Below are 57,671 nucleotides of genomic sequence, written 5' to 3'. Positions count from 1 at the left end.
ATGAGCCATAGCGATTGAACATTCTTACAGCTACAAGATTTTCCTCTGGAATGACGAGCAGAGCAACATTGGTATAGCCTAGTAATTGATAGGAACCTTTAGGTACCTTATCACCTATTTGGTTAAAGGAATAGTTCGTGTCTTTAACAAACCATAGAAACCCATTCTTTTGCATAGGAAGTTTCCGGTTAGGAGTTTGAATGGAAGTTGCCATGCGAATGATTTCTTTAGGGACAAGTTGCTTTCCTCCCCAATCTCCCTCTTTAAGATGAAGGTAGCCCCATAAAGCAAGTTCCTGTGCAGATACATACATATTCATCCCTGAACCATCTACAATATCTGTTTCGGTCCAGAAGCGGTTATCAGCATCGCGAATTATGCTAGTAATTTTTGAATGAGGCTTACTCATCTTAATCCACTCTGTTGAATGAAAGTCTAAGGGCTCGATTACCTGCTCGTGTATAATTTCTGCCACCGTTTTTCCTGTAGTTTTTTTAATAATACTTGTCAGTAAGTCAATACTTGGACCTCGATATGCCCATGATTCACCGGGTATATATTCACTTATCAACATACCGTCAACTATATTTAATCCATGTGTGTGAGTTAGTAAATGACGTATTGTAACACCCTCATATGCGGGTAAATGAGGACCTTGTACAAATTTACGGATTGGGTCGTCAATGGAAAAGTAACCATTGTAAATAGCGTAGGCAGCAGCAAACCCGATATAAGCCTTTCTTACAGATGCAACATGAAATTGTGAGTTCATTTGAATAGTACGAGCATTTGTACTGTTTGAATGTTTACCAATATATGATTCTGTTGCGATTTTATCATTATGTATTATAAAAAGCGCAGCACCACTAGCACCTAACTTTTTGGCGCTTTCTTTTACATGAGTTTCTACATCATCGAATAAGTTTGTGTATTCTTTTTGCAGTAGCAAGTATTATTACTCCCTTTATAAATTATTCTAGTTTGTTCCCTCAGATAAGAAATAGCTAGTCTATTTCCTTTGTACTAATCCAAATCCAACACCTGTAGGATCAATTAAATAAGCAAGATAAAATGAGTCAAATTCCATCTTATCCCTAACAACTGCAGCCCCGTTGTCTACTGCTTTTTTTATTGAATCATCTATAGAGTCTACCTCAATTTGAATACGAGTACCATGAGGATAATCGGTTGGACCTTTACTTATTCCACCACCTATACCGACATCCTCCCCTTTTGTATTCACTGCCCAATAATCCCATTGAGGATCGGCAACCTTCCAATCAAATACATTCGAATAAAATTCAACTGCTTTTTCTGGATTTTGGCTACTTATTTCAAACCCAACAACTTTTCCCATGATGGATTCCTTCTTTCATTAAATTTTATAAACCTCATTTGTTATTTAAATGTTAACATAATATTCTGATATGTATAACACCAAATTTATTAGCTTAGTGCGATGCGAGGAATGGAAGAACTTTGACACTGTTTGTTTAAAAGTTCAATAATAGGTATGATATTTAATATAACAATCATTAATAGATATAGTTATCCCGTACTTGAAGACTAGTGTCCAGAATGCTGAATTACATGTTTGAAGTTATTACTATTTTGTGTAAAGCGGGGAATGGAATTGAAAAAGTTTAAGAAAGTTTATCTAGAGATTACGAGTGTATGTAATCTTGCTTGTACGTTTTGTCCACCAACACTCAGACCGAAGCAATTCATTTCATTGGAGGATTATTCGAAGCGGTTGGATGAAATTAAACCACATACAAATTATGTTTATTTACATGTAAAAGGAGAGCCGCTGCTTCATCCGAAGATAGGAGATTTATTAGACATTAGTCATGAAAAAGGATTTAAAGTTCATGTTACTACGAATGGAACATTAATCAAGAAGAAAAAAGAACAATTAATAAATAAGCCTGCATTAAGACAATTAAATTTCTCACTCCATAGCTTTGATGGCAATCCTGCTCTTCGAAATAGAGATAAGGAAGCCTATGTGAGAACAATTCTTTCTTTTATAAAAGAAGCAAGAAGCAAATCGGAAGTCATCGTATCTTTACGATTGTGGAACTTAACCGAAGATAATAAGACAAATCTAGAGAAGCAACGAAACAGAGAATTACTAGCAATTATTGAGGATGAATTTAATTTAGATTATAAAATTGAAGAGAAAGTTCAGCCAGGTGGCGGTATTAAAATTGCAGACCGTGTCTATATCAATCAAGATTATGAGTTTACATGGCCATCTTTAGATGAAGAGGAAGATGACGGCAGAGGATTTTGCTATGGGTTGCGAAACCAAGCAGGTATTCTCGCAGATGGAACCGTTATTCCTTGTTGTCTGGACGGTGAAGGGGTTATTGATTTAGGGAATATTAATGAGAACTCATTTTCCAACATTATTGAAATGGATCGCGCAAGAAACCTAGTAGATGGCTTCTCCAGACGAGTGGCTGTAGAAGAATTATGTAGAAAATGTGGTTTCCGTAAACGATTCGGCTAAGAGGGTGTCAGGCACCTCCCGAAAATTGTTGTAAATTGTCGATTGGTTGAATAGCCTATTCTAATGATTATTAGGTATATTTGGGGTCATTATATTCGACAAAAATTTACAAAAACCGGGTGGTGTCAGGCACCGCTAAAGAAACCGCTAAAATACACCACTTAATTAAAAGCGCCCCAATTTTCTTGTTTTGCAAGTGATGGATAAGTGGATATAAAATTGACGATGATTTGTTTATTGGTTTATCCCCGGATACCTATTGAAAAGTAGTCTGTCACCTTAACGTATAGCTGTTAATGCGAGTGGGAGTTCACGTCTAAATATTTCAGACCGTTTTTCTGATAGATGGAATTCATGTTCACCGCCATCCACATGAACAGATACAAAAAAATAAAGGGAATTACCATTTCGTCTCCACTCTGTTAAGACCTTATCTCTCATCGAACTTACTTTATCCCATGCATAGTGTTTGCCAATCGTTAAGAATAAATCTCCAGTCATATCAGAGTGAGTAAGAGTGTATAACCTTGGCATTATAGGATCACAAGCAATAACGCCATCTCTGAATTTTACCGTTATTTTCTCTGGATTGATTTTGCTCAACTAATCAGCTCCAATCTCTTTATAAAATATTATGTTAGCTTCTATAATTAGTGCTTATTGAATAGAAATGGCTACTATTCAATAAATGGATACAGCCGTGTTCTATATAATAATCGAATAGGTTGTTTTTAAACGATAAATTTGATTCACTCTTAATTAAGGACAGTTTTCTAAATAAGTTAGGGGGAATAAGTGATGATAACTGATACTGATTTAAAGCACTTGAAACGCTGTGTAGAATTAGCAAGAACAGCATTGGAAAAAGGCGATGAGCCATTTGGTTCAGTACTTGTATCAGATGATGGCGAAGTGCTGTTTGAAGATCATAATCATGTTGCTGGTGGTGATCATACCCAACATCCAGAATTTGCAATTGCAAGGTGGGCAGCTGAAAATATGACACCAGAACAAAGAAGTAAGGCAATCGTTTATACATCTGGAGAACATTGCCCTATGTGTGCTGCAGCTCATGGTTGGGTAGGGTTAGGACGGATTGTCTATGCAAGTTCGTCTGAACAATTAGCACATTGGTTGTCTGAACTGGGAGTTTCACCATCTCGAGTGCGGAATTTACCGATTCAAGCTGTCATACGCGACACGATAGTAAAAGGTCCTGTCCCAGAACTAGCAGAGAAAGTAAAGGAATTACATATGGAACTTCATAGAAAGAATAAATGAATAATAAAATAAAATGCACTGGAATCATAAAAAGCTGATAGTACTGTCTTGCTATCAGTTTTTTCAATATGCCCTTCGACAAAATTCGGGAGGTGTCAGACACCCATTTAAAGACACCAATTTAATTGTTTTTATTAATTGACTTTGTGGTTAATTGGTTTTATTATTAAATTATAATAGTTATAAAATGGGTAAAAGGCTATATTGAAATGGCCTTATTTTGTATCCTTACAATCTGGGAGGTTAGCAACCTAACAGATTCGAAGAGAGGGTGTTCTGCTATGTTACATGAATTAATCAAGACTCGTCCGGGTAAGTTTTTACTCATTGGTATCCTCTTTACCATATTAGGTTTTACGTTTAGTCCAACTATCGAAAGTGTAAGTCGATTTTTCTTTTATATTGCCATATTCTTTTTAGGATTTTATGCAGCAAAAAATGCAGTCGTCGAAACGATTCAGTCTAAGTCTCCTAATGTTGATTTACTTATGATATTAGCTGCAATCGGAGCTGTAATGATTAACTATGAATCAGAAGGAGCTGTTTTGTTACTAATATTTGCAGGTGCTGAAGTATTAGAAGATTATGCAACGAATAAGTCAACGCGGGCAATTGAAGAATTAATGTCACAAGTTCCGTCCATTGCACATGTATTAAAAGATAACGGTGAAGTCATCGAGGTACTTACAGAAAATTTAGTAGTAGGAGATATTGTTGTCGTTTCCAAAGGAAATCAAATACCAATTGATGGATATACTGATCGGAAAACATTGGTTAATGAATCTGCCTTAACTGGAGAATCTATACCTGTTGAAAAGAATGAAGGGGATGAAGTCTTTGCTGGAACCATTAATACCGGAAATGCATTTCATCTTCGAGTAAGTAAGTTAAGCAATGAGACGGTTTTTTCCAGTATTATTCGAATGGTTGAAGAAGCACAAAATAAACCATCTAAGATATCTCGGGTTATTGATCGACTGGAATCCAAGTATGTCATTGGTGTACTTTTAGTTGTCCCGATCTTTATTGGTATTCTATATTTTACTAACGATTTTACATTCCAAGAATCATTTTATCGCGGAATGGTTTTACTTACAGTTGCCAGTCCTTGTGCATTAGTAGCATCAGCAACACCTGCAACATTAAGTGCGATTAGTAATGGAGCAAAGAATGGAGTGTTATTTAAAGGCGGAACTGCTATGGAAGCGTTAAGTAAAATGAATATGTTGTTTAGTGATAAAACTGGGACATTAACCTATGGAAAATTCCATGTGGTGGACTATCATGTGGCTGAAGAAATATTAAGAGAAGTTGTTTACATGGAGCAGCAGTCAAGTCATCCTATTGCAGAAGCAATTGTTACTAGATTTAATAATCTTAACTTAGAAAGTGTTGATCAAACTGAATCTGTTGAAGAGATAGTTGGATTCGGGATTAGAAAAGGCAACATCAAAGTAGGAAAGCCTTCTGCATTTGATGGTTTTAATGATGTGCATAATTATCGTAGTAAACAAGCAGAAGGAAACACAACTGTTTTGATAGGAAATGGAAAAGAGATTGTAGGATATATATCACTTGCTGACCGAGTACGTGAAGAGTCAGCTCATGCGGTTGCTAGTTTCCAAGAAGAAGGTGTACAGGTTACTTTGTTAACTGGTGATAATGAAAAGGTAGCCAGAAACGTTGCTAAAGAAGTAGGCATTGATAATTATGTTGCCTCTTGTTTACCAGAAGATAAAATTAACTATGTTAATAGAAGCCAAGAAAAAAATAAAGTAGTCGGTATGATTGGCGATGGAATAAATGATGCACCTGCGTTGGCAAATGCGGATATAGGTATTGCAATGGGAAGTGGCTCATCTGTAGCAATGGAATCAAGTGATGTTGTCATCGTAGAAAATAACTTAGCAAAACTGTTTTATAGTTTTAAACTTAGTCATCGCTTAAATCGCATTATCGTTCAAAACGTTACTTTTTCTATCGGTGTTATTATCCTGTTAGTTATTTTAAACTTATTTGGTTTACTCAGTCTACCTTCAGCAGTTGTCTTTCACGAAGGGTCAACTATTTTAGTAATATTAAATGGTTTACGATTGTTACTGCAAGAGAAATAACTATATTTCTTTTGTTAAAAAACCCCATTTGGTTAGATGGGGTTTTTTTGTTCTGTATAGGGAGAAAATACAAGTAGCAACTAACTAAGTATACGACCTATCCAAAACCCTAAACCAGCCATACCAATCCCTAAAATATATGTTATGGATATATATAACAAAGCTTGTTTACGCTTCGCAGTATTTAATAATGACAGGTTCTCAATTTTAAACGTAGAAAAGGTAGTAAATGAACCTAAAAAGCCTATCCCGAAAAATAGATTAACGCTAGTTTGGACTTGTAAATTAATGATAATGCCAAGTAAAAAGGAGCCAATTATATTTACGAGAAATGTACCGAAATGCTTCAGTGCAAACCGATTATTATATCTTTTAGAAATTATTGCCCGTGCAATAGACCCAAGAAATCCCCCGGTTGTTACTAGGATAAAATTAATCATCTTGTTACTTCCCTTTGCGAAAGATATTCACCTATTTTTATGCCAAGATAGGCAAGGAATAGCCCAAGTATTGAACTGAGTAATATGTAAATAATTGTAAGATAGTATTGGTGATGCTGTATCATAGTTAAGACCTCCACACTGAAAGTAGAAAAGGTAGTAAATGATCCGATTACACCTGTTTTAAACGCAAATAAGTACCTTGGATTGATTCTCCTTTTTAGTTCAAAACCAGAAGAAAAAATGCCTAATATGAGGCAACCTATTAAGTTTACAGTTAATGTGGCGTAAGGAAAAGAAGCTACTAGATCAGTATGAAATATAATGGAGACGAAGTAACGCAAACTTGCTCCGATTGCACCCCCTAAACCAATTAGTATATAAGTCAATGTATGGAAACCTCCTTACAATGAAATATTTGTTAAGTCAACAAGTAGGTATAAGTAGTATTTTAACCATTTTAACTAACTCTACAATTATACATGAATCTAATGCAATAAAGTGGGACAGATAAAAGCCTGTACTAGTTTTTCATGAAAGTACTATGGTAAAGTGAAGATAGCAGAACTTTCCAGAAACCAGGGGGAGAACATCAAGTGAAAAGAAATCTTGGTAAAATAAGCATATTAACTATCTCACTACTAACTTTTATTATCCTTGTTAATGTAATGCAAAGTGATGAAACGATTCCTCGTCATATAAAGGAAGAACCAGTAAGTGAACAGGAACAGTCAGACAAGTTGTTTGATTTAGACATAGATGAAGAAGGATATCGAAAATATTTCAATAATTTATTAATCGATGGTTTAACTTATTCAGAGTCTAGAATTGTAGAGTTGTTAGAAAGGGCAGCTATATCTGTTAATCCAAAGGGAGATGTGGAGATTCCAAGTTTAGAAAAAATAGACGACTATTTTAAAGGAAGTATGAATGAGTTCAGTTTATTGAAGCAAGAGAGCGAGAATGGTTCGCCCAGCATTATAATAACCCAAACTCCCAAAAGTGGATTTGCATTAAAAGAGGCTATTGGTTTTATTGATAATGAACAGATTAGTAAGGATTTAGAAACAATGGCCGATGCATTGTTAGAGATTAACTATATAGATTTAAGTAGTATTCAAGAATTTATAAATGCCTATGATCGGTATGCTAGCATTCAAAAGAAAATTATAGAAATACATCATCTATATATAGAGGTAGAAAAGGAAATTACTTTGAAACCTTCAGAGACAAACCAAACCACTTTTGGTGCAGAATTGTCTAAAGTATTGGATGGGGAGAAAATTAAAGACATTCGTATTACAGTATTTAATGATCGAACAATCAAGTATGTAAAAATAACAGATGAGGAAACAGTGAACCAGGTGTTATACATACCATCTGACATGGAATTAGAAAAAACGGAAGACTATCAAGCAGGAGATGCTAAAAACATATCGATTAGTACAATGAAATGGAGAGATATTCTAGTGGAAGTGTTTGAGCATCAAATTTATATAGGGGATACGCTATATAAAATAAATGGGGAAAATAGTCTTTGGAAAACAATTGAACAATTGGATGTAGAGTGGGAGTCATTTGATTAATTTAGAAGTACTGTTAAATTAGAGGAGTAAAGCGATCGTCATTGGTCGCTTTTTTTATTGGTGAATGATGTTTTTTGAATGAAAAGTGGAAGAGGATGCATATTCTTCAATCATGACCAGTCGCCCAATTACTTTTTAGGCAATCGCATATGCTGTAGGGACGATATTCATGAAATGAGGGAAGAATGATGATAAATAATAATTGGTATCAGCAAAATTCAATTCCTTATAATGGGCACAATCATGTAATGAGAGCGCCTAAACATGGCCATAGCGGTGGACATCATGGTGGTGGTCATGGTTACGGAGGGTTTGAAGGTGGATTACCATTTTTAGGCGCACTAGCAGGTGGCTTGCTTGTCGGCTCTTTATTTAATACACCAAACTACTATCCATATAACCCATATTCGAATTATAGCCCCTATCCACCCTACCCACCAACAGGATACCCACCCTACCAAGAATACCCCTACCCACCATATTACTACTACTAATAGAGGTGTCTGACACCTCCCGGATTTTGGCATATTTTGTCGAATGTTACAGGGCTTAATCTACTAGAGATTAAGCCTTTTCATTATGGTAGAATTAATGATAGATAAGTAGGATTTACGATAATACTAGAGTCACTTTATTCGAGTTAACATAATCTTTAGCTAAGATAGGCAAAACTTTAGCCAGTTTACGCTAATCTTTAGCCACTTTCAGGTTAGCTTTAGCCAAATTCAAACAAACTTTAGCTTTTGAATCCATGTCAAGAAGGAATATTCATATCTTTATAGAATGTATACAAGAGTAAGATTGATAAAAATAATATTGAAGTGAGGATTTTGATGTACAAAGATAAAGAAATAGCGATTCGTCCAATAGAAGAAAAAGATTTATCAAGGTTATGGGAGTTAATTTATAAAGAAGATGCTCCAGAGTGGAAGAAATGGGATGCGCCTTACTTCCCTCATCAATCGATGTCATTCGAAAAGTTCATGGAAATCGCACCAAAATGGATTGGCGCCGAGAGTATGTGGGTAATTACGGTCCATGATGATGTATTTGGGATCGTCTCCTACTATTATGAAGATGATCAAAAGAGATGGCTGGAAATGGGAATAGTCATTCATGAGGGGCAGAACTGGAATAAAGGTGTAGGTACTCGGGCGTTTAAACTTTGGAGAGATCATATCTTTAATACCATTCCGCTGACAAGAGTTGGGATTACGACTTGGTCTGGAAATAAGCGTATGATTCGTGTTGCATTAAAATTAGGAATGCAGTTGGAAGGACGCATTCGAAAAGTGCGCTACTACGAAGGGAAATACTATGATTCCATTCGGATGGGGATGTTAAGAGAAGAGTGGGAAACGTTAAAGAATGAGAAAGTAAACCAAGAATAATGATGCGGTATAATCAACAGCTCTTTTTGCAGTTCAGTTAATGAAGACATATAGGTTTTCAGAAGATAAAAAACAATGCCAGCTCCTATTAGGAACTGGCATGTAATTTACCCTGGGTAAATTACAGCTTAGATTCATCCCTTAACAGCTTCTTCCTTCACTAATGCTAGAAAATCATTTACTACTTTATTATTATTCCTTGTATTCCCTAATTTCAGTAAAGCTCGTCCTAAGAAATTGATCCCTTCGTTTTTTCCACCATAGATGAATCGGGTCGTATGTTCATCCAGTTTCTCCAATGTAAAAGTATTTTGTATGTTGAACGCTTTTGCTAAAACAAATTCTGTCATTTTATGCTTTTTCACTGGTGTGTCTTCATATTCTACTAATGTACCAGTATATGTTTCTTGTCTCTTTCCTTCTTGATAAGTCTCAATGTAAGTTGAGCCTACTACACCTTCTTTTGTTTCTAACGGTTTTCTTTCAACGACATTGGGCATAATTCGCTGAACTTGTTCATCTTGAAAAAGCTTCCATACGGTTTCAATATTAGCTGGAATAATTATCTGTTCATTCCACTGAATCATTACTATCCACTCCATTTCCATAGTCAATAAATGCATCTATTTGTAAAATTAAGTCCCTAATTTCCTGGATTTTTAGTTCTAACTTTTCTTTTTTCTCGATTAAAATATCCTCTAGTTCATCTAATGAACGTTCTTGTATTACTTGTTTCATTTCTTGTATGGTGAATCCAAATTTTCTTAAAAAGAATAGAAGTCTTGCATTTAAAAAGGAATTATTGTCATAGTATTTATAGCCATTATCGGGATCGATATATACTGGTTCTAACAATTTTATTTCCGCATAATAGCGTAATGTCTCTTTTGATAGTTCCGTCATCTCAGAAAATTCCCCTGTTTTATACATTTCTTTCCTCCTTTTAAGAAAATCTTAAACTATGTAGTGCACCACAGTGTCAACGGTAAAAAAGAAAAATCGGCAATGGTCGAACGACATTAGTATTCTCATTCATTCTATTATTAGTAATCATTTACATTTAAATAACACATAAAAGCAGAACATTATGTTAATATTAAGTTGCTTTATTGGACAACAAGATAATCTGTATCTTTAAAAAATTGGATGGTGAGTGATAGTATGGAGTTCTTTTGGCTAGCATTAGGAATTGCAATTGCAGGTTATTGTATCGGTGATGGATTGAAAAACTTCAAAAATGCGGATGCAAAACCATTACTAGATTCATTGGATAATGAAGAAGACCATGAATTAATCCAGGAAAAGGACATACATTATTTTATTGGGATAGCAAAAGAGGATGCTACATCTCTAGTTAAAGATCATCCAGATGTCCCACATATTGTTATCAATAAAAAAGTTTATTTTCAAAAAGGTAAACTGAAAGAATGGTTAACCAAATTAGGAGAATAAGTTTTTAGAAATTGTTATGTTTTATTAACGTTACAATTCCTAACTTCATTTGTATTGCACGGTACAAACAGTTAACTCATTAGAATCTTATTATGAGACTAGGAGGAATGGGATGACATTAATTGATCCTACAAAACTAGAGAAATGGTTGCGACCACATTCAATGGAATGGTATGAACAACTGAGTAAACTACAAAACAAATATATGTATCCGTGGATGTCGACCATATTGGAACCAAATGGAGAATTGATTTTTGATAATGAAGCAACTGAAATGGTAGTTAATCAAAAAGTGTTAGATATTGGTTGTGGCGATGGTAACTTTATGAATCAACTATCGTGTATAGTAAAAGAAATTGTCGGTTTTGATATAACAGAGAAATTTATTCAATTAGCTACAATTAGCTACAAAAAATAACAAGCCTAACCTATCATTTGTAGTAGGGAGTACAAATGATGGTTTACCTTTTGAACAGAATGCATTTGACTGTGCATACATTAGAAAAGGACCGATATCCGCCTATCCTCATCTTAGAAATGTAATCAAGAAAGGCGGCCAAGTACTTGGACTTCATCCTGGAGATGAGTCAGGTAAAGAATTACCACTTTTATTTCCAAACCTCTTTGAACCTTCAGCAGGAACTCCTATTTTAGATAGTATTCACCAGAGACTTTCCGATAGTAATTTTTCATATGAAAAAGTAGAAGTGTTTAATAGCACTGAATATATTAAGACCCCTACAGATGTACTGAAACTTCGTTGTTTTGGTCAAGAACCATCAATATATGAAACACTGAAAGATAATAATATAAGAGAAATAACGCATATTTTTGAGGACAATGCAACTGTTAATGGTTTACCGATTACTCATTCCCGTTACATAGTACGGGCAAAAGTATAGTTAATCTTCTTCAACGTGAAAAGGATGGATTGTATTGGACGTTACAAACATTACACTATCTAATGAAAGAATCATGTTAAGAGAACTCGTAGAAAGTGATTGGATTGACGTACATAAGTATGCCTCGCAAGAAATTGTTTCCCAGTATCAAGCTTGGGGACCAAATTCAACAGAACAATCCATAGCATATGTCGATCAAGCAATAAAAGATGCAAAAGAGCAACCAAGATTAAGATTTGTATTTGCAGTTATCCATAATAACAGATTAGTGGGGGCTAGTGAACTCAATATTAGAGATGTAACGAATAAAGTAGGAGAAGTCTCTTATATTATTCATCCAGCCTATTGGGGAAAAGGATTTGCAACAGAAGTGGCGACACTGTTAGTTGATTTTGGGTTTACAAAACTTCAATTACATCGTATCTATGCAACATGTGATCCAAGAAATACTGGTTCCATTCAAGTTTTAAAGAAAACTGGTATGACATTGGAAGGTAGAATTCGTGAACATATGCTAATTAAAGATGGATGGCGAGACTCGTTCCTTTATAGCATATTGGAACATGAATGGGATTAAGTAATGTAAGTACGTAATTAATGATTTTATATAAAGAGATTAGGAGAAAGGAGCTTGATTTCAAGCTCCTTTCTTATGGTTAAATTACATTAATATTATTTCGAATATTATGTTAGTATAAATAGACAATAGCCTAAAAGATTGTCGAATAAGGAGGGCTCCTATGAAAAAGATTATTCTTATTGGTTCAGGTGGGGCAGGAAAGTCTACCTTGGCAAAGAAATTATCTGAAAAGCTAAATATAGAAGTCTATCATCTGGATGCATTATTTTGGAAACCAAATTGGGTTGGCGTTTCTAGGCAGGAACAAATTGAAGTACAACATGATTTAGTGAAAAAAGAAGAATGGATTATTGATGGAAACTATGGAGGGACGATAGATATAAGGTTGCAAGCTGCAGATACAATTATCTACTTAGACATTCATCGCGTAATCTGTGTATATCGCGCTTTTAAAAGAATGATGAAGTACCGAAATAAAACAAGACCTGATATGGGTGAAGGCTGCAATGAACGATTTGATTTACAATTTTTAAAATGGATATGGAATTACCCGAAAAATAAACGACCTGAAACCTTAGAAAAGCTAAAAGAAATCTCCAAAGATAAACAAGTGTATATATTGCGGTCCTCAAAACAAATTCAGAAGTTTATAAATACCTTGTAGAATATTGATATTGTTAAAGTACTATTAATACTTCAGAAGGAAAAAACGCAATGTACGTATTTGCTAGATTCATAGAATAACTAGCATAGGAGGGATACATGATGGAAAATGAATACTTTGTTGGCTGGGGAACACTGGCATTGATAAATGCTGGGCTTGCACAAGGGAAGAACAGAACGGGATTTAACTGGTTTTTGCTTTCTCTCTTTCTCGGTCCAGTAGCAACACTAATTTTGTTATTCGTAGAGAAAAGAGAACGATAGGTAAAGTAGCCGTTTCCTGAATTACAGTAAGGAGAGAATAAATATGATAATAGAGTTAGATAAGAATGAATTTTATAAGTGTAAACATGTAATTAATCAAGATGGGCAGATAGAGGTTAAAGCAGTCGTGGAAGGGATTAATCCTGGTCGTGTTTTTGTAGATAATGTCCTCATTCCTGCTTCTGGGATTGTATGGTTAGGAAATAATGATGGCTTTTTCTTTATTGGGAATGAAGGTAACGAGAATTTTAATAATGAGATTAGTAATTTTATAGATGACTTCATTATGCCAGAAGCAAAAAAGGTTGGTTTAAATTGGTTTGAAGGAATGGGAAACCATTCGGGGTGGAATTCGGTACTAGAGAATGTTTTTAAGCATCGTCCATTCAAAACTTGGAATCAAAAAGTATATACACTTCAAATGGAGAACTATAAAGCTCAGTCGGAACCTATTATAGAACCAGGGTTTGAAGTGATAAAAATAAATCAAACACTATATAACAATAAGTCCATTTCTAATATTAATTTTTTGCGTAATAAAATATCTGAGTTTTGGTCATCACCAGAACAATTTTTTAAAGAAGGAATCGGCTTTTGTATTGTTCACAACAACACAATTGTTAGTATTTGTTTCTCGGGATTTGTAGTAGATCATGTTCATTGTGTGGATATTGAAACGTTAGAGAATTATCAAGGGAAAAAACAAGCACAAAGAATAGCCCATTGTTTTGTGAAAGATTGCCTGGAAAATAATAGACTTCCATATTGGGATTGTATGGAATCCAATAAGCCTTCCATTGCAGTTGCTGAAAATATAGGATTTACGAATGTTTTTGATTATAGGGGGTATTATTTTCCAATTTGATAACGATTAAAGTTTACGGAAGAGGAGTTAAAAGTATGAAGTTTGTTCTAATATTTGGACCGCAAGCAGTAGGAAAAATGACAGTTGGACAAGAATTAGCTAAATTAACCGGATTAAAGTTGTTTCATAACCATATGACCATCGATTTGGTTGGGCAGTTTTTTGATTATGGAACGAAAGAAGGAAAACGATTAGTAAAATTGTTCCGTAGAGAAATCTTTGAAGCGGTATCTAAGAGTGAATTACCTGGAATGATTTTCACCTATTTATGGGCTTTTGATTTGAAAGGTGATTGGAAGTATGTGGAGGAAGTTTGTCAGATTTTCGAGTCAAAGGGTGGAACGGTATACTTTGTTGAATTAGAAGCGGATATCGATGAAAGACTTAAACGAAATATAACTCCTAATCGACTGGAACATAAGCCATCCAAGCGAAATATCGAATGGTCTGAAAAGAACTTGAAGGAAACGGCGGAAATATACAGATTTAATTCTTTAAAAGGTGAAATAAATCGTGAAAACTACTTAAGGATTAACAATACAAATATAAATCCAGAAGAAGTTGCATCCATCATTAAAGAAAAATTCGAATTGTAGAATTGGGGGAAGTTATGATGCAATATTTTATTGGGATTGTTCCACCAAATGATTATAAAGAGAAAATCATTGGTTTTCAGAACAGATGGCCGAATCATTGGATAAGTAAAGCGGTTGAACCTCATGTAACGGTAAAGGCTCAGAGTGGGTTGACATCTGATGAAGAATGGATATCAATCGTGCAAGAGGTTTGTCGATCTTTCCAACCTTTTGATTTGAAAGTATCTGAACCGAGGTTTTTCTTTGATACTATCTTATATTTAAGTATTGAATCCGAACAGTTGGTAAGGATGCATGAACAGCTAGTACATCGGATTTCACCGAGTCAGGAGTTAATTAAGAAGTACTTTGAACTGGAAGATTTTGTTCCGCATATGTCGATAGGAAAAACGTTTTATGGCATGACAAAGGGAGAACTTTTAGAGATGGCGAGGCTAGCGAAAGAGGAGCTTGCTCCGTTTCCGACATTTAGGGTTGATTTTATCAGAATATATCGCGAGATTGAACCTCAGATTTATAAGAAGTATGTGGACATACCATTAAAATAAATAATTGCCTGTTTGTAAATCGCGAGACTTAACATATGAAAGGAGCGGAATAATGGGCAGTGGGTTGATGCCAAGGCTAAAACTTGGTTTTCATATCTCTATTTTTATTATTGGCTTCATCAGTGTTATTCTACATATTTTATTTTCTCCAGATCCTTTAGTATCTACGACTAAGTTTACTATTCATTCGAATCTTATTGTTTCCTTCACATTTTTATTTAGCGGTATTGTGTTAATGCAGGGAAAGAATGAAGGGACAATGCTAGAGTTTTTTAAGAATTGCTCTTTAATCTATATGGCCGTAAATTTACTTACGTATCATTTTCTTCTTACAAGTGGCGGAGAATATGCTGGGGTACATGTTATTACAAACTTTACGGTACATTATTTGATACCTTGTATGGTTTTTATTAATTGGCTTCTATTTGAAGTTAAGAAAAAATATCACTATAGATATATTTTTTATTGGGTATTTTATCCACTTCTTTATACTATTGTTTCCAGTATAAGGGGGTTGATTGATGGGTTCTATCCATATTTCTTTCTAAATCCAAATGGTCAAATTCCAGTAGGTGTCGGTAGTTATACAAATGTTTTCTTATTTATGGTTGCCTTTTTATTTGTTTTTGTCATCTTAGGTTTTTTGTTAATTATGGGTAATAGATTAGTTTTATTAATTAATAATAAAAGGGAGGCTTGATTCTCACTTTACAGAGAAAATGTTAAATATCCTGATCTTTACATAATATTGTAGTAACAGAAGGGGGAGTGTTGATGAAACAGCTTTATATCAAACAGAAGGTTTTTAGTCTTAGTGGTAAATTCACGGTTAAAAATCAAGAAGAACAAGACGTCTATTACGTAGAAGGTAGTTTTATGCAAATTCCGAAGACGTATACGATTATGAATAGAAAACGAGATGAAGTCGCGCTAATTTCAAAAAAAGTATTTAGTTTCTTGCCAAAGTTTTTTGTGGAAGTGAATGGGCAGGAAGTATTAACGATTAAAAAAGAGTTCTCATTCTTTAAAGCTCGTTATACCATCGATGCAGCAGGAATAGAGGTACATGGTAATTGGTGGGATATGGAATTTGACGTATTGCAGCACGGAGAAATCGTCGGTAAAGTGAACAAAGAGTGGTTCTCTTGGGGAGATAGCTATAAAGTACAAATTCTAAATGAAGAAATGGAAGCCATCGTCATCGCAATTGTCGTCGCAATTGATTGCGTCAAAGCAGACCAAGCTACCTCCTCAGCCGCCTCAACTTAAATGGCGCGTATTGTAATGGTGGTGTCTATTTTTAGAGTGTCTATGAAGGTGCCTGACACCTCCCGAAATATGTCGAATGATAAAATCCCTCGTTACCGGCTGTATCGAGGGATTTTGTTTTGTAATTTTCGACAAAAAGCAACAAAAAGCGGGTGGTGTCAGACACCAATATAGAAAAACACCCACATAGAAAGTTATTTTACACGATTAATTTACCGCGGAAGCCTCGTGCGCCGTAGTATGAATCTGCACCATTGTGGTATAGAAAGACGTGGTCATACCGTTTGTCGCAGAATAGTGCTCCACCTAATTTTCTAATTTCTTCTGGTGTTTGCACCCAGCTTGAAGTTTTTAAATCAAAATTACCAAGCTCTTGTAATTTACGGTATTCCTCTTCTGTCAACATTTCAATACCCATAGCATTTGCCATGTCCATTGCACTATTTTCAGGTTTATGTTTCTTTCTTGCTTCTAGGGCTGCTCGGTCGTAACAAATACTTCTTCTTCCTTTAGGACTCTCCTTCGAACAATCCATAAATATGTATTCATTCGTATCTTGGTCATATGCTACAACATCTGGCTCGCCTTCAGTTCTCTCCATTTCAGAAAGGGACCATAGTTTATCAGGATTAGCTTCTAGTTTGGCTAATACTTTTTCCCATTCTAGTCCTTCATGACGCTGCACATTAGCTTCAAAACGCGCCTTCAATATATGCAGTAATTCTTCTTGTTGATCCGGTGTTAATCTTTGATTTCCCATAAAAGTTTCCTCCGTTTTTTTCCTTTATTATAACAGAAACTAAATTACGAGTTCATCTACCCCACTCGTCGATAAGTTTCTGAATCTTTAAAATATACTTTATAAACGATATGGAGTCGTATAAAATATATAAAGAGGTGATGAATTTGTTAGCGTTCAATGTACCCACAAATATTTCTCTTCCTGCACTTTTATTAGATGTAAATGCGTTTGACGAGAACTGCCAAATGATTGCTCATAAGGCAAATGGAAAAACAATACGAATTGCAACCAAATCTATTCGATCAGTACCAGTTCTAAGGCAAATACTAGCTTCTAACTCGGTGTATATAGGGCTAATGAGTTTTAGTCCAAAGGAGGCGATTTTTCTAGCAGAAAAAGGATTTGAAGATATACTGCTTGGATATCCATGCTGGGATTCAAGTGCCCTCCAACAAATTGCCCGATTAAATAGAGATGGCAATCAAATTATTAGTATGGTTGATTCGATTGAACATATCGAACACTTAGCCAAAATAAGTAACGAAACGAATGGGGTCTTTTATCTATGTATTGATATCGACATGAGTACAACATTTGGTAGTCTTCACTTTGGTGTGAGACGTTCCCCTATTAATACAGAAGAGGGTATAGTTCAGATCGCAAAGAAAATAAAGGAAAACCCTCAACTAAAACTACTGGGAGTGATGGGGTATGAAGCACAAATTGCAGGTGTTGGCGATAAGCTCCCATCACAACAGCTAAAAAACCAAGTAGTGAGCCTATTAAAAAAGCGTTCCATACATAATATATATCAGCGTAGAAAGAGGCTAGTGGAGATTCTTGAAAAAGAAGGGATGCCCATTCAATTTGTTAATGGAGGTGGAACAGGTAGTCTTCATACAACTTCTCAAGATAACACCGTTACCGAGTTAACAGCTGGATCAGGATTTTACGCTCCTTTACTTTTTGATTATTATCGAGATTTTCATTACCAACCGTCTTTATTTTTCGCCTTACAAATTGTACGAAAACCAACTAATAATATATACACCTGTCTCGGGGGAGGCTATATTGCTTCTGGACCACATGGGAAGGATAAAGTGCCACAACCTGTATATCCACCAGGGGGTAAATTACTCCCTTTTGAAGGGGCTGGTGAAGTGCAAACTCCGGTTTATTATGAAAATGAAACACTTGAAATTGGTGATGCGATTATTTTTCGTGCGGCAAAAGCAGGCGAGATTTGTGAACGATTCGGCGAGATAGTTTGTTTGGAGAATAACCAAGTAGTGGAGACATTCTCTACATATCGGGGGGAAGGACAATGTTTTCTGTAATTAAAGCTAAAGAAAGAAAACGGTGGAGAAATTGGACAGATACTCATGAAAGTACACCTGAGAAAACCTTTTTCCCGTCCTCTGTTAAGGAAGTAATATCCATTGTGAATGAGGCATCAAATCAAAAAAAGAAGATAAGGGTAGTTGGTGCAGGGCATTCGTTTACAAACTTGGTAGGAACTGATGATTGGCTAGTTTCTCTTGATTTACTTAGTGGAATAGAGGAGTTAGACGAAGAAAATAATACGGTTACTGTTTTGGCAGGAACTAGATTATTTCAGTTAGGAGAGGAGTTAGGCCAAAGAGGGTTTGCTCAGGAGAATTTAGGCGATATAAATGTACAAAGTATTGCCGGAGCAATCTCAACAGGAACGCATGGAACTGGAATAACATTCGGCAATATACCAACGCAAGTAGAAGAGCTTACTATGGTTACAGCAGCAGGCGAGGTTCGTACTCTTTCTAAAGAGAAACATTCTGGCATGTTCCAAGCAGCTCTTGTTTCATTAGGGACGTTAGGGATAATAGTGAAAGTAAAATTAAGATTGATTAAAAGTGTTATATATGAGTACCGAAGTGAAAAAGTAAGGATTAACGAGTTTTTAGAGCGATTGGATGAGTATATTCATAATAATCGTCACTTTGAATGTTATATTTTCCCGTACTCGGATTTAGTTCAAGTGAAAAGAATGAATATAACCGATAAGAAACCGCAGAAGTTGACTAGTCATCGCTGGAAGAATCTTATATTAGAAAATTATTTGTTCTATTTGCTATCAGAAATTGCTAGAATTTTTCCGAAGAGTAGTAGGAAAGTGAGTCGATTATCAGCTAAAGGGGTAAGTGCGACTTCTGTTTCAGCAAGGAGTCATGAACTTTTCGCAACTCCAAGACTTGTAAAGTTTAGGGAGATTGAATACTGTATTCCCCTTCCATATTTTAAAGTTGCTATTCAAGAAGTACGAAAGCAGATAGAGGAGAAAAAATATGACGTACATTTTCCGATTGAATGTAGGGTAGTAAGTTCTGATGATATATGGTTAAGCCCATCTTATCAAAGAGAGTCTGCATATATTGCTTTTCATATGTATAAAGGAATGCCACATGATGCATATTTTCGAGATATGGAAAAGATTATGCGGAAATACGCTGGAAGGCCTCATTGGGGAAAAATGCATTCAATCGGGCATGAGGAATTATTTTCCCTTTATCCAAAATTAAGCGATTTCCTCACTATTCGTGAAGAATTAGACCCAGATGGAATCTTTTTAAATGATTATTTGAACAATTTATTGATAGGTGAATCTAGTAAATCTGAAACTGAAAGATTGCGATCATAATAGAAAAATGCAGAGAGGAGGCCAATCAAATAATGGAGAAAAAATAACAATAGAAAACATGTTAGGCTGGGCAGAAGACCATATGGCTAATTGGTAAGGTGTAATATGGTAAGGGTGTCAGGCACCACCCGAAATATGTCATTTACTGTCGAATTTGAAATCCTTAACCACGTATAGGATTCTATGAATATATTGTGATATTTTCGACAATAGGTGCCAAAACTCGGGAGGTGTCAGACACCGGTATTAAGTGTAACGTGGTGGGCGTCTTTTGTTCTTTATTTTATGAATGATACTTGTTCCTAGCTCATTTAACGCTATCGCAAGTAGTATAATTGCAGTTCCTATCCATTGAAGTGGAGTAACTGTTTCTGACAAAATGATACTAGCTGAAAGAATGGCAACAGGAAGCTCCACCGAAGTTAATATATTTGCTAGTCCACCTGAAATTAGTGGTGCCCCAACTGCAAAGAATAATGGCGGTAATATTGATCCGAACAAGGAAACTCCTACAGCGCTTTTGACTAAATCAAATTCCAAAGGCAGTATTGTAGGGATATCTCGTAAGAATATGATAAGGATCAAAATCATAGAACCGGTTGCCATAAGTGAGCTTCTTGTCCACGCATCAACTTCGACAGCAACTTTCCCACTGAAAAAAATAAAACCCGCATACGTAAATGCAGATAGTATTCCAAATACTAACCCTATGATTGGTAATCCTTGAACGTCTCCATTAATAATATCAGAAGCAAAAAATACACCGATCAAGATTAATATAATTGAAAATATAGTTATTGGCGCAGGCTTTATTTTGGTGAATATCCATTCTAAAATAATTCCTATCCAAACAAATTGAAACATTAATATGATAGCTAATGATGCTGGCAAATACTGCATGGAGCCGTAATAGAAGACACTAGTTAACCCAATAAAACAACCAGTTAACATGATTTGTGGAATGTTTTTCTTTGTTAGTCCTTTAAAACTAGAACGTTTTATTAATGTGAAAGACCACAACATAATAGCAGAAAATATCATTTGAATAATATTAATTTGGCCTAATGTGTAGCCAAAGCTAAATCCGAATTTAGCAAATACTGGTGTAAAGCCAAAACATGCAGCACCAATTAAAACAAATAAAATTCCCTTATTTATTTTCATGTTAGTCCTCCTCGCTGATGAATTATAGACAATTATGTTATGTTTAAAAACATTTGTTTTCCCCTTCGTTTCATCTATCAACTACTGTATTCTAGTATAAAATTCGTCTTTAGTAAATCTTATAATGAGAGAAAGTCTACTTTGTTCCAAAAAAGGAGCTGGAGTGAAATGAACTCAAGAGTAGCTACAGAGGTGTTAATAATTAAGATGTCTATTTAGGGTGTCTGACACCACCCGAAATATGTTAAAAATTGTCGAATCAATACCCTTTCTGCATGTGAACAAATGGAAAGAACTAGATTTGATAATTCGACAAAATACAACAAAATCCGGGAGGTGTCAGACACTTACTCAAATGACACCTACCCGGAGAGGGTACTTATTCTAATACTGGTTCTGCTTTAGGGCTTAGTTTTGCAATGAGTATTCCGATCATTGTTCCGACAATTGAGGGAACTACCCACTCTAATCCTACATCTGCTAATGGTAATGTTGATCGAATCATCTCAATTGGTCCTAAGTTTAAACCAAAAGCATTAAGCCCACTAATAACAGCGAACACCCCAGCAAATGACAGTGCACTTACATAAACAACACGTGCACCTTTAAACTGTTGATGGAAGAACGTTAATACAATTAGTACAATTGTTAATGGATATGCAGTTGTTAAAAATGGGACGGACACTTTCAAGATTTGCGTTAGTCCCATATTTGTTAGAGTAAACCCAACAAGTGTAGTTACGAGAACGACCGTCTTATAGCTTGCTTTTGGAACTAGTTTGGAAAAATATTGTCCACAAGCTGATGTTAATCCGACAACTGTTGTAAAACATGCAAGTGTAAAGATTAGTCCGATTAGAAGTGTTCCGCTTTGCCCAAATAATGTCGTAGAAACTGCAGTTAATACTTGAGTGCCGTCAGTAAATTCACCAGACATTTTACCACCAATGATACCTAAAAAGACGTAGACAGATGCTAGAAGAGTACCGGCAATAAGTGCTGCTTTAATCATATACCCTTTCATTTTTCTTTCGTCTGTCACTCCTCGACGTCCAACAGCAGTTAAAATAACAATTCCAAACGCTAATGCAGCGAGAGCATCCATTGTGTTATAACCCTCTAAAAAGCCTTTGAAAAATGCTCCAGATTCATATCCGCCAGTTGGCGCTTGGAAATTTCCTTCTAATTTGAACAGGCCAACTACACATAAAATGACCATTGCAAATAATAGAACGGGAGTTATGAAACGTCCTAAGTATTTTTCTAAGTTAGTAGGATTTAAGCTTACTAGATAGACAAGTAAAAAGAATACTGCTGAAAATAGTAATAATACGACCGTCATGCTTGTTGATGTTTTCACTAGCGGAATTAATCCCATTTCAAATGCCACATTGGCATTACGAGGAATTGCTAGAAATGGTCCAATCGATAAATAAACAATGACCATAAATACTGTACTGAACACAGGGTGTACTCGATCACCAATGGCCTTGATCCCACCCTTTACATTAGCAATTGCAAAAATAACGAGTAGCGGTAGTCCAACAGCAGTTAAAACAAAACCTGCCATTGCTAACCAGAATGAAGTTCCAGATAGTGTACCTAGAAACGGTGGGAAAATAAGATTCCCTGCTCCAAAAAACATAGAAAATAGTAAAAGTCCGATAAAAAATGAATCAAATTTGCGCATGATGCTCTCTCCTTTAATGTTTTTTTGAAAATAAAAAAACCCGCCCCTTATAAATAAGGGACGAGTTATCGCTCGCGTTACCACCCTAATTCTGCAGAAAATAAAAAAACTGCAGCACTCAAGTCAACGTACCAACATACGTGTTCCATTGTAACGGCGGACAACCCGTCAAAGCTTACTAATTTCGGCTTTGCATCTCAGAGATGATTTTCAGATAGGGGCTGAACACCGACTCGCACCAACTGCCGGCTCTCTTTGGATCAGACTTTCCTAACGTACTGTTCTCTTCATCGATTTTTAATATTAAAAATAAATTTATCAGATTAAAAGACACTTGTCAATATTTTTTGATATTTTTTTAAATTATCGTGATTTAGATTGTTGATATAATGAGATAAATATTCATTTTATTAATAAATTCAAATCCTGATTAAATAGTTAGCTTATTGGTTGAATGCTAACAGAAAGGACAGTTTTAGTTTTATGTGCAGGGTAACATTCCATGGCGGGAGTAAGGTAGATTTCTCGGTGAGGTAATACCATTTGGTAGCCCTGTAATTGTAATTCTTTTTCAAGCAAAGCCAGACTACTTGATGTGTCCTTGTAGTGACCAACATGCAATTTCATTGCGGTTAAAGTTTCTTGCTCATGTTTAAAACTGATGGAAGGTAGTGTATCTACTCGTAAGCTTTTTTGTACTTTCTCTAAAGCGCGTATATAGATTTCTTCTGATATGAAATCTGGTACTAGTATCATTCGTTCCACAATCCATTTGTTATCTGCTTTTTGTTGATACCAAATCATTTCTGGGGGCATTCGTTTAAATCGGTAGTTCATTTCTAATTTGGTAATTTGTTTTATTTGGTTGACAACTTTAAAAGCAATCCACTTCTCATCTTTAGGTTCAGGATGACCATCCCAATTCATATGAAAGGATGTAATCATACGTTGCGATACATATTTACGTTCAGGTAATTGTTCAATTACAGATGGTCCTTCTTTTAGATAGTATATTTGCTGATATACCTTTCTAAGGTCAACCGGCTTTGCTTTATTAGTGTTTACCACAGTTTTTTACCTCCTTTTTAATAGAACTACTTTAATTATAAAGTTATTTAAAATGTCAGTCTATTAGTAATTGCCTTTAAAAAACGAACAAAAAAAGATGCACCAATATTGCTAGTGCATCTTTCGTATTTTTCACATTCGACAAAATCCACCAAAACTCGGGAGGTGTCAGACACCCATCCAAAAAGACATACTCCTACTTTGTGTAATTATCGAAGTATCCTTGAATATATACCATTGGTGTACCTTTATCTCCACTACCAGAGGTTAAGTCGGATAGGGAACCGATAAGGTCAGTTAGGCGGCGTGGCGTTGTGCCTTGTGCTTCCATGGCACCAACTAAGTCTTCATTTTTGTTTTGAATGTACTCAGATATTGCCTGTTGCAGTTCTTCCCCTCGTAAATGAGAGAAGTTATTATCTGCCAAATATTTTAATTTTACTTCATTCGGAGTACCTTCTAGTCCTGCCGTAAACCCAGGTGATACAACTGGATCAGCAAGTTCCCAAATCTTTCCGACAGGGTCTTTAAAGGCACCATCACCGTAAACCATAACTTCGACAGTTTTTCCAGTAACCTCTTTTAATTTCGCCTGAATTGCATCCACAATTGGCTGACAATTATTTGGGAAAAGTTTAATACTTTCTTCCGTTGATTTATTAGATCCTAATAGTCCATACTCTTCGTTAAAACCACTACCATTAATTGATTCAGTTAGGATATCATCTAATCCAAATACACTTTCCGCACCATTATTTGTAAGGATTCGTTTCGTGCGCATACGAGAGTGAATATCACAAGTAAGTACATGTTTCGTATAGTCTAAGATAGTTCTTGCATTGTTTGAGAAGATGACTTCACATGTAGCGCCTTCTTCTTCAATGATTTCTTTATAGTACTCAATATAATCTACACCGGTAAAGTGGTGCTTTTTATATCCAAAGTGTTTACGGAAATCATCTTCAGATAATACATCTGCCCATGGATTAATACCTTTTACATCTAATTCATCGATATCAACTAGATGGTTACCAACTTCATCTGATGGATAACTTAACATTAGTACGATTTTTTTAGCACCTCTTGCAATACCACGTAAGCAGTTTGCAAAACGGTTACGACTTAGGATAGGGAAGATTACTCCGACTTTTTCTTCTCCGAATTTTGCCTTAATATCTGCTGCGATATCATCAATAGTTGCATAGTTACCTTGTGCACGGGCAACCACTGATTCAGTAATTGTTACAATATCGCGATCCTGAATAGAAAAGCCTTCTACCTCTGCTGTATGTAATACAGTGTCTACGACAATCTCTTCAATGTTATCTCCAGTGTTAATAATTGGTGTACGCAATCCACGTACAACTGTTCCAACGACTCTTTCCATTGTCATCTCTCCTCTAGTTAGAGTATGCTTCAACATGTTTATTTTCATTCTCAATCCATTTGTTACTATACACTTTAGATTGATATAAGTAAAATTAATATTTATAATATGAGGTATAAGGAGTGCTAATATGGTAGGTAAATTAGATTTATATCGCATATTTCAAGTTGTCAGTCGTAATAAAAGTTTTTCAAAAGCGGCACAGGAATTGTTTATGACACAATCTGCGGTTAGCCAAGCAATTTCTAAGTTGGAGAAAGAACTAGACATTCAACTTTTTCACCGAACAGCTAGAGGAGTTGAGTTAACGACAGAGGGGAATCTATTAGATGAGCATGTAAAATCTGCATTAGGAATTATTCAAGCAGCAGAGGATAAACTACTAGAATTTAAGACATTTAAATCTGGCCAATTACGTATAGGGGTTGGTGATACGATTTCTCGGTATTATTTGCTCCCGTATTTAGAACAGTTTCATGATCGTTATCCTGGAGTAAATTTGAATATCCTCAATCGAACGACTTCAGAAATCATCGATTTAATTAAGTCAGGCAAAGCAGAATTAGGTATTTGTAACTTACCAGTAGAAGATGAGCAATTGGAAGTGATTCCGTGTAAGGAAATACAAGATATCTTTGTCTGTGGAGAGAAATATAAGAAATTGGCAGAGAAGCCGATTAGCTTAGATCACTTAATGCAGCTCCCTTTAATTTTTTTAGAAAGAAAGTCGAATTCCAGAAAATTTGTAGAGAACTTCCTACAAGAAAGAGGATATCAAGTATCTCCTCTTTTTGAGCTAGGTTCTTATGATTTAGTGTTAGAATTTACGAAAATAAACCTAGGTATTTCGTGTGTAATCAAAGAATTCGCTAAAGACTATCTGGAAAGGGAAGATTTATACGAAATTCGTTTGGAAGAAAACATTCCAAAAAGAAGCATAGGAATCTGCTACCTAAAAGACGTCCCACTATCACAAACAGCAAAAAAATTCATCGAAAGCATATTGTGATAATGCAGCTGAAACGGTGCTGTGACGGTGTCTATGACGGTGTCTGACACCACCCGAAAAATGTTGAATATTGTCGAAAGTAAAAAAAACCACCCACTAAGGATGGTTTTCGACAAAGTTTGACAAAATCCGGGAGGTGTCAGACACCCAAAGCAAGACACCAAATCACAATCTGAACTTATAGAGAAGCCAAGATTTGATGATAGATTCATTCGAATGGTGGGTTGCAACTTTATCCCGAAAGGGGAAATCGTCTGGGTTAACCTTCAATTTTAATATGGGGGCTACAGGCTTTTGGCTAATCCACTCGTCAAATTGTATAACCCCTTTTCCCTTATAAGAGAAGGTTTCTTCAGGAAGTATGTAAATAAAACCAGTTGTCCATGGATTATTGGAAATAGTTGGTTCCGTTAATGAGTAAAAGTGATACTTATTCTTTCCGTTAGAGGAAACCACCCCATTTCTAATATTTCCTACTATTTTTCCTTTATCTAATGTTGCGTAGAATATTGGCCAAATTGGATCTTTGGAAGCAAATATTGCAGTAACTATATTGCCATCAGCTAAAGTTTGCTTCCTTGGTTCAAATTCTTCTATCGCTTTATTATTAGATCCATGTAATAGAACCGACTTGTTATGTATCAGGTAAGATAAGAACTTATACTTAGGCACAGTCAAGTTATACTCTATTAATTTATCTTCTTTCTTCAATGAGCTTTCGTACAAATCATTAAATAGTTTTTCCTCATCTTTACTATTGGTGATATTTAGAGCAGGCAAAAAAAGAATTCGTAATAGAAGCTGGATGAACCTTGTTTTCATTATCATCACTCCAAACTTTGATTTTATCTGTTGGATCCATGATGAAAATCTAGCTAATATTTATATATAAAAGGACGATTTCCAATTCAAATCGTCCATAAATAAAACACTCTACTCCAGCAATTCAAGCAATAGATCTGGTCTATCAGTCATAATGCCATTTGCACCAAGGTCGATTAATTCTTGCATAGTTTCTGTGTCATTAATCGTCCAGTAATGTACTTGCATTCCTCGCTTGTTAGCACCTCGAATAATCTTCTTATCCATTAAGTTAATATTGCTATCTTCTGTTGGGATTTGTAGGGCATGTACTTGTTGCTTATACAAACCATTTAAGAATAACTTATGGAAAATAACAAACTTCGTAATTTCATCACGTCCGCCACTGACGAGCGCCTCACCATTCGTAACATCTTTAACAATCTCAATAATATCATGATCAAAAGCAGCAATAATCACATTCTCTTCCAATCCATAAGACTTAATAAGCTCCCACAACTTTTCACTCATTTCACGATACAACTCAGGATGATTTGTATCTTTAATTTCAATAGTATAAAGCATTTCTGGATCATTAATCGTTGAGAAAATTTCCTCAACGGTTGGAATATAAACTCCTTGACCACGGAAACTGTATTCGCCATTTAAATCTTGGAAAGAATAAGCAGCATCGTAACTTTGAACTTCCTCTAGAGTCATCTCATTCACAATACCTGTTCCATCTGTTGTGCGATCAATGGTTGGGTCGTGAATAGATACTAAATGTCCATCTTTTGTCATATGAATATCAAACTCCAGGACATCAACACCCAGTTCACTAGCATTTGTAAAAGCGGCTAATGTATTAGAAGGTGCTAAATGGTTTCCGCCACCATGAGCGATTACAAGTGGTCTCCCTTTATCAAACTTACTAAGGTCTGTATTTTTAGAGACTGGCCACAAATAAATAATTAACCATACTAATATCAAACTACCAATAATTCCAAATGCAATTTTCCATTTAGACTTTCTCGATTTTTCTCTCTTATCACCCAATAAAGTTCCCCCTCTAAACATAATAGTTTTACTTAATTATACCACCCTTGTACACGCTTATCAGAAGGTAAAAGAAGCGCAAGAAAGCCAAGTAATGGAAGTAGAGATGCCATAATCATCGTAGTAGATAGTCCAAATAAATCAATGAAAACACCTAATGCAACAGCTCCAATGGCTCCCATTCCGAATGCTAATCCAACAATTAAACCAGACATTAAGCCAATTTTTCCGGGGATTAATTCTTGAGCATAAACAACGGTAACGGAAAAGCTAGTCATCAGAATGATTCCTATAATTGCGAGAAGTACCATGGCGAATACTGAACCAACGAAAGGTAACAACACACTTAATGGACTAACCGCAATAAGTGATAATAGAATTATATTTTTACGCCCAAAACGGTCTGCAAGTGGTCCACCAATAAATGTTCCAACTGCCCCCATGGCTAGAAATATAAATATATATATTTGTGAATTGGCAATTGATATTTGATACGTATCTATTGCATAAAAGGCATAGAAGTTTGAAATTGCAGCAGCATACCAGGACCTGGCAAATACGATAAATACTAACAGTACGATTGCAATTTTTATTGATTTAGCAATATCTATGTTTGGCTTTTTAGAGACAATATTTTTCTTCTGCCTCGCTATAAGCTCCATTTGCCCTTTATACCATCTAGCAATATACGTAAGAAAAATTACGGCAAGTCCTGCAATTAACGTAAACCAAAGTGCCCCTTTTTGCCCAAGTGGGACAAGGATTAACGCAGTAATAACGGGAGCTAGCGCTTGTCCAGAATTTCCGCCTACCTGGAAAATAGATTGTGCTAGTCCTCGTTTATCTCCTGCTGCAAGGTAAACAACTCGTGAACCCTCTGGGTGGAATACCGCTGAACCTAAACCAATAAAGACAACACTTATTAACACAAACCAAAAATTCGGTGCCAGTGCCAAACCAAGGATTCCGAACATACTACTTGTCAGTCCAATTGGTAATGCATAAGGGATTGGCCTCTTATCGGTGTACGTTCCAACGACAGGCTGCATTACTGAAGATACCATATTTAATGCAAAGGCAATAAGCCCAAGTTGAGTGAACGATAAACCCATGGAACGTTCTAATATAGGAAACATGGCAGGAATAACTGCTTGCAAAGAATCGTTTAGTAAGTGACAACCTGCAATGATAAAAAGAACTCGGTATGTTGTTTGATTATCGCTTGGTGTTACTAGGGATTTATTTTGTAAAGCTTTGTCCATAAGTAGTCCTTCTTTCTAGTTATCTATAAAGCTATTGTACATGGTAAGACTCAAAATACAATGTGAATAGATTTAATATTAAATATTACTAGATGGGTTGATTTTCTTATATAAAGTTTTATAATAAGCCTCGTAGTCTAATAAAATGATGATGAAATTTAATATAAATGGAAAAATAAAAGGGGATATTACATGACAATTACAGTCGGTAAACACCGTGTTGAAAAGGATTTTTTAGGAGAAAAAGAAGTTCCAAAAAATGCTTACTATGGTATTCAAACATTACGAGCAGTAGAAAACTTTCCAATAACTGATTACCGAATTCATAACGAGTTAATTGAAGCAATGGCTATTGTGAAAAAGGCAGCTGCATTAGCAAATATGCACAGTAAAAGGCTGACCGATAAAATCGGTGAAGCAATAGTCCAAGCTTCCAGTGAATTACTAGATGGACAGTGGCATGATCAAATCATTGTGGATCCTATTCAAGGCGGAGCAGGAACATCAATTAATATGAATGTGAATGAAGTTATTGCAAACCGTGCGATTGAATTACTTGGTGGAGAAAAAGGAAATTATGCTATTTGTAGCCCGAATACTCATGTTAATATGTCGCAATCAACGAATGATGCCTTTCCGACAGCAATTCGCATTGCAACGCTTAATACGTTAAATAAATTAATCAAAACAATGGAAGACATGCAACAAGCATTCGTGCAAAAAGGAACAGAATTTAGCCATGTGATTAAAATGGGGCGAACTCACTTACAAGATGCTGTTCCGATCCGATTAGGTCAAGAATTTGAGGCATACAGTCGTGTCATTGCTAGAGATATAAAGCGCATTAAGCAATCACGCCAACATTTATATGAGCTCAATATGGGAGCGACTGCAGTAGGAACCGGATTAAATGCTGACCCACAATATATTGAGGTGGCATTAGAACAGCTCGCAATAATTAGTGGCTTACCACTAACAGGTACAGAACATCTTGTAGATGCCACACAAAATACAGATGCTTATACAGAAGTATCGGCTGCATTAAAGATTAGCATGATGAATATGTCGAAAATAGCAAACGACTTACGTTTAATGGCATCTGGACCTAGAGCAGGGCTTGCAGAAATTAATTTGCCTGCAAGACAACCTGGTTCATCCATCATGCCAGGCAAAGTCAATCCAGTAATGCCTGAACTTATTAATCAAGTTGCATTCCAAGTAATTGGTAATGACCATACGATAGGGCTTGCTTCAGAAGCGGGACAACTGGAATTGAATGTCATGGAACCAGTACTTGTATACAACTTACTGCAATCAATTAGTATTATGAATAATGCTTTTCGTACCTTTACCGAACACTGTATAAAAGGTATTACGGCAAATGAAGATAGATTAAAAGAATATGTGGAAAAAAGTGTTGGTGTCATTACGGCAGTGAATCCACATATCGGTTATGAACGTGCAGCCCAAATTGCGTCAGAGGCAATAACTACTGGCGTACCAGTAAGAGAGCTATGTTTAAAATACGGTGTGTTAACGAGTGAGGAGCTAGATTTAATTCTAGATCCATATGAGATGACACATCCTGGGATTGCAGGAGCTAGTAAATAGAAAATAAGTATATGTTTTGGAAGCGGTCATTCTACTACGGTGTGAAGAAAGAATGACCGCTTCTTATTTATCAACTGTTCAAAGGTACCCTCAAAAAATAGTAAACGAATAATAATTCTGATAAACTATTTATATGATATAATAGAATTAGATAAAACGGATGTTTAGGTAAGCCCTTTCTAAAAGGCAATACCTACCGTTTTCTGCACTTCTAGAAGATAGGGATGGGGAAAATGAGCAACCAGGAAAATAAGACAGATGTTATTTTAATTGGTGCTGGAATTATGAGTGCCACATTAGGATCACTCTTAAAGGAATTAGTTCCGGACTGGAACATCACTGTATTCGAACAATTAGACAAACCAGGGGAAGAAAGCTCAAACGAATGGAATAACGCAGGAACGGGGCATGCTGCGCTATGTGAGCTTAACTACACACCAGAAAAAGCAGATGGAACTATTGATATTACAAAAGCACTTAATGTCAATGAGCAGTTCCAACTTTCACGACAATTCTGGTCTTATCTTGTAAAAGAAGATTTAATTCAGAATCCACAGGACTTTGTTATGCCACTACCACATATGAGTTTAGTGCATGGTAAGGAAAATGTGGAATTTTTAAAGAAACGTTTTGAAGCGCTATCAAACAATCCATTATTTGATGGTATGGAGTTTTCAGACGATCCGGAGAAACTAAAAGAATGGATTCCAATTGTTATGGATGGCCGTACATCAGATGAGCCAATTGCTGCTACAAAAATTGACTCAGGTACGGATGTTAACTTTGGTGCGTTAACACGTATGCTGATTAAACATTTAGAAAATCAAGATGTGACAGTGAAATACAAGCACAGTGTGAAGAATGTAAAACGTACAAGTGACGGTTCATGGGAATTAAAAGTAAAGGATCTTGAAAACGGTACCGTAGAGCGTCACCAAGCCAAATTTGTTTTCTTAGGCGCAGGTGGTGGAAGCCTACATTTATTACAGAAATCTGGTATACCGGAGGGCAAAGGTATTGGTGGATTCCCTGTAAGTGGGTTGTTTATGGTATGTAATAATCCGGATGTAGTGGAAAAACATCATGCAAAAGTATATGGAAAAGCAAAAGTGGGTGCACCACCGATGTCTGTTCCACATTTAGATACACGATTTATTGATAATAAAAAATCACTGTTGTTCGGACCGTATGCTGGATTTTCACCTAAGTTTTTGAAGACAGGATCATATTTAGATTTATTCCTTTCTGTTAAGCTGCATAATGTAATTAACATGATTGGTGCAGGTCTAAAAAACTTGGGCTTAACGAAATATTTAGTTCAACAAGTGCTCCTTTCTAAAGAAAAACGTATGGAAGAGCTACGTGAATTTATTCCTGATGCTAAAAGCGAAGATTGGGATATGATTGTTGCAGGACAACGTGTACAAGTGATTAAAGAAACGGAATCTGGTGGAAAAGGTACACTTCAGTTTGGTACCGAAGTTGTAAGTGCCGCTGATGGTTCTATTGCAGCACTACTAGGAGCATCACCTGGAGCATCAACTGCGGTTCACGTAATGCTTCAAGTATTATCCAAGTGCTTCCCTGAGCGTATGGACGAATGGGAACCGAAGATTAAGGAAATGATCCCATCGTATGGTGTTTCGTTATCAGAAAATAAAGAGCTTGCACAACAGATTCATGAATCCACTGCAGAAGTTTTAAAGTTAACGAATCAACAAGTATAATTTTGTGGTGAAAAGGTAACTCGATATTGAGTTGCCTTTTTTGCTTTAAAGAAAGGGTTCTAGTTCACTAATAGATTTTTGAGAAGCAAATCAAACGAGTAATAACTTCTAATGAAATAGAATAACTATAGAACAAGCATGCAGAAATAGCAGTATTACTGTTCGGAGGTTACATAATGACAGTTGGGTTGATCGTTATTTTATTATTAGTACTTCTCTTACCTTTCTTCATTAAAGCTGTAGAAAGAAACTTAGAATCTTTCTTATTTATCATAGGTTTACTAGCTGCACTAGTTGGTGGTGTGTTAGATGCAAAACTATATGTACATGCCTTAAAAGAACCTATTTTTATTACATTAGCTGTACTTATTGCAGGATTATTGTTCAAATGGTTAAAAACTCCGATTGAAAAAGGAATTTTAAATGTCAGTCACAAAGTGAATACTCGTATATCTCTTGCCGTAATTATTGTAGTGCTTGGTTTATTATCAAGTTTAATAACGGCAATTATTGCAGCAATTGTTCTCGTGTCTATTGTAAGTACATTGAGGTTAGATAGAAAAACAGAAATATATACTGTTATTTTAGCCTGTTATTCAATTGGTTTAGGTGCTGTCTTAACCCCAGTCGGTGAGCCATTATCAACCATTACTACAGGTAAATTGAATGAGGAATTTTTCTATCTTTTTAATTTGATAGGTATAGAAGTTATAGTTGCTATTATTGCAATAGGTATTATTGCATTTATCATGATAAAACCAAAAGATAGTAAAAATAGCTTAACTGGAGCACATGAAGCAGAAAGTTATACCGAGATTATTGTTCGTTCCTTTAAGATTTACTTATTTGTAATGGGGTTAACATTACTTGGTGCTGGCTATGAACCATTAGTTAATAAGTATTTACTCGATTTACAACCTGGAATATTATATTGGATAAACATGATGTCTGCAGTGTTAGATAATGCTACTCTTGCAGCAGCTGAAATAAGTCCAGCAATGAGTACAGAAACATTACGATTCTTACTATTAGGACTTATTATTAGTGGAGGAATGCTAATCCCTGGAAATATTCCAAATATCATTTCAGCTAATAAGCTAGGAATTACTAGTAAAGAATGGGCAAAATTTGGTGCACCATTCGGGTTAATTTTAATGATTGTGTTTTTTGTTTATTTATTAATTGTCGGATAATGAAAACCCCCACATTTCGTTTTATAGAGAAATGTGGGGGTTTTTAAATGGGGAAATTAATTATTGTTTTAATTTTTTGATAAATATAAAATTTACTATTGAACATCACGTTACGTGGTGTTTTATACTATATGTAATAAAAGAAAGGGTGAGGAAATGTATACGATCGGAAAACTTTCAAAAGAAACAGGGGTAACTAAGCGTACATTGGATTATTATGATGAGATTGGGTTAGTAAACCCTTCCTCTAGAACGAGTGGAGGTCACCGATTATACGGTGAAGAGGATGTTATGAGACTAGAACGTGTCTTAGCTTTAAAGTATATGGGATTCTCTTTAGAACAAATAAAGTCCATTTTGGAAAGCTCCAAATTAAACTGGAAACAGTCGATCCAACAACAGCTCGAAATGGTGAAAAAAGAACAAGAACGCCTAAAATTGTTAGAGCAAGCATTACTTGGTGTGTCTTACTCCATTGAATTTGAAGGAGGTGTAAGTTGGCCGATTATTCTTAACATGATTAAGATTCTTCATCAAGATCCTGAAGAAGTGTTTGAGCAGTATCAACAATATTTGGATCATGAAGATATGAATAAAATTAAAGCAGTTAACGATCGGATGACAGAAGAAGACATGCACGAATGGATGCAGGCAAATTATGAAATTAAAAAACATCTTCATCTCGATCCGAGTTCAGAACAGGCTTTGCAGCTAGCACAACGATGGGCAGATCAAGCTGAGAGGATGTTTGAAAGTGATGATGAATTACTAGGTGATTTGTGGGAAGCGCTACAAAATTTAGAGGAGGAAGGAATTGCCTTCTATCCTATGGATAAGGAAATTATCGGATTTTTAAAAAGTGTATTAGCAGTACATAAGGGGGCGAAATAATGATATTAGATGTGCAGTCTGTAACTAAGTTTTATCGGGGAAAAGGGAAGTCACAAGTAATTGCCAATGACGCAATTTCTTTACAAATTAAAGAAGGAGAGGTTTTCGGTTTACTTGGTCAAAATGGTGCTGGAAAAACGACATTAGTGAATCAAATAGTAGGGTTACTAACCCCAGACGAAGGGGATATTCATTTACTTGGAAAATCAGTATTAGAAAATCCTAAGCGAGCAAGATCTCACTGTTCGGTTCAACCACAATCTCAAGTACCGCTTGGCTTTCTATCTCCTCGTCAGGCAGTGTCCATTATGGGGAAAATGCGGGCTGGGAAAAACTATAATTCAAAGCGTCTAGACATGTTGTTTGAAGCTTTAGATATGGGCGAATGGGTAGACAAAGAAGGTGAAAAGCTCTCTGGTGGTGCTCGTAGATTAACAGCATTTTGTATGGCAGTTATTGCACCAGGCAATTTAGTAATTCTTGATGAGCCAACGAACGATGTTGACCCAGTTCGGAGAAAATATTTATGGGAAGTGATTCGGAACTTAACGAATGATGGTACTTCTGTCATTTTAGTTACTCATAACGTACTAGAAGCAGAAAAGGCAGTTGACCGAGTAGCGATTATCAAAGAAGGTAAAATTTTAACGCAAGGTACACCTACAGAAGTGAACCAAACAGTAAGTAATCAAATTCGTATGGAATTAAGTTTGACTCAAGAATTGGAAAAAGAGTATTATCCTGAATGGATTGTATCGTCACACCAAAATGGTTCCCGAGTGATTTTTCAGTTAGCTCCTACTCATGTCTCAAACGCAGTTGATTGGGCTAAAGATTTAGTAGAAAAAGGAATCGTAATTGATTATTCGTTGTCACCAACTACGATAGAAGATGCCTATATTGAGCTTGCATCAAAAAAGGTGGTGGCCTCCCCATGAATTTAACTCACTACAAATATGTGTTTCAAATGCAGTTTATTAGAAATGCTGGATTTTTAATTTTTATGGCATTGATACAAATATTAATCTCCATAGGTATTGTAATTGGGTTTACTTATCTTTTGCCTGCACCAGATACACAGTCTATTCTTTATCTAGCTACAGGTGCCCCAACGATAATTCTTATATTTACCGGACTAGTCATTCTACCTCAACAAGTTGGAACTTCTAAAACAGATGGATTTATGGATTTTATTAGAACATGGCCAGTGAACCGTTCTGTAATACTTAGTGCGGATACGACCATTTGGTTGATGTTAACCATTCCGGGTATCATCATCGCCTCTTTTATTGCTCATTTCATGTATCAGCCTGGATATGACATTTCTTGGACGATTATTCCTTCATTTCTAATGATCGCTTTAACTTCAATTGGTGTAGGGTATGGGCTTGCTTATCTTTTATCTCCAACGACATCATTAGCAATTTCACAAGTAGTAGTTTTCGGAGCACTGATGTTTTCGCCAGTGAATTTTCCAATGGATAGGCTTCCAGAATGGCTACAAACACTTCATGAATTTCTCCCGATCTATTCCATGGCCGAAGTCATGCGGGCATCTCTAGCTAGTTCAACTTTTGATGCGACACTTGGGAACTATATTAATTTATTTATATGGTGTGTATTGGGATTTGGAGGAGCTATCTATATATTGAATAAAAAGTAAACAAGGAAGTTCCCTCACTATTAAAGTTGGGAACTTCCTCACTTGTTATTTAACAACCATTACTGGGCAGTTTGCTTGATCTAATACCTTTTTACTTACACTTCCCATTACGAATTGTTTCACTTTGTTGATTCCTCGATTTCCTACAATAATGAGGTCTACGTTTTTTCCATCGGCATAGTCTATTAATTCTTCGGCAGGCTTTCCGACTAATACACGATAATTAGCATTTACACTGGATAGATGATATTTTGCTTTATCAATAATTTGATCCAGATTTCTTTCTTGAAGGTCGTTGTTATGGGCGATTTGGCTTGATACTGGTATTCCAATATGTGTACTTGTATAATGCAAATTTGTATTTGTATCTTTTTCGAGTGTCCTTCCATTGAGTTCTGTCGATGGATCATGTACAAATGCAACTGTTAGTTTTGCATTGCTTATCTTTGTTAAATACTTGGCTGTTTCTAAGGCAACAATACTCTGTTTTGACCCATCAAATGCTAATAATATATGCTGTAATCCTTCCATACAATTCACTTCCCTCTTTCTCGAGATTTTGAACTAAGGATTACTATTCTATTCACTATTTAAACTGCGATGAAACCTACAATTATATTAACTAAATATGACAGGGATATAACAAAAATAAATAATACGGATAATCCAGATATAGCCTTTCTAAATGAAGTAAGTTAAAGATATGTTTACTACATACAGTAAAAAGCTCTCAAGCATGGGGGATGCTTGAGAGTTTTTATTATTTCCACCAGTCATCAAAAATAGAGACCGCTTGATGACGTTTATGTCTGGATTTCATATATAGGTTTTCGATTCTTTTCTTATTTTCCTCTGGTACTTCTTTTCCTTCTAAATAGTCATCAATATGCTCGTAAGTAACACCTAAGGCAACTTCATCTGGCTGTGCGGGTTTATTCTCTTCTAGATCAGCTGTCGGAACTTTTGCATATAAATGTTCGGGACAACCAAGTTCTTTTAGAAGTATCTTTCCTTGTCTTTTATTTAATCCATAGAGAGGAATAAGGTCACATGCTCCGTCTCCATGCTTCGTAAAGAATCCAGTTATTGCCTCAGCAGCATGGTCAGTACCAAGTATGAAGCAATTGTACATTCCACCGATACTATATTGTGCTTTCATTCGTTCTCGAGCTTTTTCGTTTCCTTTTATAAAGTCACTTAAGGTCACACCAGCTTGTTCTAAGGAGGCAACACTTGCATCAACAGCATTCTTAATATTTACCGTCAATACCTTACTTGGTTTTACAAAGTCAATAGCATCCTGACAGTCATCCTCATCGAATTGCTCTCCATATGGAAGACGAACACCGATAAATTGATACGGTTCATCTTCATTGGTCTCATTTAATTCATTGACTGCTATTTGGGCTAACTTGGCAGCTAGGGTAGAATCTTGGCCACCAGAGATGCCGAGAACATATCCTTTTGCAAAAGGATGTTTCAACAAATAATTTTTTAAGAAGTCGACACGTTTTCTAATCTCAACTTTTGGTTCAATCGTTGCTTGGACTTTGAGTTCACCTATAATTTGATTTTGTAGGTTGCTCATTTTCGTTTCCCCTTTCTCTAACACGAGACTTGTCCTAATGCCCTCACTTTTTAACTTTTGTTTTTACTTCTTCTATTTTTTTCATTTTGTTTTCCCAAGTTTTTGTACTTAAGTCAACAGGGTACTCTTCGGGGTTAATTGTTCGTTTATACTCTGCCCAGAGTAGTTCCAGTTGTTCTTCTACATAGGATTGAATAGCTAATAAACTTGGTGGATTGTATACTAACTCTCCATTTTCAAAAATATCATGGTGTAAGTTAATTGCCTCGAAGTCGGTAACAAATTTACTTATATACGTATGAACCGGATGGAACATCTTAATACGATCTTCCTGATTTGGATCTTCACATTCTAATGTAATATAATCCCCTTCTGAACGATGATTAATCCGGTTAATAATTCGATACACTTTCTTAATCCCTGGTGTAGTTACTTTTTCGGGGTTTCCAGAAATTTTAATTGTATCCTCCATTTCACCGTGTTCATTTTCAATCGCAACAATCTTGTATACAGCGCCTAGTGCTGGTTGGTCAAATGCGGTAATTAACTTTGTACCAACTCCGTAAACATCAATCATAGCTCCTTGTGATTTAAGACTGGAGATGGTTGATTCATCTAAATCATTAGATGCGTAAATTTTTGCTTCCGGAAATCCTGCATCATCTAACATTTTCCTCGTCTCTTTTGATAGATAAGCCAAGTCGCCACTATCTAATCGAACTCCTAAGAAGTTAATCGTATCTCCAAGTTCTTTAGCTACTTTTATCGCATTTGGTACTCCGGAACGTAATGTGTCATACGTATCTACTAGGAATACACAATTTTTATGTCGTTCAGCATATTTTTTAAATGCAGTATATTCATCTTGATATGCTTGCACCATGGAATGTGCATGTGTTCCTGCAACTGGAATTCCAAATAGTTTTCCAGCACGAACATTACTTGTAGCTTGAAAACCTCCAATAAATGCAGCTCGAGTACCCCAGATAGCAGCATCCAATTCTTGGGCTCTTCTTGTACCAAATTCCATATATGTTTTATCCATATCAATATGCTTAATTCGAGAGGCTTTCGTTGCGATTAATGTTTGGTAATTTACGATATTTAATAAGGCAGTTTCAATTAATTGTGCTTCGGCAAGGGGAGCTTCCACTCGAATAAGTGGTTCATTGCCAAACACGACTTCTCCTTCCTGCATCGCTTTAATCGAACCTGTAAATTTAATCGCTTTCAAATAATCGAGAAAATCATCTTTATATCCAATTTCTGATAAATATTGAATATCAGATTCAGTAAACTTAAAGTTCTGAATGAATTCAATTACCCTTTCTAAACCTGCAAATACGGCATATCCATTTCCGAATGGAAGTTTACGAAAGTATAAGTCAAATACGGCACGACGTTCATGTATATTGTCCGCCCAATAGGTTTCTGCCATGTTTATTTGATATAGGTCGGTATGAAGGGTTAGACTGTCGTCGGTATATTTCATGAAATAAAACCTCCTAAATAGCTGTACTAATATTCTTACCAATTATTCTTTTATTACTTTTGCGTTGAGACAGTTAACAAAGTGATCTAATGCCCACTCGTGACCTGCTTGATTAAAGCTAGCCACTCCTTTTTCATGAATGACAATTTGATACCCTTTTCCATACGCATCTACTGCTGTATGTAGGACACAAATATCTGTACAGCAGCCAACGATATGAATTTCTTTAATATCCCGTTCTCGGAGCATTACATCTAAATTAGTGCCAACAAAGGCAGAATATCTTGTTTTATCCATCCAATGCACATTTGCTTTTTCTTTATTTTCTTCCCAGACGTAATGTAACTCCCCATAAAGTTCTCTCCCTTTTGTGCCAACAATGTTATGTGGTGGGAAAAGCTTAGTTTCAGGGTGAAAGGTATCGCCTTCTAAATGCCCATCAATAGCAAAAATAACTTCATCGCCGTTTTGAATAAATTGGTTCGTAATTTGAACAATATACGCTTCCAAATCCTGTCCAGGCTTTCCGCAAGTTAATGCACCATCTTCTGCAATAAAGTCGTTTGTATAATCAACATTTAGCAAAGCTTTTTTTGTCATTTTACACGTCACTCCTTAAATATAGTATGTAAGAATTTTTGTGATTTTATTGTTCAACACTGAACAAACTATGTATCAATGCAGCTTCATTAATTTAGTTCTCATCATTAATTGTATAGTTTTATTTCAGAAAGTTCAACGAGTTTGTGAAAGTTATGTGTCAAAGTATTAAAAGAGCCAGGCATCAAAACAAATGACACCTAGCTTGTTATAGTAGCTATTCAGCAACAATTACAAAACTATCTAACGATTCCTTTTTGTATGTTGGGTTTTTCATTAAGTCATAATAACTTTGTACGAGTGTTTGGATTGGAGTTGGAGCTATGCTGAACTTTGGTCGAATATGGTTAGCGTAACCAATTTCCCAATCTCCATCTTGTAGAAATGTTGCATTAACTGTTGTTTCTTTTTGAATGGAAAAGCCAGCTAGTTGTAGAAAACTTTTCACCTGTTCTTTGTAAAATAGATTCTGGATATTCCCATCATTATTTACGAAGTTGGAATAGAGCGCCAAAATGGAAGCTGCAAGGAAGTGATTCCGTTGGGAAGGCTTTCCATAGTCAAGATCCCACTCTGCAAAGCAGACTTTCTTAGCAATTGCTTTCATCTTCCTAAAATAATCTAATAAAGTTTCCGGCTGTCTAAAGTACCATGATGAATGAGATAATACAACAACATCAAAAGGTTTATTCACTTCAAAAAAAGCAAAATCCGTTTCAAAATGGAATGAAATCCTATTACCTAAATCCGATTGTGTAATAACATTTGTAGCTTGCCCTAAAGTTAAAGGCGCTCCATAATCGGGATTGGCAATGTCTATTGCGATAACATGTCCAGTTTCTCCTACTGCATGTGCTAATGCAACGGTAGTATCTCCTTGACCACAGCCAATTTCTAACACACGCATCCCTTCACTAATTTCAAATGTATCGACTAAACTCAGTCGATGTTGAAGTTGGATTTGCTGGACTTCATCATTTTTATATAAGTTGTATGTTTTTAAAAAGTTAGCAGTTTTTTCATTTATATTAAATTGTTTCAACGTATGTTCCTCCTAAGAAAAAGAATAATAGTATAAGTATAGGAGGATATTTTCTGCAATTTACTCCTCCTGTTTCATCCAAATAACTGGAGTAACTACTACCATCAATTCATCGACTCCTTCATTTAATATACAGACAGTGTATCATGATGATGTTGTATTTCCTAAAAATTCTAATTGATTTCAATCATTAAAAATGATAATATATCGATAATTTAACTATCGGAAGGGGAGTGTACATGAGATACGTTACATTAACAGACATTTATCATCATTCAATCACACAAAAATATGTAAGACGTTCAGGGATGGCACATGCGATTTCAGTTGCTCATCACGCCTTTGATTTAGCAGTGAAGCAAGAAGTTAACCCAGATTGGGCAGCAAAGGCAGGATTTCTACATGATATTGGTCATTATGAGTGGTATAGTGACGGAGAATGGGATTATAACCTTTATCGCGAATATGATATTCATCCTATAAAAGGAGCAGAACGGGCACATAAACTCCTCGTCCGTTTAGGAGAGGATAAATATGCTGCCAAGGAGATTGCACACGCGATTTTATTTCATACCGATTCAGCACTTCCTCAAGGTGAATTTCAATTTTCTCCATTACAAAAAATTGTTCATTTAGCAGATGAAATGGACAAACAACCAGGAAATTTACATCATTACCGTAATATCGATAATCGAGAAGAATTAGCACTTATTCAACAACTTGATCAAAAGGTTGAACATTATTTTTCCTCTATTAGTACAAAACACCAAGGGTAATGAGACCATTATACCTTGGACTTCTTTTCATCCCACAGTTCTCCCCGCGACGATCAGTCCTTTTTATATAAAACGATAATCTTTTTATCCTCCTTCACATACAAATGAAATGGGCTCTATTTTCATTTAACAACAAGGAGGCGCAAAGAAATGGATAATGAAAAGAACAAACGTCCAATGGATAAAAAGGATGAGCAACTAGAAAAGTATCGTAGAAAAAATACTGGTCCTGGCAAGAAAATGACGGATGATACTGGTGTAAAGGTTTCTAACGACCAAACGACGTTAAGAGCTGGAAGGCGTGGCCCGGGCTTATGGCAAGATTTCCATTTTTATAAAAAGCAGTCTCATTTTGATAGGGAGCGAATACCAGAAAAAGTGGTTCATGCCAGAGGATTTGGTGTATATGGTGTATTTGAAAACTACAAATCATTGAAACATTTAACAGCAGCACACTTTCTAGGAGAGGCTGGCAGGCAGACTTCCGTATTTGTTCGTTTTTCAAACTTTGTCGGGAATAGAGGTTCTAAAGATACTGCGGTAGATATCCGTGGTTTTGCGACAAAGTTTTATACGGAAGAAGGAAATTATGATATGTTAGCACTTCAATTCCCTGTATTTATCTTAGCGGATGGCATGAAGTTTATGGATGTTACCCATGCAGCAAAACCTAATCCAAAAGTCCATATTCCACAAGCGACAACTGCACATGATGAATTTTGGGATTATGTAGCAAATAATCAAGAATCGGCACATATGGTGATGTGGCTAATGTCTATGCGTGGACGCCCGAGAAGTTGGCGGATGATGGCAGGTTGGCCAATTAATACGTTTATACTTATTAATGAACAAGGAAATCCTACTTTTGTCCGTTTTAAATGGACACCGAAGCTAGGAGTGCATTCGTTATTATTAGATGAAGCGAATATTATAGGTGGCGTTGACCCAGATTTCCATCGTAGGGATATCGTAGAGGCCATTCAAAAGGGTGCTTACCCAGAGTATGAGCTAGGCATGCAATTGATTGATTATGAAGATGAATTTAAATATGAATTTGATGTATTAGATGATACGAAGCATTGGCCGGAAGAAGTAATTCCAGTACAGCCTGTTGGGAAGATGACTCTGGACCGATTAGTTGATAACTTTTTTGCTGAAGAAGAACAATCGGCCTTTGATCCTGCCAACTTAGTTCCGGGAATTGACTTTAGTAATGATCCTGTTCTACAAAGTAGAGCATTTCCTTATCGTGATACTGAACTTCACCGACATCACTCCGCAAACTTTGAAAATCTCCCAGTTAATAAACCAATTGTAGAACGCAATTACAATCTTAGAAGAAGTTATTTACGACATCGAATAGATGTGGATAATATTCATTATCATAAAAACTCACTTGCGGGCAATACGCCTGAAGAAGCAACTTTTGAAGAAGGGGGCTTTGTTAGTTTCCCTGAAAAGGTGGAAGGGCGAATTACGAGAGAAGTACCAAGTGATTCTTTCAATGACTTTTTCTCCCAAGCTCGACTTTTCTGGAATAGTATTTCCGATATAGAGAAGCAAGATTTGTTAGAAACGTTCACCTTTCATCTACAGTATGTGAAAAGTAAATCCGTCAGGCAGCAAAATGTGGAAATGTGGGCAAATGTAGATCGGGGTATGGCCTGTTATTTAGCTGAACAATTAGGAGTAGAACCTCCTAAGAACAATCATGTTTCAGAATCTAGAAGTTATCCCTCAATTAGTCAGTTAAATACTCCTCACTCTGCTTATACACAAAAAGTGGGGATTCTTATAGGTAATGGTTTTAATGGTGCTGAAGTGAGACGTGTTATGAATATGTTTGAGCAACAAGGAGTATTTTACGATATTATTAGTGAAAAATTAGGTGTCGTCACTGGTGGTGATGGTACACAAATTGAAGCAAATGAAACATTCTTAACGAAGTATGCAGTGTTATATGATTCTCTATACGTAGTTGGTGGAAGGGGAGAAAATCAAGCGAAGTTAAATCAAGATATTATGGAATTTGTCCGTGTAGCATATAAATACTATAAATCAATTGGTGTCGCAACAACTGGAAGTCCTTATATCCGAAAAGTAGATGGGAATAATCTTGCGGGGGTTGTATTTGCTGCAAACAATCCAAACTTTGAGAAAGAATTTCTAGCAGCAATTGCAAAACAAAGGTTTTGGAATCGAACATAATTTTATTGGATCCTCTACATAGGGGATCCTTTTTATTTTCTATTAATTAATAAGATTTGAAATAATTTTCGTTATTATGGATAATAAATGAAAAGAGAAAGGAATGATGAACATGACAAAAATTGGTGTATTTGTAGGAAGTCTACGTGAAGAATCTTTTTCAAAGAAGTTAGCTAATCATGTCGTAAATACATTTCCAGCTGGGTATGATGCAGAAATAATAGGAATTGGTCACCTGCCGTTCTATAACCAAGATTTTGATGATAAAGGTAATGTTCCAGCTGAAGTCGTTACATTCAGAGATAAGGTTGCAGCTTGTGATGCATTTTTATTTGTCACTCCAGAATATAATCGCTCTATTCCAGCTGTATTAAAGAATGCACTGGACACAGCTTCTCGTCCAAAAACAGATAGTAAATGGGGAGGAAAACCAGCGGCAATTATAAGTCAATCCCCAGGTGGCTTAGGTGGATTTGGTGCTAATCATCATATTCGTCAAGTGCTAACTTGTTTAAATGTACCTGTATTACAACAACCTGAAGCATACATAAGTAATGTTGCGACATTATTAAACGATAATGGTGAAGTTGTGAATGAAAGTACAGTGGAGTTTTTACAACATTTCGTTGATCAGTTTGTTGAATTACTAAAAAGATATGTATAATAAGAATACTTCCGACGAATATTAGAAAAACACTACCTGTAAAGGAGGTTTTCTAATAAATGAAGAAGTTCTTGTTAGCATTATTTTTAATTATCCCGACTTTTTCTTTGGCAGCTTGTGGTCAAGATGAACTTCCTGAAGAAGGAGAAGACATTGAAGAACTTGATGTCGAGGAAGAAGATGAAATTGGCGATGGCGAAATAGATGATGAGTAACATATACACCCTCTGATATTCAGAGGGTGTAATTTATTGCGTCGAGTCCCTTATTTCCTTCATTTTCTCTAATACAAGTGGATAGAGGTTTTTCTTAGCACTCTTTGTTGAATTTCCACCAAAGAAATTGGTACCAGGGCAAGATTTTACTTCATAACTTTTCCCATGATCTAATACTCTTTCTTTCGTCTTGTAATGCCACCAATGATGGTACGTAATTGTATCAATGGATGGGACTAAATCAAACTTCAGGGCTAGTGCTGCTGTAACATAAACAATCGCTTCTTTTTGTTCTTTTGTCATTTGATCCTGACCAATGTCGAAGTCCCCTAGATTTTCAATTGCAATCCCATTTCTATTCGCAATCGGTCCAATCGTTCCCTCCGGTGCATCGTTCAATGGCCGTGAAACAGCAACTCTCCCATCAGGAAAGATAGTAATGTTCTGGGCGATGTTATTCCATTTCATCGTTTGCCTATGAAACTGTTGCATACTGTTTAGTAATTGAAAGTGATTATTCCCTTTAAAATGTCTATACGATGGTTTCCAAGTGTGATGCTGTTGAATGAGATTGACCTCTCGCGTAACTTGTTGGTTAAATAACCAATCTTTAAATTCTTCTTTTGTCATTAAAATATGTTGACCGTTCATTACCATCTGTTTTGGCATAATTTTAAGCAGTTGTCCAGGGTAAAGTTGGTTAGAAGTAAGGTGGTTCACTTGTTTTATAATTTCTGGAGTGGAGCGGTATTTGGCTGCAATTTCCGCTAGCGTTTCCCCATGCATTACCTCATACGTAAATGGTACCCACAATTTTTGCCCAGCATTTACCGTATCCCTCTGAATTCCATTCGTCAGCTTTAATTCTTCCACGGAAATACGGTATTTTTCAGCAATACGAGGCAAAGAGTCATTTTGTTGCACGACATAAATGTTTGGAGGTTGATTATTAGCCTCTATCTGGAAAGATGGTAGTAGAAATATAATGAAAAACAGTAAAATATAACGTAATTTCATCATTTTCTTTTCCTTTCAGGTGATAATGAGGTGATTTTGGGTTAGATTTGCTTTTATTATGGTGTGATTTTTACTGGTTGACATAATCTTTAGCCAGTTTTAGTGAAACTTTAGCAACTTTCAGCCAAACTTTAGCAACTTTACACCAAACTTTAGCAACTTCCACCCAAACTTTAGCTTCTATCCCAAATCTAGCTATCCCTCCTCAATTAGTCTAAGATGATTTCCATTTAATATGCAGTCAATCCACTCTTTTCTTGGCTTGCCACTAGAATGTATCGTATCATTAAAGGAAAACAGTACGAACTAGGAGAGAATGATAAATGAAAAATTTAACTCGTGAAATTACTTTAGAGGGTACTTTCAACTTTAGGGAACTTGGTGGCTATGAAACTACTGATGGTAAACATGTAAAGAGTGGGGTGCTATATCGTTCCGGCAACTTGAGTAGATTAACTGAGCGAGATTTAGACGTAATTAAAGAACTTGGTATCAAAAATATTTGTGACTTACGGGATAATGATGAAGTGAGTAAACATCCTGATCCTGATATTGATGGTGTGAAGTGGAATCATATTTCAATGATTGATGATGAAGGTGTAGTAAAACAGCCTGGCGAGATTGACCAGTTTGTTGGGAAGTTAATAAATAGTAAGCCGGGGGAATTGCTTTTAAACTTGAATCGTGAAATGGTTGCTAACACAAGTGGATTTGAACGGGTATTCCGTGTTATATTAAATGATCCAGGTGAACCGATGCTTTTCCATTGTATGGCTGGAAAAGATAGAACTGGTGCTGTTGCAGCACTCATCTTAAGTGCACTAGGTGTTTCACGTGAATTAATTGAAAAAGATTATTTATATACAAACGAATCATTTGATGAAATACAGAAAGGGTTTTATGAGATTGGTTATACTATGCCAGATTTTATTGATAAAGAAATTGTCAAGGCGATGTATGAGGCACGTTTAGACTACATTCGTGCATTCTTTGAAGAGGTGGAGAAGAAATATGGAAGTGTTGAATCATACTTGCTAAATGGAATAGGGTTAACAGAGCAGGACCTAAATACACTTCGAAGCCATTTATTAGTATAAACAAAAACGCACAGTAGATCTTAAGATTTACTGTGCGTTTTTGGATTCATTAAACTATGTTTTCTTCCATAAAAGCTGTAGAATGCTAATCCAACTAAAAACCATATCGCAGATGCAATTAATGTATCAGTAGATAATTGAGTAATTAAAAAGATACAAGATAAAAATGATGCAATTGGTACTAATGGAAATAGCGGAACCTTAAATCCACCCTCAGGAAGTTGTTTGTCTTTTCTCAAGAAAATAATGCCAACAGAAACGATAGAAAAAGCTAGAAGTGTTCCCATGTTCGTCATTTCAGCAAGCTTGGATAATGGTAGAAACCCAGCACAGAGGGCTATTAATATGGCAAAGATCCATGTGCTAATTACTGGCGAATTTTTCTTATTTAAGCGGGCCATCTTTTTTGGCAATAATTGGTCACGACCAAGTGCAAATAGTAGTCTTGTACCTCCGTAAAGTAGAACGAGAATAACTGTAATCATACCAGTAATTGCCCCTAAAGAGATAAACCCAGCTATCCAGTCTTGATTGACCATTTCCATTGCGAAACTTACTGGATCACTTACATTTAGATTCGTAAAAGGAACCATTCCTGTTAGGACAAGGGAAACCGTTACATATAACGCAGTACAGATAAACAAAGAACCAATAATTCCAATTGGCATTGTCTTTTGTGGATTTTTAACCTCTTCTGCTGCAGAGGAAACCGCATCAAATCCAAGATAGGCGAAAAAGACAAGGGCAGCTCCTGCAAGAACCCCTTCCCAACCAAACGGTATAAAAGGAGTCCAGTTGACCGGTTTCACATAGAAAAGACCAACAATAATAAATAGCAAAATTACACTTACTTTAATGAAAACCATAATTCTATTTAATCGGTTCGACTCTTGTAACCCATAAGAAAGTAAATGAGCTAGTAATAAAATAATAATAATAGCAGGGAGATTGATATAGGTACCCTCTTCCGGTTGAAACGATCCTGTAAATGCCTTTGGTATCATTAAGTTAAATCCCTCTAACAAGGATACAAAATAAGCTGACCAACCAGTTGCTACTGAAGCGGCTGCAAGACCATACTCCAGTACTAATGCCCATGCAACAATCCATGCAATTACTTCTCCAAAAACTGTATAACTATATGTATACGCACTTCCTGTAATCGGAATGGAAGAGGCAAATTCGGAATAACACATCGCTGCTAAGGAACAAACAAAAGCTGCAATAATGAATGAGAAAATTATTCCAGGTCCTGCATGTAATGCAGCAACTGTCCCTGGCAGAATAAATATCCCTGTTCCAATAATGGCACCGACTCCAAGCATGATTAAATCAAATGCTCCTAATGTTCGTTTAAGTTGGTTGCCTTCTGTGTGTTGAAGCATATCATTGATGCCTTTTTTTCTAAGTTTATTCACAATATAACCTCTTTTGTTCTTAGTAGTATAAATGTAGTTTATGTACTTTTTCTAATCTCTCTCATAGAAAAACATCTTTTCATTATAACAAAAACAAAATGAGGTACAAGGTGAATTTGTACCTCATTAAAAGTTAGTGCTTTAGAATTATCTACCCCACCAAGTATGGATTAAAGATTGATTTTGTCCTCTTGCAAATACATCAATTCGATTTGGCCCCCAGGAAACTGCTGCAGGTGCAGAGGTTAAAGAGCCACCAAGATTCTCCCAATTTTCCCAACGAGATCCATTCCATGTGCGTTTAAATAATCGATTTCCTGTTCCACGAACAAAAACATCTAATTGATTGTTGCGGCGAGAGGAAACAGTTGGAGCACTTGTTAATGCTCCCCCAAGGTTTTCCCAATTACTCCATCGAGATCCATTCCACCATTTATGAATTAATTGATTATTTTGTCCGCGAGCAAAGACATCGATGCGATTTGGGCCCCAAGAGACTGCAGCTGGTTCGGAATTGAGATTTCCCCCAAGGTCTTCCCATTCTTCCCAACGAGATCCGTTCCAAGTTCGTTTATATAGTCGATTTCCGGTTCCTCTGACAAACACATCTAATTGATTCGAACGACGAGATGACGCTGCTGGGCCACTTGTTAATACGCCACCAAGGCTTTCCCAATCATTCCATCGTGTTCCATCCCACCATTTATGATAAAGTGCATTATCTGTTCCACGTACAAAGACGTCAATTCGATTAGGTCCCCATGAAACTGCTCCAGGAGGGCTTGTTAACACACCGCCAAGATTCTCCCAATCGTGCCATCGAGAACCATCCCACCACTTGTGGTAAAGAGCATTATCTGTTCCTCTTCCGAATACATCGAGTCGGTTAGCTTGCCAAGATGATACAGTTGGGGCCGATGTAAGTACACCACCTAAGTCTTCCCAATTTGCCCAAACTTGACCTGGTCCTGGCTGAGGTTGCCCTCCACCACCAGTCAGAATGCCTAAGGTAATTTGAATTAATCTTCTTAATACACGATCTACAGTGTTTTGGGGAACATTTAATTGGTTAAATAATAAATTAAACCAAGGAACTTGTCTTTGAAACTGGTTATAGATTTGATTGGCATTTTGGTTTGTATCCGCTTGATTCACCACATAATTCACAACAAAGAAAAATACATATTCGGTAATTTGACGATTCACACCAGCATCCTCAAATTGATCGTATAGATCACTATGTTGTGTCCGAATCGTTTGTAAAATCTCCTGAACACTTTGTTGTTGCCTCATATCTTGATACAATGGTTGCCCGTAATATTGTACGGGGACAAACTGTGGAAAATAATATTGATAATAAAACATGTGCATCCCTCCGCTTTTTAATTAGAATATGCGCAAGTGGGTTATGTGGAAGTGGTGAGTGAGCCTATATTTTGGAAGAGTAAATTAGACAGGTTGTCAAATTAAGGGTGTACATATGGTATAGGACACATAAACTTAAAGCTCTAAACCGACACTAAAATAATAGGAAAAAATTATATTGTATTCTTAAAAATAATGAAATATAGTACAGATATAAATAGATTAATGAAAAGAGGCTTAACAAATGCGTTTACGTGTTTCAGCAGTGCAATATAACCTAGAGAAAGTCAATAGTTTTGAAGAGTTTGCAAAACAAGTTACTCATCACGTACGGACAGCTCATGAATATGATTCCGAGTTTGTTCTCTTTCCAGAGTTTTTAACAACTCAATTACTTTCTATTTCCGATGAGACAGTAAGTAGAGTGGATGACTTGCCGAAGTATACAGAACAGTACATTGAATTATTTACGAACCTTGCGAAAGAAACAGGGATGCATATTATTGGTGGAACCCATGTAATTAGAAAAGAAGGTCATTTATATAACACAGCCTTTCTTTTTTACCCAGACGGTCGCGTAGTAGAACAACCTAAATTACATATGACACCAACAGAGAAAAAAGATTGGAATATTACTCCTGGAGAATCCATACAAATATTTGAAACAGAAAAAGGTAAAATCGCCTTGTTAACATGCTATGACATGGAGTTCCCAGAAATTGTTCGTATCGTTCGTGGAATGGGAGCAGATGTTATCTTCGCCCCTTCTTGTACAGATGATTTACATGGGTTTAACCGGGTGCGCTATACATGCCATGCCCGGACAATTGAAAATCAAGTATATGTCGTGACTACTGGAACAGTTGGTGCATTAAAAAATGTGGACTTTATGAGAGCGAATTATGGTCAAGCGGCAGTCATTACACCAAACGATATTCCTTTTCCGAAAAACGGAATTTTAATGGAAGGCGAGTTCAATCATGAGATGATTATTACGGCTGACTTAGATCTTTCGCTTTTATATAAAGTAAGAGAAGAAGGATCGGTAACAACTTGGACAGATAGACGCTTAGATTTATATCCCGACCTTAGTAAGTAAGAGGGGAGGTAGGCTTGTGGTATACAGAAAACAAGTCTATGTAAAAAATGAGGAGAGTTTTGTAAGTGTTGTCGTTCGAAATTATGTGAGGGAAGATTTTGATGAGTTAATTAATATTCAGGCAGAAAGCTTTCCTCCTCCATTTCCATCTGAGCTTTGGTGGAATAAAGAGCAATTAGAGAACCATGTTTCCTTATTTCCAGAAGGAGCGCTATGTGTTGAGGTCAATGGAGAATTAGCAGGGTCTATGACTGGTTTAATCGTTAACTTTGACCCTGCTTATCCAGCACATACTTGGGAAGAAATAACCGATGATGGCTATATTCGTAACCATGATCCAAATGGGAACACGTTATATGTGGTAGATATTTGCATACGGCCAAAGTTTCGTAAGCTAGCCTTAGGTAAATTATTGATGCAATCGATGTATGAGGTTGTCGTGCATAAAGGGTTAGAGCGTTTGCTTGGTGGTGGTAGAATGCCAGGATACTATAGGTATTCCGACTATATAACGGCAGAGGAGTATGTGAGTGAGGTAGTAACCGGTAAATTTAATGATCCGGTAATTACTTTCCTGTTGCATGCTGGAAGAACCCCAGTTACAGTAGTTCCAAATTATATAGAAGATGATGAGTCTCAAAATTATGCTGTGTTAATGGAATGGAATAATCCGTTTAAATGATAGTGTAAAAGGTTAATAGAAAGTTGGTATGCAATTGGAACCGATGATTCATGGCATTCTTTTAGCTTTTGGCCTAATCATCCCATTAGGAGTACAAAATGTTTTTATCTTTAATCAAGAGGCGACACAGCCGAGGTTTCTCACTGCCGTTCCCGCAATAGTTACAGCTGCACTTTGTGATACATTATTAATTACATTAGCGGTAACGGGAGTTTCTGTTGTATTAGTAAGTTTTGAGGAGATTAGGTTAGTTCTATTTACAGTTGGATTTTGTTTTCTATTATATATGGGCTTGGTTATGTGGAGAACTAAACCAAGTATCGATCAAGAAAAGAAGTACTTATCGATTAAAAAACAAATTTCCTTTGCAGCATCCGTATCATTGCTCAATCCACATGCAATACTGGATACATTTGGCGTCATTGGTACGAGTTCACTTCTTTATGTGGGAGTAGGAAAAGTCACCTTTGCATTAGCGTGTATCACTGTCTCTTGGCTATGGTTTATCGGGTTAGCAATAATCGGTCGGGTAATTGGCAGTCTGTCACAGTCCTCTAACTTTCTGTACAGACTAAATCAAGTATCAGCAATTATTATTTGGACTGTAGCGCTGTACATGGGAAGCAAATTAATTTTTAAATAACAGTAAGAGGCTCGGCTCTAGCCAATTAGAGCTCGTAAATTATGAACATTTACCACATTAGCCCCGGAAATAGGCAGTATATTTTCGGGGCGGTTTAGATGTGCTACCTTTAATGTTAGGTTTAACCCTTTTTGTAATTGTGATGTCCTAGCCTCTATTTTATTAGAGTTGCTTTGAAACAAACAGACGACTGATTTCATACCCATTCTTTTCATAAAGCGAACTAGCCACTTCATTCTCAGACCAATAATCGAGTTCAATTCGATTAATCCCACGTTCCTTTGCGTGGCCTTCAATTGCTTCCATTAGCCTCGTTCCATACCCTTTCTTCTGTTTCTGGTTTAATACACTAATCTGATGGACATATAAAGAACTGTAGGCTTTTTTAAACATTGTTTCGGGATGATTCCTAATTTCAATCATGGCGAACCCGAGTGGCATATCTCCGTCTTCTAACACGAGAAAAATATAATTCTCTTTCTCTACCATACTTTGGAAAAACGTTTTAATTTCCTCAAAGTTGTAAGGCTTAAAGAATTCTGGATAAAGTTCAACATGTAAATCATGGACAGGTTTATTTAGTTTGGCTATTAATCCCGCGTCCTTTGTCTGGCTAATGTGCACTTCTCTCATCCCCTTATATGTATAAAAAACGCCCTAATCAAATAGGACGCTCTTTGTTGTTGTAGTTATTCACCTAAATCAACATTATGATACACTTGTTGAACATCTTCTAAGTCTTCTAATACATCTACTAACTTTTCAAACTGAGCTTTCGATTCTTCATCTAAAGTGACTTCGTTTTGTGGTAGCATTGTTAATTCTGCAACTGTAAATTCAGTAATGCCAACCCCTTTAAAAGCTTCTTGAACCGCATGATATTGATCTGGCTCTGCGTAAACGATAACTATCTCTTCTTCCTCAAGTACATCGCGAACATCAATATCTGCTTCCATTAGTAATTCAAGAACTTCATCAGCGGTTTTACCTTCGACACCAAATACGGCAGTTGCATCAAACATGTAAGCAACAGAGCCACTAACACCCATGTTTCCACCATTTTTACCAAATGCAGCACGAACTTCAGAAGCCGTTCTATTTACGTTGTTTGTTAATGTATCTACAATCAGCATGGAGCCATTCGGACCAAATCCTTCATAACGAAGTTCATCATAACTCTCTTCTGCTCCACCTTTTGCCTTTTCAATAGCTTTTTCAATAATATGTTTTGGTACACTATATGTTTTCGCACGTTCAAGTACTACTTTAAGTGCTTGGTTTGCTTCTGGATCTGGTTCTCCAGATTTCGCAGCTACATAAATTTCTCTGCCAAACTTCGCATAAATCCGACTCGTGTTTTTGTCTTTTTCAGCTTTCTTATCTTTAATATTATTCCATTTACGTCCCATAAAAGAACATCTCGCTTTCTTTATGAATGTATTGACTTGTAAGATAGGAATTCACGGTATCCACCTTTTGACTCTACTATTATACACTATTTGGAAAAAGATTTCTTTGGTAGATTATTGGCTAATTGTGAAAATCATAACTTGGGGACAGTCCCCCTAAAAAGGACAACCATTGTAAAAACTTGTCGGCATCTTGGCACAAAATCGTGCATAAGCTATATAAACCGCGTCCAAGATGGAGGGAATGAAAAATATGGATATTCTTAACAAGGTAAGAAGTTTTCGTGAAGAAGAGAACCGTTTGAAGTGGGAGGGAACATTTGCTGAGTACCTCGATATTGTCAAGGAGAGACCTGAAGTCGCCCAGACAGCCCACTCGCGTGTATATAATATGATCAAAGCGGCTGGGGTAAAAGAACGGGATGGGCGGAAGATGTATGAGTTCTTTGGTGAAGAGATTTTTGGTTTGGAAGAGGCAATTGAGCGACTTGTTGAAGAATACTTTCATCCTGCTGCAAAGCGACTTGATGTAAGAAAAAGAATATTACTATTAATGGGCCCGGTTAGTGGTGGTAAATCAACAATCGTAACGATGTTAAAAAGGGGATTAGAGAAGTACTCCCGAACAGATGAAGGTGCCGTCTATGCGATAAAGGGATGTCCAATGCATGAAGACCCACTCCATTTAATCCCACAACATTTACGAGATGACTTTTTCGCAGAATATGGAATTCGTATTGAAGGTAGTCTTTCTCCACTTAATACGATGCGATTGGAAAAAGAATACGGTGGACGTGTAGAAGAAGTCATGGTTGAGCGAATCTTCTTCTCAGAGGATAAACGTGTGGGGATTGGAACGTTTAGTCCATCTGATCCGAAATCACAAGATATAGCTGATTTGACTGGAAGTATTGATTTTTCCACAATCGCGGAGTACGGATCAGAATCAGACCCAAGAGCATACCGATTTGATGGGGAGCTAAATAAGGCAAACCGAGGGATGATGGAATTCCAAGAGATGCTCAAATGTGATGAGAAGTTTTTATGGCATTTACTCTCTCTTACGCAAGAAGGAAATTTTAAAGCTGGAAGATTTGCGCTTATTTCCGCAGATGAATTGATTGTCGCGCACACTAACGAATCAGAGTACCGTTCTTTTATATCTAATAAGAAAAATGAGGCACTTCATTCGAGAATAATCGTTATGCCGATTCCGTATAATTTACGGGTAAGTGAAGAAGAGCGAATATATGCAAAGATGATTAAACAAAGTGATATTGCTCATGTGCATATTGCACCTCATGCTTTACGAGTAGCGGCCATTTTCTCTGTATTAACGAGATTAAAGGATTCTAAGAAACAAGGTGTAGACCTGTTAAAGAAAATGCGTTTATATGACGGGGATAATGTCGAAGGATTTAACCAAGTAGATGTGGAAGAACTGAAAAAGGAATTCCCTACAGAAGGTATGGAAGGAATTGATCCACGGTATGTTATAAACCGAATTTCCTCGGCAATTATTCGCAAAGAAGTTCCATCGATTAACGCCCTGGATGTATTACGCTCTTTAAAAGAAGGACTTGACCAACATGCATCAATTTCCAATGAAGATAAAGAAACATATATGAATTATATATCTATAGCAAGAAAAGAGTATGATGAGATTGCGAAGAAGGAAGTGCAAAAGGCATTCGTATACTCCTATGAAGAATCAGCGAAATCATTAATGAATAACTATCTAGATAATGTTGAAGCTTATTGTAATAAAAATAAACTGAGAGATCCATTAACTGGAGAAGAGATGAATCCAGATGAAAAACTAATGCGATCGATTGAAGAACAAATCGGTATATCGGAAAATGCCAAACGTTCTTTCCGAGAAGAAATCTTAATACGAATATCTGCTTTTGCTAGAAAAGGTAAACGATTTGATTATAATTCCCATGAGCGACTTCGGGAGGCCATTCAGAAAAAGTTGTTTGCTGATTTAAAAGATGTGGTCAAAATTACTACTTCATCGAAAACACCAGATGAATCGCAATTGAAGAAGATTAATGAAGTAATTGCTAGATTGATAGATGAACATGGTTATAATTCTGTTTCTGCCAATGAACTACTACGATACGTTGGAAGCCTGTTGAACCGATAATTATGCATAGTCATACGGTAACGAGATTTGCTAATTAGCTAGTCTTGTTACCCTTTTTTAATCTATTAGTTACAATAAAATGCAATAATATGCGCCTAGCTGCATATTATAGAGAAAAGTATCGAAATCTTAACAAGAAATTGATGCTTTAAACAGGTATCCGATGATGACGATGCTTGTTGAAAATGTAAGCTTGGCAATCAGTTTATTAAGATTTCCAAGTTAATAATTCCAAATGAATAGGAGGGGATGTTGTGCAGGAAGGTAAAGAGAATTTTGTCATCTCCGAGGAAAACTGGTCCCTCCATCGCAAAGGCTTTCAAGACCAACAACGACACATGGATAAAGTAAAGGAAGCCATTAAAAATAACTTACCAGATTTAATCAGTGAAGAAAGTATCGTGATGTCAAATGGACGTGATGTCATAAAAATTCCAATTCGTTCATTAGATGAATACAAAATCCGATACAACTACAACAAATCTAAGCATGTAGGGCAAGGAAATGGAGATAGCAAAGTTGGAGATGTAGTAGCTAGAGATCCAAATGCGAAAGGGAGCGGGAGACCAGGTCCTGGCGATGGAAAGAAAGCGGGCGATAAGCCTGGGCATGACTACTATGAAGCTGAGGTATCGTTAGAAAAGTTAGAAGAGGCCCTATTTAAGGAATTAGAATTACCAAATTTAAAAGAAAAAGAAAAAGCAGAGATTGTTATTGAAAAAACTGAATTTAACGATGTCCGTAAAAAAGGTTTAATGGGCAATATAGATAAGAAACGTACCATCTTAACCGCATTAAAACGAAATGCAAGAGAAGGAAGACCTGGGATTACGCCAATTTATAATGATGATTTACGATTTAAGACATGGAATGAAGTGATTAAACCGGAATCAAAAGCGGTTGTTCTTGCGATGATGGACACAAGTGCATCCATGGGATCCTTCGAGAAATATATGGCAAGAAGCTTCTTCTTCTGGATGACACGGTTTTTAAAAACAAAATATGAGCATGTTGAGATTGCCTTTATTGCCCATCATACGGAAGCAAAAGAAGTAACAGAAGACCAATTTTTTAATAAAGGTGAAAGTGGCGGTACCATCTGCTCGTCCGCATATACTAAAGCATTAGAATTAATTGATACACGCTACAACCCAAGTCGGTATAATATTTATCCTTTCCACTTTTCCGACGGGGAGAATATTACCTCAGATAATCCAAAATGTATCCGCCTAGTGCAAGAAATTATGGATGTTTCCAATATCTTTGGGTACGCAGAAGTTAATATTTATAATCGCCACTCCACGTTAATGCGAGCATATAATACAATTGACGACCCGAAATTCCGTCACTATATTCTAAAAGAAAAACGCGATGTATACCATGCGATGAAGAGCTTCTTCCAACGTGATGCAGCAGTAACTGTATAGTATATGTAAATCCTCAGGGAAATGTTCCTGGGGATTTTTTTGTTGTCTTTATAAATGAGAATAAATTGAAAGGCAATCCAGATAATAAAAAGGCATTGTAGACGCGAGATTGGTGAAGTGCAGTTCTCGAGTTTAATTTGCTGAGAAAAATGCATGAAATGAAGTTGATGCGCGTTCTCGAGATTAATTTGCTGGGAAAAATGCATGAAATGAAGTTGATGCGCGTTTTCGAGTTTAATTTGCTGGGAAAAATGCATGAAATGAAGTTGATGCGCGTTCTCGAGTTTAATTTGCTGAGAAAAATGCATGAAATGAAGTTGATGCGCGTTTTCGAGTTTAATTTGCTGGGAAAAATGCATGAAATGAAGTTGAT

General features: G+C 36.2%; 61 protein-coding genes and 1 other annotated feature (1 of these 62 running past the window's edge). Of the genes, 36 read left to right on the top strand and 25 right to left on the bottom strand.

Features of this window, described 5'->3' with window-relative positions:
* Both IEV35_RS16260 and IEV35_RS16255 read right to left on the bottom strand, forming a co-directional pair.
* Positions 1–949, bottom strand: partial view of a serine hydrolase domain-containing protein gene (locus IEV35_RS16260; protein ID WP_188385724.1) — the 5' portion only. The gene continues 86 nt to the left of window position 1, outside the view; 949 of the gene's 1,035 nt are visible here — the first part of the coding sequence; its start codon is at positions 947–949; its stop codon lies beyond the left edge, outside the window.
* 60 nt (positions 950–1,009) lie between these two features.
* The gene (locus IEV35_RS16255) at positions 1,010–1,357 is read right to left on the bottom strand and encodes a VOC family protein (protein ID WP_188385723.1); all 348 of its coding nucleotides are present in this window, start codon (positions 1,355–1,357) and stop codon (positions 1,010–1,012) included.
* A gap of 276 nt (positions 1,358–1,633) precedes the next feature.
* Between IEV35_RS16255 and IEV35_RS16250 the strand changes: the two genes are divergently transcribed.
* The gene (locus IEV35_RS16250) at positions 1,634–2,515 is read left to right on the top strand and encodes a radical SAM/SPASM domain-containing protein (protein WP_188385722.1); all 882 of its coding nucleotides are present in this window, start codon (positions 1,634–1,636) and stop codon (positions 2,513–2,515) included.
* A 279-nt stretch (positions 2,516–2,794) separates the two neighbouring features.
* Here IEV35_RS16250 and IEV35_RS16245 read toward each other — a convergent pair whose 3' ends face one another.
* Positions 2,795–3,118 carry a staygreen family protein gene (locus tag IEV35_RS16245; RefSeq protein ID WP_229740780.1) on the bottom strand — a complete coding sequence of 108 codons (324 nt, stop codon included), beginning with the start codon at positions 3,116–3,118 and terminating at the stop codon, positions 2,795–2,797.
* Between the two features lie 195 nt (positions 3,119–3,313).
* Here IEV35_RS16245 and IEV35_RS16240 point away from each other — a divergent pair, with 195 nt between their 5' ends.
* Both IEV35_RS16240 and IEV35_RS16235 read left to right on the top strand, forming a co-directional pair.
* The gene (locus tag IEV35_RS16240; RefSeq protein WP_188385721.1) at positions 3,314–3,796 is read left to right on the top strand and encodes a nucleoside deaminase; all 483 of its coding nucleotides are present in this window, start codon (positions 3,314–3,316) and stop codon (positions 3,794–3,796) included.
* Between the two features lie 281 nt (positions 3,797–4,077).
* On the top strand, positions 4,078–5,910 hold the full coding sequence (locus tag IEV35_RS16235) for a heavy metal translocating P-type ATPase (RefSeq protein ID WP_188385720.1): 1,833 nt from the start codon (positions 4,078–4,080) through the stop codon (positions 5,908–5,910).
* An 80-nt stretch (positions 5,911–5,990) separates the two neighbouring features.
* On the opposite strand, the gene IEV35_RS16230 is transcribed toward IEV35_RS16235, so the two are convergent.
* Together IEV35_RS16230 and crcB are read right to left on the bottom strand one after the other, a co-directional pair.
* On the bottom strand, positions 5,991–6,350 hold the full coding sequence (locus IEV35_RS16230) for a fluoride efflux transporter FluC (protein WP_229740779.1): 360 nt from the start codon (positions 6,348–6,350) through the stop codon (positions 5,991–5,993).
* A complete protein-coding gene (gene crcB, locus IEV35_RS16225; protein ID WP_188385719.1) occupies positions 6,347–6,739 on the bottom strand; it encodes a fluoride efflux transporter CrcB in 393 nt (130 codons plus the stop codon). Before crcB ends, IEV35_RS16230 begins: the two co-directional genes overlap by 4 nt.
* A gap of 207 nt (positions 6,740–6,946) precedes the next feature.
* Here crcB and IEV35_RS16220 point away from each other — a divergent pair, with 207 nt between their 5' ends.
* From IEV35_RS16220 to IEV35_RS16210, 3 genes are all read left to right on the top strand, one after another.
* Positions 6,947–7,936 (top strand): hypothetical protein, encoded by a 990-nt coding sequence (locus IEV35_RS16220; RefSeq protein ID WP_188385718.1) that lies wholly within the window; start codon positions 6,947–6,949, stop codon positions 7,934–7,936.
* 185 nt (positions 7,937–8,121) lie between these two features.
* Positions 8,122–8,430 (top strand): hypothetical protein, encoded by a 309-nt coding sequence (locus tag IEV35_RS16215; protein WP_229740778.1) that lies wholly within the window; start codon positions 8,122–8,124, stop codon positions 8,428–8,430.
* A gap of 339 nt (positions 8,431–8,769) precedes the next feature.
* Positions 8,770–9,327 carry a GNAT family N-acetyltransferase gene (locus IEV35_RS16210; protein ID WP_188385716.1) on the top strand — a complete coding sequence of 186 codons (558 nt, stop codon included), beginning with the start codon at positions 8,770–8,772 and terminating at the stop codon, positions 9,325–9,327.
* Between the two features lie 134 nt (positions 9,328–9,461).
* Here IEV35_RS16210 and IEV35_RS16205 read toward each other — a convergent pair whose 3' ends face one another.
* Both IEV35_RS16205 and IEV35_RS16200 read right to left on the bottom strand, forming a co-directional pair.
* A complete protein-coding gene (locus IEV35_RS16205; RefSeq protein ID WP_188385715.1) occupies positions 9,462–9,914 on the bottom strand; it encodes an SRPBCC family protein in 453 nt (150 codons plus the stop codon).
* Entirely contained in the window at positions 9,898–10,257 is a 360-nt protein-coding gene (locus tag IEV35_RS16200) for a MerR family transcriptional regulator (RefSeq protein ID WP_188385714.1), read from the bottom strand. The genes IEV35_RS16205 and IEV35_RS16200 overlap by 17 nt, the downstream gene beginning before the upstream one ends.
* A 231-nt stretch (positions 10,258–10,488) precedes the next feature.
* Here IEV35_RS16200 and IEV35_RS16195 point away from each other — a divergent pair, with 231 nt between their 5' ends.
* The 10 genes from IEV35_RS16195 (at position 10,489) to IEV35_RS16150 (ending at position 16,466) form a co-directional block, all read left to right on the top strand.
* Positions 10,489–10,779: a DNA-binding protein gene (locus tag IEV35_RS16195; protein WP_188385713.1), complete on the top strand. Its 291-nt coding sequence runs from the start codon at positions 10,489–10,491 to the stop codon at positions 10,777–10,779.
* Between the two features lie 112 nt (positions 10,780–10,891).
* Positions 10,892–11,197, top strand: a complete 306-nt coding sequence (locus IEV35_RS20225; protein WP_229740777.1) for a methyltransferase domain-containing protein — start codon at positions 10,892–10,894, stop codon at positions 11,195–11,197.
* 557 nt (positions 11,198–11,754) lie between these two features.
* Positions 11,755–12,258 carry a GNAT family N-acetyltransferase gene (locus IEV35_RS16185; RefSeq protein ID WP_188385741.1) on the top strand — a complete coding sequence of 168 codons (504 nt, stop codon included), beginning with the start codon at positions 11,755–11,757 and terminating at the stop codon, positions 12,256–12,258.
* 163 nt (positions 12,259–12,421) lie between these two features.
* On the top strand, positions 12,422–12,925 hold the full coding sequence (locus tag IEV35_RS16180) for a DNA topology modulation protein (RefSeq protein WP_188385712.1): 504 nt from the start codon (positions 12,422–12,424) through the stop codon (positions 12,923–12,925).
* A gap of 101 nt (positions 12,926–13,026) precedes the next feature.
* Positions 13,027–13,188 (top strand): hypothetical protein, encoded by a 162-nt coding sequence (locus IEV35_RS16175; RefSeq protein ID WP_188385711.1) that lies wholly within the window; start codon positions 13,027–13,029, stop codon positions 13,186–13,188.
* Between the two features lie 43 nt (positions 13,189–13,231).
* Positions 13,232–14,053 carry a GNAT family N-acetyltransferase gene (locus IEV35_RS16170; protein WP_188385710.1) on the top strand — a complete coding sequence of 274 codons (822 nt, stop codon included), beginning with the start codon at positions 13,232–13,234 and terminating at the stop codon, positions 14,051–14,053.
* Between the two features lie 35 nt (positions 14,054–14,088).
* Complete coding sequence (locus IEV35_RS16165) at positions 14,089–14,649, top strand: ATP-binding protein (RefSeq protein WP_188385709.1); 561 nt, start codon at positions 14,089–14,091, stop codon at positions 14,647–14,649.
* Positions 14,650–14,666: 17 nt separating this feature from the next.
* A complete protein-coding gene (locus IEV35_RS16160) occupies positions 14,667–15,197 on the top strand; it encodes a 2'-5' RNA ligase family protein (RefSeq protein ID WP_188385708.1) in 531 nt (176 codons plus the stop codon).
* Positions 15,198–15,249: 52 nt separating this feature from the next.
* The gene (locus IEV35_RS16155) at positions 15,250–15,897 is read left to right on the top strand and encodes a Pr6Pr family membrane protein (RefSeq protein WP_188385707.1); all 648 of its coding nucleotides are present in this window, start codon (positions 15,250–15,252) and stop codon (positions 15,895–15,897) included.
* Positions 15,898–15,971: 74 nt separating this feature from the next.
* Entirely contained in the window at positions 15,972–16,466 is a 495-nt protein-coding gene (locus IEV35_RS16150) for an LURP-one-related/scramblase family protein (RefSeq protein WP_188385706.1), read from the top strand.
* A gap of 199 nt (positions 16,467–16,665) precedes the next feature.
* On the opposite strand, the gene IEV35_RS16145 is transcribed toward IEV35_RS16150, so the two are convergent.
* Positions 16,666–17,226, bottom strand: coding sequence for a DUF4256 domain-containing protein (locus IEV35_RS16145; protein WP_188385705.1), 561 nt, complete (start codon positions 17,224–17,226; stop codon positions 16,666–16,668).
* A gap of 140 nt (positions 17,227–17,366) precedes the next feature.
* Between IEV35_RS16145 and IEV35_RS16140 the strand changes: the two genes are divergently transcribed.
* Both IEV35_RS16140 and IEV35_RS16135 read left to right on the top strand, forming a co-directional pair.
* Positions 17,367–18,545 carry an amino acid deaminase/aldolase gene (locus tag IEV35_RS16140; RefSeq protein ID WP_188385704.1) on the top strand — a complete coding sequence of 393 codons (1,179 nt, stop codon included), beginning with the start codon at positions 17,367–17,369 and terminating at the stop codon, positions 18,543–18,545.
* On the top strand, positions 18,533–19,885 hold the full coding sequence (locus IEV35_RS16135; protein ID WP_188385703.1) for a D-arabinono-1,4-lactone oxidase: 1,353 nt from the start codon (positions 18,533–18,535) through the stop codon (positions 19,883–19,885). The genes IEV35_RS16140 and IEV35_RS16135 overlap by 13 nt, the downstream gene beginning before the upstream one ends.
* Positions 19,886–20,131: 246 nt before the next feature.
* Here the strand turns inward: IEV35_RS16135 and IEV35_RS16130 are convergent, their stop codons facing one another.
* From IEV35_RS16130 to IEV35_RS16115, 4 genes are all read right to left on the bottom strand, one after another.
* Positions 20,132–21,049 (bottom strand): EamA family transporter, encoded by a 918-nt coding sequence (locus IEV35_RS16130; protein ID WP_188385702.1) that lies wholly within the window; start codon positions 21,047–21,049, stop codon positions 20,132–20,134.
* A 379-nt stretch (positions 21,050–21,428) separates the two neighbouring features.
* The gene (gene brnQ / locus IEV35_RS16125; protein WP_188385701.1) at positions 21,429–22,739 is read right to left on the bottom strand and encodes a branched-chain amino acid transport system II carrier protein; all 1,311 of its coding nucleotides are present in this window, start codon (positions 22,737–22,739) and stop codon (positions 21,429–21,431) included.
* Between the two features lie 53 nt (positions 22,740–22,792).
* Positions 22,793–23,039 (bottom strand) — a binding site (T-box leader).
* A gap of 138 nt (positions 23,040–23,177) precedes the next feature.
* Positions 23,178–23,807 (bottom strand): hypothetical protein, encoded by a 630-nt coding sequence (locus tag IEV35_RS16120; protein ID WP_188385700.1) that lies wholly within the window; start codon positions 23,805–23,807, stop codon positions 23,178–23,180.
* A gap of 196 nt (positions 23,808–24,003) precedes the next feature.
* Entirely contained in the window at positions 24,004–25,194 is a 1,191-nt protein-coding gene (locus IEV35_RS16115) for a coenzyme F420-0:L-glutamate ligase (RefSeq protein WP_188385699.1), read from the bottom strand.
* 130 nt (positions 25,195–25,324) lie between these two features.
* On the opposite strand from IEV35_RS16115, the gene IEV35_RS16110 reads away from it, so the two are divergent.
* Positions 25,325–26,203, top strand: a complete 879-nt coding sequence (locus IEV35_RS16110) for a LysR family transcriptional regulator (protein ID WP_188385698.1) — start codon at positions 25,325–25,327, stop codon at positions 26,201–26,203.
* A 165-nt stretch (positions 26,204–26,368) separates the two neighbouring features.
* Here the strand turns inward: IEV35_RS16110 and IEV35_RS16105 are convergent, their stop codons facing one another.
* The 3 genes from IEV35_RS16105 to IEV35_RS16095 all read right to left on the bottom strand — a co-directional run bounded on the left by IEV35_RS16105 (position 26,369) and on the right by IEV35_RS16095 (position 29,322).
* Positions 26,369–27,025: a hypothetical protein gene (locus IEV35_RS16105; RefSeq protein WP_188385697.1), complete on the bottom strand. Its 657-nt coding sequence runs from the start codon at positions 27,023–27,025 to the stop codon at positions 26,369–26,371.
* 111 nt (positions 27,026–27,136) lie between these two features.
* Positions 27,137–28,060: a glycerophosphodiester phosphodiesterase family protein gene (locus IEV35_RS16100; RefSeq protein WP_229740776.1), complete on the bottom strand. Its 924-nt coding sequence runs from the start codon at positions 28,058–28,060 to the stop codon at positions 27,137–27,139.
* A 32-nt stretch (positions 28,061–28,092) separates the two neighbouring features.
* Positions 28,093–29,322 carry an MFS transporter gene (locus IEV35_RS16095; protein WP_188385695.1) on the bottom strand — a complete coding sequence of 410 codons (1,230 nt, stop codon included), beginning with the start codon at positions 29,320–29,322 and terminating at the stop codon, positions 28,093–28,095.
* A 192-nt stretch (positions 29,323–29,514) separates the two neighbouring features.
* Between IEV35_RS16095 and aspA the strand changes: the two genes are divergently transcribed.
* The 6 genes from aspA (at position 29,515) to IEV35_RS16065 (ending at position 36,407) form a co-directional block, all read left to right on the top strand.
* Positions 29,515–30,933, top strand: coding sequence for an aspartate ammonia-lyase (gene aspA / locus IEV35_RS16090; protein WP_188385694.1), 1,419 nt, complete (start codon positions 29,515–29,517; stop codon positions 30,931–30,933).
* Positions 30,934–31,157: 224 nt separating this feature from the next.
* A complete protein-coding gene (locus IEV35_RS16085; protein ID WP_188385693.1) occupies positions 31,158–32,660 on the top strand; it encodes a malate:quinone oxidoreductase in 1,503 nt (500 codons plus the stop codon).
* A gap of 176 nt (positions 32,661–32,836) precedes the next feature.
* Positions 32,837–33,853: a DUF1646 family protein gene (locus IEV35_RS16080; RefSeq protein ID WP_188385692.1), complete on the top strand. Its 1,017-nt coding sequence runs from the start codon at positions 32,837–32,839 to the stop codon at positions 33,851–33,853.
* A gap of 156 nt (positions 33,854–34,009) precedes the next feature.
* Positions 34,010–34,744, top strand: a complete 735-nt coding sequence (locus IEV35_RS16075; protein ID WP_188385691.1) for a MerR family transcriptional regulator — start codon at positions 34,010–34,012, stop codon at positions 34,742–34,744.
* Positions 34,744–35,682: an ABC transporter ATP-binding protein gene (locus IEV35_RS16070; protein ID WP_188385690.1), complete on the top strand. Its 939-nt coding sequence runs from the start codon at positions 34,744–34,746 to the stop codon at positions 35,680–35,682. The genes IEV35_RS16075 and IEV35_RS16070 overlap by 1 nt, the downstream gene beginning before the upstream one ends.
* Entirely contained in the window at positions 35,679–36,407 is a 729-nt protein-coding gene (locus tag IEV35_RS16065; protein WP_188385689.1) for an ABC transporter permease, read from the top strand. The genes IEV35_RS16070 and IEV35_RS16065 overlap by 4 nt, the downstream gene beginning before the upstream one ends.
* Before the next feature lie 45 nt (positions 36,408–36,452).
* Here IEV35_RS16065 and IEV35_RS16060 read toward each other — a convergent pair whose 3' ends face one another.
* From IEV35_RS16060 to IEV35_RS16040, 5 genes are all read right to left on the bottom strand, one after another.
* Positions 36,453–36,938 (bottom strand): universal stress protein, encoded by a 486-nt coding sequence (locus IEV35_RS16060; protein ID WP_188385688.1) that lies wholly within the window; start codon positions 36,936–36,938, stop codon positions 36,453–36,455.
* A gap of 229 nt (positions 36,939–37,167) precedes the next feature.
* Positions 37,168–37,995, bottom strand: coding sequence for an NAD(+) synthase (gene nadE, locus IEV35_RS16055; protein WP_188385687.1), 828 nt, complete (start codon positions 37,993–37,995; stop codon positions 37,168–37,170).
* 43 nt (positions 37,996–38,038) lie between these two features.
* Positions 38,039–39,487, bottom strand: coding sequence for a nicotinate phosphoribosyltransferase (locus IEV35_RS16050; protein ID WP_188385686.1), 1,449 nt, complete (start codon positions 39,485–39,487; stop codon positions 38,039–38,041).
* Positions 39,488–39,529: 42 nt separating this feature from the next.
* Positions 39,530–40,087: a cysteine hydrolase family protein gene (locus IEV35_RS16045; protein WP_188385685.1), complete on the bottom strand. Its 558-nt coding sequence runs from the start codon at positions 40,085–40,087 to the stop codon at positions 39,530–39,532.
* Between the two features lie 217 nt (positions 40,088–40,304).
* Positions 40,305–41,129: a class I SAM-dependent methyltransferase gene (locus IEV35_RS16040; protein ID WP_229740775.1), complete on the bottom strand. Its 825-nt coding sequence runs from the start codon at positions 41,127–41,129 to the stop codon at positions 40,305–40,307.
* A gap of 239 nt (positions 41,130–41,368) precedes the next feature.
* Here IEV35_RS16040 and IEV35_RS16035 point away from each other — a divergent pair, with 239 nt between their 5' ends.
* From IEV35_RS16035 to IEV35_RS16020, 4 genes are all read left to right on the top strand, one after another.
* Entirely contained in the window at positions 41,369–41,905 is a 537-nt protein-coding gene (locus tag IEV35_RS16035; RefSeq protein ID WP_188385684.1) for an HD domain-containing protein, read from the top strand.
* Positions 41,906–42,055: 150 nt separating this feature from the next.
* The gene (locus IEV35_RS16030; protein ID WP_188385683.1) at positions 42,056–44,113 is read left to right on the top strand and encodes a catalase; all 2,058 of its coding nucleotides are present in this window, start codon (positions 42,056–42,058) and stop codon (positions 44,111–44,113) included.
* 112 nt (positions 44,114–44,225) lie between these two features.
* Positions 44,226–44,777 carry an NADPH-dependent FMN reductase gene (locus IEV35_RS16025; RefSeq protein ID WP_188385739.1) on the top strand — a complete coding sequence of 184 codons (552 nt, stop codon included), beginning with the start codon at positions 44,226–44,228 and terminating at the stop codon, positions 44,775–44,777.
* Positions 44,778–44,836: 59 nt separating this feature from the next.
* A complete protein-coding gene (locus IEV35_RS16020; RefSeq protein ID WP_188385682.1) occupies positions 44,837–44,992 on the top strand; it encodes a hypothetical protein in 156 nt (51 codons plus the stop codon).
* A 33-nt stretch (positions 44,993–45,025) separates the two neighbouring features.
* Here the strand turns inward: IEV35_RS16020 and IEV35_RS16015 are convergent, their stop codons facing one another.
* Complete coding sequence (locus tag IEV35_RS16015) at positions 45,026–46,009, bottom strand: peptidoglycan recognition protein family protein (RefSeq protein WP_188385681.1); 984 nt, start codon at positions 46,007–46,009, stop codon at positions 45,026–45,028.
* 323 nt (positions 46,010–46,332) lie between these two features.
* Here IEV35_RS16015 and IEV35_RS16010 point away from each other — a divergent pair, with 323 nt between their 5' ends.
* Positions 46,333–47,106 (top strand): tyrosine-protein phosphatase, encoded by a 774-nt coding sequence (locus tag IEV35_RS16010; RefSeq protein ID WP_188385680.1) that lies wholly within the window; start codon positions 46,333–46,335, stop codon positions 47,104–47,106.
* A 20-nt stretch (positions 47,107–47,126) separates the two neighbouring features.
* Here IEV35_RS16010 and IEV35_RS16005 read toward each other — a convergent pair whose 3' ends face one another.
* Together IEV35_RS16005 and IEV35_RS16000 are read right to left on the bottom strand one after the other, a co-directional pair.
* Positions 47,127–48,524, bottom strand: a complete 1,398-nt coding sequence (locus IEV35_RS16005; protein ID WP_188385679.1) for an amino acid permease — start codon at positions 48,522–48,524, stop codon at positions 47,127–47,129.
* Positions 48,525–48,671: 147 nt separating this feature from the next.
* A complete protein-coding gene (locus tag IEV35_RS16000) occupies positions 48,672–49,889 on the bottom strand; it encodes a PLL family lectin (RefSeq protein ID WP_188385678.1) in 1,218 nt (405 codons plus the stop codon).
* Between the two features lie 244 nt (positions 49,890–50,133).
* Between IEV35_RS16000 and IEV35_RS15995 the strand changes: the two genes are divergently transcribed.
* The 3 genes from IEV35_RS15995 to IEV35_RS15985 are packed head-to-tail and all read left to right on the top strand — an operon-like array spanning position 50,134 to position 52,313.
* The gene (locus IEV35_RS15995) at positions 50,134–50,988 is read left to right on the top strand and encodes a carbon-nitrogen hydrolase family protein (RefSeq protein ID WP_188385677.1); all 855 of its coding nucleotides are present in this window, start codon (positions 50,134–50,136) and stop codon (positions 50,986–50,988) included.
* Positions 50,989–51,004: 16 nt separating this feature from the next.
* A complete protein-coding gene (locus IEV35_RS15990; RefSeq protein ID WP_188385676.1) occupies positions 51,005–51,670 on the top strand; it encodes a GNAT family N-acetyltransferase in 666 nt (221 codons plus the stop codon).
* Positions 51,671–51,704: 34 nt separating this feature from the next.
* On the top strand, positions 51,705–52,313 hold the full coding sequence (locus IEV35_RS15985) for a LysE/ArgO family amino acid transporter (RefSeq protein WP_188385675.1): 609 nt from the start codon (positions 51,705–51,707) through the stop codon (positions 52,311–52,313).
* 162 nt (positions 52,314–52,475) lie between these two features.
* Here IEV35_RS15985 and IEV35_RS15980 read toward each other — a convergent pair whose 3' ends face one another.
* Both IEV35_RS15980 and IEV35_RS15975 read right to left on the bottom strand, forming a co-directional pair.
* Positions 52,476–52,946, bottom strand: a complete 471-nt coding sequence (locus tag IEV35_RS15980; RefSeq protein ID WP_373284780.1) for a GNAT family N-acetyltransferase — start codon at positions 52,944–52,946, stop codon at positions 52,476–52,478.
* A 56-nt stretch (positions 52,947–53,002) separates the two neighbouring features.
* A complete protein-coding gene (locus IEV35_RS15975) occupies positions 53,003–53,722 on the bottom strand; it encodes a YebC/PmpR family DNA-binding transcriptional regulator (RefSeq protein WP_188385673.1) in 720 nt (239 codons plus the stop codon).
* Positions 53,723–53,975: 253 nt separating this feature from the next.
* Between IEV35_RS15975 and IEV35_RS15970 the strand changes: the two genes are divergently transcribed.
* The 3 genes from IEV35_RS15970 to IEV35_RS20220 all read left to right on the top strand — a co-directional run.
* Positions 53,976–55,871 (top strand): PrkA family serine protein kinase, encoded by a 1,896-nt coding sequence (locus IEV35_RS15970; RefSeq protein WP_188385672.1) that lies wholly within the window; start codon positions 53,976–53,978, stop codon positions 55,869–55,871.
* Positions 55,872–56,125: 254 nt separating this feature from the next.
* Entirely contained in the window at positions 56,126–57,298 is a 1,173-nt protein-coding gene (yhbH, locus tag IEV35_RS15965; RefSeq protein WP_188385671.1) for a sporulation protein YhbH, read from the top strand.
* A gap of 149 nt (positions 57,299–57,447) precedes the next feature.
* On the top strand, positions 57,448–57,671 hold a 224-nt coding region (locus IEV35_RS20220; protein WP_229740774.1), incomplete at its 3' end, for a hypothetical protein.

It is taken from the genome of Ornithinibacillus halotolerans, from assembly GCF_014637405.1.
GTDB classification, from domain to species: Bacteria; Bacillota; Bacilli; order Bacillales; family Amphibacillaceae; genus Ornithinibacillus; species Ornithinibacillus halotolerans.
Note: the sequence above shows the minus strand (reverse complement) of the source record. Positions and strands in the feature narration are given on the sequence as shown.

Coding starts and splice junctions, on each gene's coding strand:
- IEV35_RS16000 (WP_188385678.1), bottom strand. CDS start 49,889: ATGTTTTATTATCAATATTATTTTCCACAGTTTGTCCCCGTACAATAT.
- brnQ (WP_188385701.1), bottom strand. CDS start 22,739: ATGCGCAAATTTGATTCATTTTTTATCGGACTTTTACTATTTTCTATG.
- IEV35_RS16175 (WP_188385711.1), top strand. CDS start 13,027: ATGGAAAATGAATACTTTGTTGGCTGGGGAACACTGGCATTGATAAAT.
- IEV35_RS16230 (WP_229740779.1), bottom strand. CDS start 6,350: ATGATTAATTTTATCCTAGTAACAACCGGGGGATTTCTTGGGTCTATT.
- IEV35_RS16180 (WP_188385712.1), top strand. CDS start 12,422: ATGAAAAAGATTATTCTTATTGGTTCAGGTGGGGCAGGAAAGTCTACC.
- IEV35_RS20225 (WP_229740777.1), top strand. CDS start 10,892: ATGACATTAATTGATCCTACAAAACTAGAGAAATGGTTGCGACCACAT.
- IEV35_RS16095 (WP_188385695.1), bottom strand. CDS start 29,322: ATGGACAAAGCTTTACAAAATAAATCCCTAGTAACACCAAGCGATAAT.
- IEV35_RS16045 (WP_188385685.1), bottom strand. CDS start 40,087: ATGACAAAAAAAGCTTTGCTAAATGTTGATTATACAAACGACTTTATT.
- IEV35_RS16170 (WP_188385710.1), top strand. CDS start 13,232: ATGATAATAGAGTTAGATAAGAATGAATTTTATAAGTGTAAACATGTA.
- IEV35_RS16205 (WP_188385715.1), bottom strand. CDS start 9,914: ATGATTCAGTGGAATGAACAGATAATTATTCCAGCTAATATTGAAACC.
- IEV35_RS16080 (WP_188385692.1), top strand. CDS start 32,837: ATGACAGTTGGGTTGATCGTTATTTTATTATTAGTACTTCTCTTACCT.
- IEV35_RS16160 (WP_188385708.1), top strand. CDS start 14,667: ATGCAATATTTTATTGGGATTGTTCCACCAAATGATTATAAAGAGAAA.
- IEV35_RS16135 (WP_188385703.1), top strand. CDS start 18,533: ATGTTTTCTGTAATTAAAGCTAAAGAAAGAAAACGGTGGAGAAATTGG.
- IEV35_RS16110 (WP_188385698.1), top strand. CDS start 25,325: ATGGTAGGTAAATTAGATTTATATCGCATATTTCAAGTTGTCAGTCGT.
- aspA (WP_188385694.1), top strand. CDS start 29,515: ATGACAATTACAGTCGGTAAACACCGTGTTGAAAAGGATTTTTTAGGA.
- IEV35_RS16210 (WP_188385716.1), top strand. CDS start 8,770: ATGTACAAAGATAAAGAAATAGCGATTCGTCCAATAGAAGAAAAAGAT.
- IEV35_RS15995 (WP_188385677.1), top strand. CDS start 50,134: ATGCGTTTACGTGTTTCAGCAGTGCAATATAACCTAGAGAAAGTCAAT.
- IEV35_RS16105 (WP_188385697.1), bottom strand. CDS start 27,025: ATGAAAACAAGGTTCATCCAGCTTCTATTACGAATTCTTTTTTTGCCT.
- IEV35_RS16215 (WP_229740778.1), top strand. CDS start 8,122: ATGATGATAAATAATAATTGGTATCAGCAAAATTCAATTCCTTATAAT.
- IEV35_RS16115 (WP_188385699.1), bottom strand. CDS start 25,194: ATGGAAAGAGTCGTTGGAACAGTTGTACGTGGATTGCGTACACCAATT.
- IEV35_RS16240 (WP_188385721.1), top strand. CDS start 3,314: ATGATAACTGATACTGATTTAAAGCACTTGAAACGCTGTGTAGAATTA.
- IEV35_RS16235 (WP_188385720.1), top strand. CDS start 4,078: ATGTTACATGAATTAATCAAGACTCGTCCGGGTAAGTTTTTACTCATT.
- IEV35_RS15980 (WP_373284780.1), bottom strand. CDS start 52,946: ATGAGAGAAGTGCACATTAGCCAGACAAAGGACGCGGGATTAATAGCC.
- IEV35_RS15970 (WP_188385672.1), top strand. CDS start 53,976: ATGGATATTCTTAACAAGGTAAGAAGTTTTCGTGAAGAAGAGAACCGT.
- IEV35_RS16085 (WP_188385693.1), top strand. CDS start 31,158: ATGGGGAAAATGAGCAACCAGGAAAATAAGACAGATGTTATTTTAATT.
- IEV35_RS16025 (WP_188385739.1), top strand. CDS start 44,226: ATGACAAAAATTGGTGTATTTGTAGGAAGTCTACGTGAAGAATCTTTT.
- IEV35_RS16185 (WP_188385741.1), top strand. CDS start 11,755: ATGTTAAGAGAACTCGTAGAAAGTGATTGGATTGACGTACATAAGTAT.
- IEV35_RS16070 (WP_188385690.1), top strand. CDS start 34,744: ATGATATTAGATGTGCAGTCTGTAACTAAGTTTTATCGGGGAAAAGGG.
- IEV35_RS16200 (WP_188385714.1), bottom strand. CDS start 10,257: ATGTATAAAACAGGGGAATTTTCTGAGATGACGGAACTATCAAAAGAG.
- IEV35_RS16195 (WP_188385713.1), top strand. CDS start 10,489: ATGGAGTTCTTTTGGCTAGCATTAGGAATTGCAATTGCAGGTTATTGT.
- IEV35_RS16255 (WP_188385723.1), bottom strand. CDS start 1,357: ATGGGAAAAGTTGTTGGGTTTGAAATAAGTAGCCAAAATCCAGAAAAA.
- IEV35_RS16075 (WP_188385691.1), top strand. CDS start 34,010: ATGTATACGATCGGAAAACTTTCAAAAGAAACAGGGGTAACTAAGCGT.
- IEV35_RS16030 (WP_188385683.1), top strand. CDS start 42,056: ATGGATAATGAAAAGAACAAACGTCCAATGGATAAAAAGGATGAGCAA.
- IEV35_RS16165 (WP_188385709.1), top strand. CDS start 14,089: ATGAAGTTTGTTCTAATATTTGGACCGCAAGCAGTAGGAAAAATGACA.
- IEV35_RS15975 (WP_188385673.1), bottom strand. CDS start 53,722: ATGGGACGTAAATGGAATAATATTAAAGATAAGAAAGCTGAAAAAGAC.
- IEV35_RS16050 (WP_188385686.1), bottom strand. CDS start 39,487: ATGAAATATACCGACGACAGTCTAACCCTTCATACCGACCTATATCAA.
- IEV35_RS16130 (WP_188385702.1), bottom strand. CDS start 21,049: ATGAAAATAAATAAGGGAATTTTATTTGTTTTAATTGGTGCTGCATGT.
- IEV35_RS16145 (WP_188385705.1), bottom strand. CDS start 17,226: ATGGGAAATCAAAGATTAACACCGGATCAACAAGAAGAATTACTGCAT.
- IEV35_RS16035 (WP_188385684.1), top strand. CDS start 41,369: ATGAGATACGTTACATTAACAGACATTTATCATCATTCAATCACACAA.
- IEV35_RS16155 (WP_188385707.1), top strand. CDS start 15,250: ATGGGCAGTGGGTTGATGCCAAGGCTAAAACTTGGTTTTCATATCTCT.
- IEV35_RS16060 (WP_188385688.1), bottom strand. CDS start 36,938: ATGGAAGGATTACAGCATATATTATTAGCATTTGATGGGTCAAAACAG.
- IEV35_RS16150 (WP_188385706.1), top strand. CDS start 15,972: ATGAAACAGCTTTATATCAAACAGAAGGTTTTTAGTCTTAGTGGTAAA.
- IEV35_RS16015 (WP_188385681.1), bottom strand. CDS start 46,009: ATGAAATTACGTTATATTTTACTGTTTTTCATTATATTTCTACTACCA.
- IEV35_RS16020 (WP_188385682.1), top strand. CDS start 44,837: ATGAAGAAGTTCTTGTTAGCATTATTTTTAATTATCCCGACTTTTTCT.
- nadE (WP_188385687.1), bottom strand. CDS start 37,995: ATGAGCAACCTACAAAATCAAATTATAGGTGAACTCAAAGTCCAAGCA.
- IEV35_RS16010 (WP_188385680.1), top strand. CDS start 46,333: ATGAAAAATTTAACTCGTGAAATTACTTTAGAGGGTACTTTCAACTTT.
- IEV35_RS16065 (WP_188385689.1), top strand. CDS start 35,679: ATGAATTTAACTCACTACAAATATGTGTTTCAAATGCAGTTTATTAGA.
- IEV35_RS16140 (WP_188385704.1), top strand. CDS start 17,367: ATGAATTTGTTAGCGTTCAATGTACCCACAAATATTTCTCTTCCTGCA.